Origin of the sequence: Robbsia andropogonis (assembly GCF_000970345.1) — a bacterium.
Taxonomy (GTDB): Bacteria; Pseudomonadota; Gammaproteobacteria; order Burkholderiales; family Burkholderiaceae; genus Robbsia; species Robbsia andropogonis.
On record NZ_LAQU01000007.1, the window covers coordinates 173,015 to 227,068 of the forward strand.

The window sequence follows — 54,054 nt, forward strand, 5'->3', positions numbered from 1 at the left end:
GATATGCGCGGTACGCGCAGCGTTCAAAAAGAGGGCAGGACTTATAAGGAGGGCGTATGGCGGATACATCGGTAAAGCTGGCATTGGGACGCGCGAAGGTCAACGAGGACCTTCGCGTTCTTGCCGCCGACACGCAGGAGCTGCTGCGACTTACCGCATCGGCGAGTGGTGAGCAGATTGATGCGTTGCGCGCGCGTCTGACGGAGCAGCTTCGCTACCTGCGTGAGCGTGCGCGTGAGCAGCAAGAGGTGAGCGTTGCCAAGTGCGCGGGCGCGGCAGCAAGCGCGGACGAATTCGTGCGCAGTAGTCCATGGCAAGCGCTTGGTATGGCGGTGGCCGGTGGCATCGTACTCGGTGCGCTTTTGACGCGTTGAGTGGCAGGTCCGGCAGGGCGATTTATTTATCCCGCAAGGCGGAGGAGCGCGTGTATGGCACAGGCAAGCCTGGTGCAGTCACTCAGTCATTTGATCTCTGGGGTGATTGCGACAACCAGTAGCCGATTGCGGCTTTTGGCGTTGGAGATCACGGAAGAGCGTGATCGTGTTCTGGCACTGCTGGTCGCGGCGCTCGTGGCATGCTTTTTCGTTTTTCTGGCGGTTATCTTTGCCGCTGTGCTTGTCATCGCGATTTATTGGGATACGCCTTACAGGTTGGCTTCTATCGGTTGGCTCGCGGGCGGCGCGTTAGTGGTTGCTTTTCTCGCGGTCGTTTTCTTTATTTATCGGGTGAAGAAACCGACAACGTTGTTCAACCACAGCTTGAGTGAATTTGAAAAAGATCGCCGTGCCGTGGAGACGTTGGAATGAATGGCCGCCTCGATCAGCCCGGTGCCAGGCAGTCGGCCGCGCATAAGCTAGCCAAACCCCCAGTGTCAGTGCGCCGGCAGCAGTTGCTCGATGATATTGCATTGCAACGCAGCGGGCTGCAGGAGTCCGCACGTACCTTGATTGGTCCGCTGCGCACCATCGACCGTTTTCGGCAAGGTGCGAGGCAGCGCCGGCAGTGGCTCTATCCCGCGGCGCCGATTCTGGCGCTGCTCACGTGGCGTCTGCGACCGCGTCTGGCTTCCTTGCCCGGTCTGGCGGCACGGGCGTTCGCGGTGTGGCGGATCGTTAAACACTTTCGCTGACATGGCGTGCAGCTTGCCGATCGAAAGTCGCAAACCCATATTCAGGAGACAAATTATGAACCGGAAATCGGGCGTGATGGCCGCCGCCGCATTGTTGAGTGGCGCGGCGGTCTGGATCTTGCGGCGTAGCGCGGCAGCATCGGCGGAGGCGGCGGCACAAGCCGCGCGGCCGTTGTCGCGCTGGGAAGGCGAAGGCGGTGCCCCTGCCGAGGTGGCGGCGGCTGGCACGACACGTCGGAGCCGGCGCCGGCCTTCGGTGGCCTCCAATCGCGATGATGTCGGATCAACGCCGCATGCATGGGTATTCCCGCGCGCGTGATGTAAATCGTCAGCGCTCGGGTAGGGTGCCGTGGCGCACCGCGAACGTGTCGTCGTTATCTCCCGCAATGCATTGGCTCGGCATAGCTAGGTATTTTCCGTTCGCCAGGGGGGCGCTCTGCGGGTACCGGTGCGATTGCGCCAAGCGCAGGATCAGGGCGACCTGTCGTCTATCTCTATAATCCGTATAATCGATCGGTCTCATTTGCTGCGGGAAACAACCCTTGCGGTAACGTATGCAGTGGCGCGCGTGGTAGCTGGTCGAAAGGGCCGGATGCCGCGTCAGTCGATGATGACGCCGCCACATGGGAAGCGTATGGCGAATGCACGTTTCCTATCTGGGGCTTTCGTGGCGGAACAGTCTATTACAACAGTCAAACATGCCACATATTCTCGTAGTCGACGATGACACCAACACCCGCGAGGCGCTGGTGGACGTGATTGCAAGTGATGGACTCACGATTGCCACGGCGGGGGATCTGCGCGAGGCGCGCATCCAGATCGTGCGGCAGATGCCGGACGTGGTGTTCACCGATCTGAAGCTGCCTGACGGCAACGGTGTGGAGTTATTCGAGGACCTCGATCCTCGCACCGGCGTCGAGATTATTGTCTTTACCGGTCACGCAACCGTGGAATCGGCAGTAAATGCATTGAAGATGGGCGCCACCGATTATCTGGTGAAGCCGGTCAATTTCCAGCGTGTAAAAGCGATCATCAACCGTATTCCGCGCGCGGGCGATCTGAAAGCGGAAATCGGTAGTCTGCGCGGAGAGCTGCGACGTTTCGGCCGCTTTGGTCTGATGTTGGGTAACTCCACGGCCATGCAGGCGGTTTATGACCAGATCAATCGTGTCGCACCGACAGCCGCTTCTGTGCTGCTCATCGGTGAGAGCGGAACCGGCAAGGAATTGGCGGCGCAGACGGTGCATGAGCTGAGTCTGCGCCGCAAGCACGAGTTTTTGGCGGTAAATTGCGGCGCGATCTCGCCCAACCTGATTGAATCGGAAATGTTCGGCCACGAACGCGGCAGCTTCACCGGCGCGGATCGTCAGCACAAGGGGTATTTCGAGCGGGCGAATGGCGGGACGCTGTTCCTCGACGAAATCACCGAAATGCCGATCGAGCTGCAGGTCAAGTTGCTCCGGGTGCTTGAGACCGGTACCTTCATGCGCGTGGGGACCGCCAAGGAAATCGAGACAGACGTGCGCCTCATCGCGGCAACAAATCGAGACCCGGAACAGGCCGTGCTGGAAGGCAAGCTACGCCTTGACCTGTACCATCGTTTGAACGTATTCCCGATTCAGTTGCCGCCGCTTCGCGAGCGCGAGAACGATGTCCAGCTACTGGCGGATAGTTTTCTCGGTGGGCTCAACGAGCGCTACAGTACAAAGAAACGGTTTCCGGTGTCCGGTATCGAAGCGATGCTGGCGTATAACTGGCCGGGTAATGTGCGTGAGCTGAAGAACTATGTGCAGCGCGCTTACATCATGTCGGCGTCCGACGACGTGAATACCGCCGCCGTGCCGCTGCAGATTTCACTGTCGAAGCCATCGGCGGGTACGTCCGTCACCATACCTTTCGGTACATCGCTTGCGGAAGCCGACCGTCAATTGATCCTGGCGACACTGGACCAATGCGGCGGCGTAAAAACGCGTGCGGCCGAAATTCTGGGCATCAGCTTGAAGACGCTTTACAATCGGCTGGTGGAATACGGTGACGATGCGCGCAATGCGACCGGCGACACCGACTCGTCGACGGAACTCGCATAGTCGGCATCGTTATCGCGCCGTATGCGTGAGATGACGGCACCATGGACGGGGCGCTGGATGAGCGCCCCGTTTGCATTTCTATGATCCGCATCACGATCGTCGAAGCGCGCATGCGGGCAAGAGGAAGTCAATTGCGGTGGCGCACGACCTCGTGTGCTGAATGGCATGCAGGGCTCACGTATAGCACCCCTGCGCGACTTTAACACCAACGTGCGTCCGGCATTCTGTCTTCTTGCATCGACATCCGTTCGCGTACGCGCATCCGCTTGGCGTTTTGCTGACGTTGGGCTTTGCGCTCTTTGCCGTGCTCCCGGAAAGGCCGATCCTCGTTGAGTCGGGGACGACGGACGGTGTGCGACATGATCATCTCTCTCGAAGTGCGTTGGAAGAAAGCGCCGCGGGACATGGCCTGCGGCGCAATTGTATTGGGACGCCGGGTCCCAATGCCGCGCGGATGCGCCGCGATCATTTAGCAAATGGCATGCCATCAGGTTTCGTGCGCGGCGCCATAGACATGGCGATCTGCGCGGGCGGCCGATTCCGCCATATACAGCTGTCCGACGTATTGAATGATGTGGCCCGCATGACTGGCCGGGTAACCGCGGCGTGTTCAAGGAGGGGGCACGCGCATAATCTACGTCGTAATCGCAGTTTCTACTCAGCGCTTGCAGATACTGCTTTGACTGCGTCCGGGACGTTGAAAAAAGCTTTTCGCATGGCGTTTTTGCAGGAGGTGCAATTTACGGCATAAACCTTGCGCATGCTTTTATGCGTTCGTCGGTGAACGTAACCAGCCACCTTGAGGTGAGATAAGGGGAAAACATGATGTCTTTTGTTCCAGGTTCCATGCATCGTCGCGTTGCCGACGTAAGGCGGCCTCCTGAATGGCGCGCGCATGCCATGCCGCTTTTGCACGGCATTGGCGGACATATCTGGCTGCAAACCCCCGAGCCACCTAGCCCCACCGAGATACCGCCTATTCCACCCACGCCACCCATCGAACCGCCTGAACCTCAGTCACCCCCGATGGAACCACCGATGCCTGACATGCCGCCGATTGGTGATCCCCCTCGCGGCCCGGAACAGCCGTCCGCGGCGTCATGAACTGCAGGTCAACGGCCCTACCGTGCAACTTTCCCGCATGGCAACGGTTAATTTTACTGATGTCATAGTGTCAACACGGAGCAAAGTGGTAAAGTAGACAGTGTCGTCCTAGCCCGGCGCATTCTTCCAACCCGCTGAACCTGGCGCGCCTCCGGCTGGCTTGTCCCATAAACCGGGATGCCGGCGGCACGAATCTCTTCGTTTCGTCGCGCATGCTTCCGTTTCTCCTTCGCCGTCCGCGTGCCACTGTTTCAAGGCCCTGTAAAAGGTCTTGGCGGGCTATGCCATCCGCGTTGCCTAAAGCGTGCGCCATCAGCAGCATCAATGGCGGCCGGGTGCGGCGAGCAGTCCCCTTGATGGCGACGGTGATAGCGCTGAGTGCTAGTGTGCCTGCCTTCGGCGCGGACATTACACCGCGCGAGTGGTCGACCCTTCTTGCGCTTTCTTCCGACTGGACCGGTCTCGCGATATCGATCGGATTACTGCTGCTGGCTTGCGCGATCATTTGCGGTGCCTTTGCCGGTCGCCGCCTGCAGGCGCGTCGCCTACGCGGTATTCGCACGCAGGCGGCTGATCGCTATGCCGACTCCGGGGAGGCGGTGGTGGTCGCATCGTTGTCCGGGGTAGTCCTGTACATGAATGCGGCTGCGGAATCCCTTCTTGGCGTTTCGTCGCGTGACGCGCAGGGCGCCTCTATTCGCGCCTTGTTGCCGCTCTGGACAGAGAGCGGCAAGCCGGTCGATCCAATGGATCCGTCGTCCGCGCTTGATTCACAAGGTGCGTTCGCCGATGTCGACGGTTTCGGTACGGAGGGGGCTGCCGTCGATGCAATGCCTGTCTTGCGCCGTGTAGCAACATGGACGAAATCCACGGTCGAACGAGTCAATGCCGAAGGTAATCGCGCCGCACCGGACATGATGGGGACGGCACGAGGTAAAGACGCCACCATCGCGGTGGCCGACTTGCCACTGATGATCGCGCCCTTGGTGCTGAGGAATCCATCCGGTGTCATCGATGCCGTTGGGGTGATGCTGCGCGACGGACGTGCGGTGCGCGCGAGGCTTGCTCGCGACAGCCATGCCCGACACATTAACGGGGCCTCGGTAGATGCGATCATCGGCGTTTCGGCCAACGAAGTGATTGGTAGCTGGAATCCCGGCGCGCGCTCGATGTTTGCGTATGAGGTGGAAGATGTCCTGGGCGAGTCCATTGGCATGCTCGTCAGCGCGGATCGGCATGCGGTTTTGTCGCAGACGGTACGAATGGCGATCGCTGGCGAACGGGTCGTTGATCGTGATTTGACGATGCGATCCCGCGATGGGCGGGAATTCGACGTGTCGCTCGCCGCCTTCCGGGTGACATTGCCGGAGGCGCTGCGTGCGGCCGATATCGCGGGCGCCACGCGCGTCGTGCTTGTATTGCGGGATATTGGCGAGCGGCGGCTCAGTGAGCGTCGCGTGCGGCATCTTGGTGCGCAACTGGTGCGCCGTGCGCAGGAGTTGCAGGCTATTTTCGATATCGCGCCCGTTGGTATGGTGATTGCGGACTCACCTGACTGCCGCCACGTTCGCCCGAACATGGCGCTGACGACGATGCTCGGTCTCGAACGCGCGGCCGAGTTTTCGTTCGATGGTGGCGCGCAGACCGGCTATGAAATCTGGCAGGGCGACGCATTGCTGCAGGAAGCCGACTCGCCGCTGCATCGCGCGGTACGCGGACGGTGTGAAATCGTACCTACGGAATTGACGCTACGTTCCGCGCAGCGTGAGTGGACGATCATGGCGTATGCGGCGCCGGTTATCGACCAGGATCATAGCGTGGTAGGTGCCATTGCGGTCTTCGTCGATATTTCCGAGATGAAAATCGTCGATGCCGAACGCCAGCAATTGCTGTCGGAAGCGATTGATGCCCGACGCGCCGCGGAGGAGGCGAGCCGCTTGAAGGAAGAGTTCCTCGCCACCGTGTCGCACGAACTGCGCACCCCACTGAATGCGATGCATGGCTGGCTCGAGATCATGCAACGCAAGCCCGATGCCGAAACGCAGGCACGCGGGATGGACGTGATCCGCCGCAACGTGCGGGCGCAGACGCGGGTCATCGAAGACATCCTCGACGTCTCTTCCTTTGTAAAGGGCAAGACCCGTCTGGTGGTACGACCCGTCGACTTGCTGGAAATCGCGCGGGCGACGGCGGAATCGCTGCGGCCAACGGCGGACGCCAAGTCGATCTCGCTCCTTGTTGAAAACGATATGCCCGCAACGTCCGAATGCGACGCGGCATCGAATGTGGTTACGGTCGCTCCGGTGAACGGAGACCCTGAGCGCATTCAGCAGATTGCATGGAACCTGTTGTCCAATGCGCTGAAATTCACCCCGGAAGGTGGTACGGTAGTGGTATCAGTCTATTCCGCACAGGCCGGGCAAGGCACGCATCGCGGAACGGTCGTATCGGATCCCGTCGGGAACACCGAGGTGTCTGGCGTCTTGTCGCTCGATGAGGCGGCCGAGCTCGCGGAGGCGGGCGCAGCGTCGCGTGGGGCGATGTTCGTGTTGTCGGTGCGTGACACCGGCGAAGGCATCGCGCCGGCTTTCCTGCCTTTCGTATTCGATCGTTTTCGCCAGGCGGATTCGTCGATTGAGCGCCGGCATTCGGGGCTGGGGCTGGGGCTCGCGATCGTGCGGCACTTGGCCGAGCTTCACGGCGGATACGCCGCTGTCGAGAGCGACGGCCTAGGGCTAGGTGCCACGTTCCGGGTCGGCTTCCCCGCACGACCGGTATTGCGATATACGCCATTGTCGGAGGATGGTGCCGATGATCGAGACATGGCGGCCCCGTCGTCCGGGAATGCAGGTTGGTATGTGGTCACCGCGGCAGACAGTGCCGCGGCACTCGCCGGCACAGCGGGCGGCGTGAAGAACGAGGAAGTGTATCAAGGCCGTCTTTATGGCATTGGTGTGCTGGTCGTCGAGGACGATCAGGCCGCGGCCGAAATCATCGCGGAAGCATTAAGCGATGAAGGGGCGGATGTGCGTCTTGCCGACAACGCCGAAACGGCGTTGCAAGTACTGGCGGAATGGCAGCCTCAGGTCATCCTGTCCGACATCGGCCTGCCCGGGCGTGACGGTTGCGCGCTCATTCAGGCCGTGCGTGCCATGGACGGATCGATCGCAGCCATCTTCGCCGTCGCTGTCACTGCCTATGCCGGTGTGGAGGATCGCGCGCGCGCCTTGCGCGCGGGTTTCGATGCATATTTGGTCAAGCCTGTGGCGCCATCACAGTTGATCGATATGCTCGCCCTCAGCGGACGTCCTGCCGTCACCGAGTAAGATGGGCGCGCGCGTACGCGAGGTCTGGTGGGAATGGCATTAGCGAGTGACTTGTACCGCATCATGTCAGACCACGTTGCGATATCTCATCCAGGCACGATTTTTGCATGAATTGTAGAATCGTCATGTCAAAGTGGATAGATGGATGAGTCGACTGGTAGTGGTATCGAATCGGGTCGCACCCAGCACGGAAGGCAAACCGGCGGCGGGCGGTTTGGCGATTGGTGTGCTCGATGCGTTGAAGGAGACGGGCGGCCTCTGGTTTGGCTGGAGCGGCGAAATTGTCCCCGAGGTGCTGGCGCCAACGGCCGAAACCCGGGGTAACGTCACATTCGCGACGGTCGGATTGACCAAGCGTGATTATGATCAATATTACCGGGGCTTCTCCAACAATACTCTCTGGCCGGCATTTCACTACCGCAACGATCTGCTGCGATACGATCGCCAGGAGTACGCCGGCTATTTGCGCGTGAACGAAGCATTGGCCCAGCAGTTATCGGTGTTGCTGCAGCCTGACGACGTTGTCTGGGTGCATGACTACCATCTGATTCCTTTCGCCGCGGCGCTACGCAAGTTGGGCGCCAAACAGCCTATCGGCTATTTCTTGCATATCCCTTTTCCGGCACCCGAGGTGCTTTATACGGTGCCGCCGCACCGTGCGCTGATCGAAGCGTTGATGCAATACGACGTCATCGGTTTTCAAACCGTGCAGGACGCGCAGTCATTCAAGGACTACGTCGTGCGGGATGCAGGCGGTGAGGCGTTCGAGGATGGCCGGGTCCAGGCGTTCGGCCGTACGGCGCGCGTAGGCGCCTATCCGATCGGTGTATATCCGGATGCCATCGCAGCATCGGCGCGCGACTATTCGAATCGCCGGCTGGTTGCCAGCGTCCGTGAAAGCATGCGCGGCCGGGCATTGATCATGAGCGTCGACCGCCTTGATTACTCGAAAGGGCTTGGCGAACGTTTCGCTGCGTTTGAGCGGTTGATGCTATCCTCGCCGGGCCTTCAGGGGCGGGTGTCCTTGGTGCAGATCGCGCCGCCGACACGTTCGGATGTTACAACGTACCAACGGATCAGGCAGCGCCTCGAAGGGGAGGCGGGCCGGATCAACGGCCGCTTTGCGCAGCTCGACTGGACCCCTATCCAATATCTCAATCGAAAGTACGAGCGCAACGTGTTGATGGCGTTGTTCCGTGCGTCGCAAGTGGGTTTCGTTACGCCGTTGCGGGATGGCATGAACCTCGTCGCGAAGGAATACGTGGCGGCGCAAGACCCTGACGATCCTGGCGTATTAGTATTGTCGCAGTTCGCCGGCGCAATCGACGAGATGCAGGGAGCCCTTGTCGTGAATCCTTTCGACGTTGCTCAGATGAGCGAGGCGCTTGAACGGGCACTGACAATGGCGTTGCCGGAGCGGCAATCGCGCTACCGCGACATGATGACGCGATTGCAGGAAAACAATCTTTCAGTCTGGCGAGATACGTTCATGCGTGATCTTCGGGCCGTGAAGCGTCCGCGAGGTAAACGCCAGGCCGCATGATGTGGTAAAGGTTGCGTCGTTTTGCCGGATTTGCCCGGTGTACTCTTACCCATCTTCATCGATCATTCATCTTCGTGTCATGGTGCTGACGTTTTTACCTGCTGGTACGTCTTTTGCATCTCTATACGCAAACGAGCGGTCTCCCGTGTGCCATGTTTTGTGCGTGGGTAGGTGAGACCGTCTTACACGAATGCAGGAGGAAGCGTTATGTCAGGAAGCACTTTGCATCCCCCCGAAGACGGCAGACAGGTCTTAGGTCGCGGTCATGACACCGGTGCACTCGGACCGAGTGATTCAAGTGATTCGGGCAGTGATGTGCAAGGGGCGGTCCGGCACCCTCGTGGCGTGGAAAGCGAACTCGACACGCATGCGCTGGAGCAGGGCGATCTCGAGTTGAACAGCGACACGGACCGCGCCGGTACTGGCGAGCGTGCCGCGGCCGACGGCGACGGCACGACAGTCCTCGATGCCGACCTGGTGCCCGATGCCATGGATTCGCTGGCGGACATCGCCGATGGTAGCAGGAGCGCCTCCGTCGACGATAACGATGGCGCGGTTGAACAGGCGGCATTCGATACCGAAAAGAGAAGGCGTGCATGATGGCAATGGGGAATGCGAGCAAGAACGTGTCGCCGACGTGGTATCGACGGGCTCCGGTGGGGTTTGAGGAAGCCGAGCCACGTGCGCGGGCCGCGCGTAAATTGCGTGTCCTGGTCGTGGATGACAACACGGACGCTGCGGCAGCGCTGTCGTTTCTGGTGGAGTGCTGGGGCCATGATGTGCGTCTTGCCTACGATGGCGATCAGGCCATGCGTATGGCGTCAGGCTATAGCCCGGACGCCGTGCTGCTTGACATCGGATTGCCTGGCATGAGCGGATATGACGTGGCGGCTTCTTTGCGAGCCAGTGAGACGCAAGTGCAATCGTCATGCGATGCGTTGCGGGCCGTGCAAACGCAACGCACTGTGCAAGAGATGAGCGATCAGGTAAACGCCGCGGCATCGTCTCAGGCGCGTGCGCGTCACGGCAGGCAAGCTGCTCAGCTCACCAACGATGCGGAGCAAGCGCCGCCGCGTGCCTTGTTGGTGGCTGTCACCGGCTATGGTTTGCCCGAGGATATTGCAAAGGCACGCGCGGCAGGCTTTGACTTCCATGTAACCAAGCCAAGTAATACCGCACTGCTCGAATCCTTATTGGCGCGTTATGCCGGTCGTTTCGATGGGCTGTCGCAGCTTGCCGAAGGCCGTGGTGATTGCCAGGAGGAGGGCAGGGTGACCGGGCCGATGATGCCGACGGAGGCATTGGCCGCTCTATCTTCTGTTTGAACCGGGCCGCGCCATTATCGCCTGGAGAGCGGCCAACGCAGCGCGTGCATAAAGCCGCTTTTCGATCGACGCGCTGGTCTGGATTTTTCCGCGCCCATGTCATTGCCAAAATCTCCCTTGTCGATGTCTGACCCGGATGCTCCGGGAGACGCAAGCGGCCCGCTTTTGCCTTGCTCAGGTAAAGCAGAAGCCGACCCGGACACTTCTGGCTACTCTGCCGGACCGTTTCCCCATGTCACTGGCCGAATAGCTATCGTGACTGAGCCGCTACGGTGGTGGTTCGAACATCGCTGCGCGTCTTTATCCGCATCCATCGCTTTTTACTCCGCATTTTCGCTCGCGCCAACGCTGGTGCTGATCATTGCAATCATCAGCTTTTTCTATGGTGCGGAAGCGGCGCAGGGGAGATTGGTCGCCGAGATTAAGGATTATGTTGGCGATCAGGCCGCCACCAGCATCCAGGCGATGATCAGTAGTGCGTGGAACGCGCGGGTGGTCGCCGGAACCACGGTCATATCGGTGATAGTGGTTGCCGTGGGCGCATCAGCGACATTCGCATCGTTGACTACCGCACTAAACGATATTTGCCCGCCTCTTGTCACGGCCGGCCGCGGCGCACGCGCCACGATTACCAAACTGATTCGAACAAGATTGATTTCATTCGCCCTGGTGATTGGCGCGGGATTCCTGATCGTCTTCATGCTCGTGCTTGACACCGTTGTCAAGGTTGCGGAGGCGTGGGTCATCGGTGATGCATCACATGCAGTGATGCTAGCGGATGTGGTGCAGAGAGTGCTTAGTTTCTTGATCCTGTTTGGCGCATTTACCGCGGTGCTCAAACTCGTACCGGATGCATTGCTGGAATGGCGATGCGCGACGTATGGCGGATTTACAAGTGCTTTCCTATTTTCAGCCGGGAAAAATGTCTTCAGCTTTTATCTTGCTCATGCAGGTACGGCGAATTCATTCGGTGCCGCAGGCTCCTTCGCTGTTGTCTTGATGTGGCTGTTTTACTCGGCGGCTGTTTTCCTGTTGGGTGCCGAGGTCATGGCGTCGGCAGCACGCCGGCGTGGTCTGCTCGCGCCATCAATGGCGCCATCGGCTTTGAAAAAGGTTTGATGCACATCCCCCGTCGGTGCCTGCATCTATTGCAGGACTGCTGCCACGCAGGTTCAACTTGCAAGCATATCGTTTCAAAGGAAGCGCCGGGCCGGGCGTGGCGTGGGTGCTTCCTTTTGCTCATGCACCGGCCCGACGCAGTTCGGCCGGGGGTACCTTCATCAGCCGCCGATACTTGGCCACGGTGCGACGGGCGACGATCACCCCCTGTTGTGCCAGCAGTTTCGCCAGACTGACATCAGACAGTGGCGCGTCATTGTTTTCCGCCGAGATCATTTCCTTCAACAGCGCGCGGACCGCCGCGGCACTACAGGTTCCGCCGCTTTCGGTTCCCAACTCGCGAGGGAAGAAGTGCTTGAATTCGAATATGCCGCGCGGTGTCGCCATGTACTTGTTGCCCGTCGCTCGCGATACCGTCGACTCATGTAGATTGAGTTGGTCCGCCACGTCTCTCAACACCAGCGGCTTCAATGCGATCTCGCCATAGTCGAAAAACGCGCGCTGGTGTGAAACGATCACTTCGGCTACCCGTTGAATCGTGGAAAACCGTTGCTGCACATTGCGCAACAGCCACCGCGCCTCTTGAAGTTGCTGCGCCAGCGGGGAGCGGCTGCTGCCCTCGCTTTGCGCGAACATGTCCGCGTACATCCGATGTACCCGCGCGCGTGGCATGACTGCGGGGTTGATGGCGACCGTCCATTTGCCCTTGACTTGTCGGACAATGACGTCTGGAATCAAATATTGATGTTCGTCCACTGCCGTGCTTTCGCCCGGCTTTGGGTCGAGCCTGCGAATCAGTGCGGTTACCGTTCGCAGCGTGTCGGCGTCGCATCCCAGGCGTTTTTGTAACTCCGCGTGTTCCCGTTTTGCCAGTCGCCCCAAATGCGCGCCGGCCAGTTCGATGGCGAGATCACGGTGACGGGAGGCGGGCAGCGCTTGTAATTGCAGTTGCAGGCATTCCCCCAGATTGCGTGCTGCAATGCCGGGCTTATCCAGCGTCTGTACAAGCGTGACTGCATTGTCGAGTTCTTCATGCGTCAACGCCGGATCGCAATCACTGATGTCCGCCAGTTCGTCGAATGACATCCTAAGATAGCCATCACTTTCTAGCGATTCTATGACGATCAACGCCGCCAGGCGATCGCGTGAGTCGAGGGGCGTCAAGCGCAGTGATTGATGTAGTTTTTCGCGTAAAGACGGCGCCGCGTGCATCCACTCGCCGGGGTCGAAGCCGTCGCCGCCATATTGACGGCTGCTGTAAGGGTCCGCGCCGTCGCCGCCGCCCTCATTGCTGCCGTCGTTTGACCCTAATTCCTGCATCTCGCCAATACCGCTGACGCCTTCCGCGCTCGTCAGCCCGTCAGGACCACTTTCCACGGTATTAGATAGATTGCCGTCACGCATTGCATCATTGGCGTTGCTAATGGCAGCGCTTGCGGCATCGCCGCTAAATGCGGCGCCGTCGAAATGATCAATACTGTCGGTAGCACTGCTGTAGGCTGCTGCCGTGGTGTAGTCGAGGACTTCACCGCTGTCGGAGGCCTCCTTTGCCACGGCGTTTGCACGCTCGCCCGTATCGGCTTCATTGCCTGATCCCGGCTCGTCGCTTTCAAGGAATGGATTGCTCGCTAATGCGTCGTTTACTTCCTGCGTGAATTCCAACGCAGACAACTGCAGCAACCGGACGGACTGTTGCATGCGCGGCGTCAAGGTCAGACTTTGTTTGGCGCGAAGTTCAATCGATGGGTGGTTCACTGGCTACCTCGGCAATCGTCTGTGTCATCTTGCAAAAGAACGGGAGTATCGCGAGCGCACCGCCCGTGTCGATGACATCCTGCAGCCCCGGATCAGTACCGGCTCGCGTTGTGACGTCAACGAACTAAATGGCTTGTTGGCGCGGTCATGGGGCCGCTTAACCGCCGCCAGGCGCAAAAGGTGCAGCAGGTGCGATAGCGGGTATGTCGGTGTCAGCTCGGGCGGGTCGTGGAAGAAAATCGCGTGACCCTATGGGGAGTAACCGGAATCGGTTCTTGCTGCGCACCGGAACATATCAAATCTGCCGTTGCGATGATCTCTTAGAGCAACGAGTGTGCCAGCTCTCCAAATTGTGTTCTTTTACCTGCATGCAACCGCCTGGCCGATGTTTGGCTAGCGGTAAAAGTGCGAAAGATTTACGTGAGCGGACGCTGGAATTGCCGTTGACGTCGTGTGTACGCTTGTGTCCGCTGGTGAGCGCAGGGCCTGGTATCGCTTCGCAGGAAATGGGCCGGTATTCCCCTACGTATGTCGCGTGCACACCGACGGGTGGGAGGCGAATGATCTATATAACGCACGTTGCCGCTTACTTTCCTTAGCGACTTGGTCACCCCCGGCATGGCGTTTGCTTATTGTCACGCTTACTAATGATGCGGATGGATTGCCAGTGATTTGGCTGACACATCTCGACACACCTCGAAGCACATGCGACAAGATAGTAACGGCAGTATCGGTTATCAGCGATGTGCAGACCTGATGGAGGTAGCAATGTGGCATCAGACGATTCTTGGCAGTCGCTTTGCAACACTGCGGAATGCTGATGACGGCCCTGTTGGCGGTGGCGTGGGAGTCAAAGGCGATGCTGCGTGGAATGCCAATCGTCGTGGAACGGACGACGAATTAGCAACAGTAATTGCAACGCGTCTTGCTTCAGCGGATGACGCGGATACAGATCGCGTGCATGTGGCCGTGCAGCGTGCTTGGGTGACGCTGCAGGGCGAGGTGCCTAACCGGCGCAGCCTGGGTTCGATCGAGGCGCTTGTCGCCAGTTGCGACGGCGTAGTGAGGATAGATAATCGAATGCGAGTAGGCTATTCGCATTGATCAGGCAGGGCAGTAAGCAGGCAGGGAACGATGGTTACGTCACGGACAAGCATCCGATACGATGCTGCCGGTACGCGGCGGAACTATCTTAATAACATCTACAAGGGAGAATGACCATGAAGACAACCCATTTCATCAAGGCCGCTGGCGGCGCTGCGATTTTGGCATTGGCAATGTCGGCCAATGCGCAAGTGACAGTGACCGGTGGTGATACCGCTTCCTCGGCACCGCATGAAACTGCCAGCGAGAAGATCAGCGATGGTGCCTTGACGACGAAGGTCAAGGCGTCCTTGGCTGCGCAGAGCAACCTGAAGTCACTGCACATCCACGTTAAGTCGACGAACGGCGTTGTGCGTTTGACAGGGTCTGTGCCTGACGCAACGCAACGTTCGTTGGCCGGTGAAACTGCGGCGAATGTCAGCGGCGTCAAGTCCATTCGTAACAACCTGAAGGTTGTTGCAACGAAGTAAGCCCGTCTCGGCGAGCGAGAGGGTGCGCATCGCAACTCCGGCGCCGAGGTACGCATCTTGCGGCGTTAGTTCCTGGAAGCTGTGCGAAGTAGATAAGTGGTCGGCGAAGCTACTTACTTCGGCACTGCTCCAAGTGAAAGTGGAAGTTTTGCGCTACTTTCCACTTACCGCGATGCAAAATTTTTGAGATAGACAGGAGGACAAAAATGCGTAAATTTATTTCGCCGAAGCTGGTGTCGTATGGTGTAGCTGCGTTGATCGCCGCGGGTGCTGCAGTTCCCGTGTTTGCGCAGTCGAATACGGATGGCACAACCAATTCCGACGTAACGGCCAAAAGTACGACGGGTAGCTCGCTGACGGGTAGCTCGTCCCCGGGTAAGGGACATCACACGAAGCACACGAAAAAGAGTGCCGCAATGAGCGACTCGTCGAATACCGGCACGGGCATGAGTCAACCGGCGACGGGGAGCAATATGGGCGATATGCACAACATGAAGACGAATTCGTCAAACGGCGGTTAACCGATATCGTTGCCGGATGCAGCATGGCGGAAACGCCGTGCAATATCCGGATAAACACATGAGTAATATCAAAAGACGGGCTTAGGCCCGTTTTTTACGAACGTGATGATGAGGGGGGGCTGGTTGGAGATGGATCAAGAGAGAAACGGGCTTGTGGATGGCCCGCTCTCTCTCTTGCACTTACCCCTTCACACTAGCCCGTTATCCTTTCTGTGCAGCGCAGCGTTTCGTGCCACTGTCACTGGTGTGGGCTGGCACGCCATTGATTACGTAGGTCCCGGATTTGATCATGGTGCTGTACTACGCCTTGATACTGGCGTTCGACCAGCGCACGAACATCCGCCGGTAAATCACGGTCAAGTGCTTTGCGATAATGCGTTTTTGCGCTGTCCTCACCCCGTTCGACTTCTTCCAATATTGCCGTATCGTCATTTGATCCTGCGGCAGCCTTGATCTGCATCCATCCGCGATGCAATGCGCCTGCAACGGAGCCGCTGGATTCAGGTTTGCCGCCGTGCAGCGTTACCACACCTTGTAATTCTGTCGCAGCGCGCGCGCAGTCCGCCGCACATTCGGAAAACAGCGCCTTCAATTGGCTGTCATGTGCGCCCGAGGCGGCCTGCCTGAATCCTTGTTCGCCGTCCTTGGACACTTCAATCAGGTCGTTCAGTACCGTATTAACGGTTTTATCGATATCCGTGGCATTTTGCATGGTTGTGCTCCTGACATTGTCGGCAAGCGGACCTTGCCGATAGGGTACGAATCAAGATGCATCCCGCGTGCCAGGACGTGTTCCGGTGAACAAGGGTTTTCCCGCGTGGGCGGGTAAGTTTTGCACGGTGGATTGTCGCGCTTGCTACTGCAATCTTTGTGAAGTCTCCCAATTTCGTCGATGACGCACGTGACACCTTGGTTCTTCACGATCGACTTGCCCTGGCACACCAGTTGCTTATAGGACATCACCAGACGCCGATGCACACGCTGCACGGCGAGCCGGGCAGGGAAATTGCGAAAGCGCGGGCCCGCCGGCGCGGCGTACTGGATCGGGGTCGATGAGACGCCCACCCAACCGAACGGAAAGGAGAAATCGCATGTACTACGACACGTCGAACGAAACGATCTACCGCGTGCTGCGGGGTAAGGATGGACGTTGGGAGGTGACGCAGGAAACGGCGAAGCGGCCATTGGCACGGTTTGATCGTATGGACGACGCGATGCAGTACGCGCGTGATGTGCAGGCGGAGAATCGCCGTTATGCCTGGTTGACGACGCGTCAGGCGTAAATTCCGTTCCGGGTGTTCCCATAAAGCCGCAGCGGTGGCGCACGTAAAGTGCGTTACCAATGCGGCTTTTTCATGGTACGCGGTGCTGTCTAGCGACGTCCTGCCGTTGCCATCATCGCCAGGCTTCCGTCCGACTCCCCTTCCCGATCTGTATTCGCCCCAAAACGGCGGCCCATCGCTGCCTCGACGAACCGGAACATACCGCTGCGCAAGATGACGGGATTGCCCTGGCTCCGTTGCAGCGCGACGTTGCAGACTGCCAGAATGCGCGACCGGCCACGGCGGAACGCGTCCAGCAGGTCGTTTTCGAATGGACCACGCGCATCGAAATGATCTTGCAGCGCTTCCGCCGAAACGGCGCAGATGACGGGCTCGCCATCCACGCGCACGACAAAACGGACTTCAGGAGGCGACCCGTGGAACTCGGGATCGATGTTCGGGAAGAAGCAGTCCATGAAAGACCTCACGTTCGCGAGATAGCCGCGCGGCTGTATTGCCGGCATGGCCCTGACAAGATAAGCGTGATGCGATGTTGCAGCGCGCCAATCAGGGTAAAGTCGGGTGGCTAAGCGATCGACTGGTTTGCAGTGAGGTATTACGCCGCCACGTTGTATTACACCCTGATTTCGAAAGGCGCAAGCAAACAACGTGCCGATGCTTGCGAAAAAGCCGGAGCGTGGTCGCACTCGGGCACCGTGCCGCGTGATCTTCACGGCAAGTGGCCGTCCAGCTCCGGGTGCATCACGTGATGGCGTAATAGCCTGTGAGCGTTGCCGATGCCACCTGGTTCAGATGAATCATGAAACGGGCCACGGCATTTGTGGCATCGGGTGGCAGCGGTAGGGACGGAACCTTCAACGCATGGATCTGGAAGATATAACGGTGCGGTTTATCGCCTTTTGGCGGCGCCCAGCCACCAAAGCCGCGGAAGCCATAATCGTTGAGCATCTGCGTTGCGCCTTGCGGCATGAGGTCGCCGGAGGCCCGACCCGCGTCGGTTGGCAAGGATCGTGTATCCACCGGGAGGTTGATCACGACCCAATGCCAGAAACCACTGCCTGTTGGCGCGTCCGGATCATAGACTGTCAGCGCCAGGCTTTGCGCATCGCTGGGCACCCCTTCCCAGCGTAGTGATGGTGAAAGGTTCTTGCCGTTAGTCCCGAAATCAGGATTGTTCAGTTCCTGTTCCTTGCCGAAATGGCTGTCGGCGGCAAAGTCATCGGAGAAAAGGCGGAAATCTGTCATCGTGGCGGCTCCTTGGCAACGTAGTGAATACCATACAGTGTAGCGTCCACCAGCGAGCGCCACCAATTGAAAGGACCGGCAACGCTTGCCATGAGCAGACAAGCCATGGCGCAGGGAGGCCATGCATGGTCTTGACGTAACTACCGGCGGCATGGCGTCAAGCACTGTCGTGACTTGGTCGGCGGATGTGGGGGCGCGCGTCGGCGAGATTCCGTGGTTGCTGGTATAAAGGATGTAAGCGGCATGAAATATCCCGCACGCGTGCTCGGCGCCAGGAGGCGCGTTTGGTCAGGAGGCAGCGTATGCCGGAGCTTAGGTTTAAAAAAGGCGATATGGTCGCCAATGCATTTGTCAATGCGCTTGAAGACGGGCGCTATCGCGGTCTCGTGCTGCTGTCGCGAGACGGCGGCACGGCGGATGATGCACAGGTTTATCGGGCGGAACCCACATTGGATTCCGAAAGCGAGGCGCTCGAACAAGCGGGTGCTCTCGCGCAACACCTTCTCAAGCGCTACGAGAATTAGCCGTCATTACGTGTCGCGTGCTCCCGCTCGGCACACGTCACGCTGTTCGTCATGATCCCCGTCTGATTTGATGTGATGCCTGCCTACCGCCCCGGTGCGCCCATTGCGGTGCGCTGTCACGGCGTCGACAGGGCAAACTTTTCCTACATAGGGTATTTTTGAGTTTTTATGGCATGCCGCGTCATCGCTGTGTTGCGCGGTGCCGATAACCTTCTCTGATCTAGGAATAAGAATATGAGCAACAATCCACGCCGTCCTACCCATCCGATCGATTCCATTTTTACGGAACGCTGGTCGCCGCGTGCTTTTTCAAATGAGGAGATTTCAGAGGATGCGTTGTTGACGTTGATCGAGGCGGCGCGCTGGGCACCGTCGGCCTACAACTCGCAACCCTGGCGTTTCGTCTACGCTCGCCGTGGCACGCCGCAGTTCGCGTCGCTGCTGGCCTGCCTGGTTGAATTCAATCAAAGTTGGGCCAAGCATGCATCGGCGCTGGTTTTCGTGGTCTCGAATTCGGTCATGCGGCCGCCGGGCGGTGACAAGGACGTTCCATCACGCAGCCATTCGTTCGATGCCGGTGCGGCCTGGGCATTTCTGGCGCTGCAAGCAGCGAAGCTGGGCTGGTACACCCACGGCATGACGGGCGTGGATTTCGACAAGGCTTTTGTTGACCTGGGCGTGCCTGCCGGGTTCCACGTTGAAGCAGCCTTGGCCATTGGCCGTCTGGGCGACAAGAGCCAGTTGCCTGAAGGCCTGCAAGCCCGAGAGGTACCGAGTGATCGCCAGCCGCTATCGAACATCGCCTTCGAAGGGCGCTTTCCGCAATAAGCGGCAACGTGCCGGCACCGCAACGACGATTATCACGGCGGTACCGGGGCGAGGGTCGTTATGATCGAATTCGATCTCAAGAGGGTTTCACCGAGGTCGTGCTTGCCCCGGTGTTAGCGGACCTCTTGCCCGCGACGGTTTCACCCGATTTTGCCCTTGCCGTGCTCAATGCCGCGAGCCGGGCCGGCAGGAACGGATAAATCAAGGTTTGAAACGCTGCCGCGCCCAAGACGCCGCCAATCAGAGGGCCGACGATCGGCACCCACCAGTAGTTGTCCGGAGACGGCAACGCAGACGTATTCCACCCTGCAACATACGCGAGCAGACGAGGGCCAAAGTCCCGTGCCGGGTTCAACGCCCACGCTTCCAGGTATCCCATCGAACCGCCGATCAGCGCCACGAGCAAGCCGATCATCAACGCACTGGTATTCCCTTGCGGTGCCACCTCGTTGAATTTCTCGGTGATCGCGAAAATACCGAATACCAACAATGCGGTCAAAATGATTTCATCGACAAATGCATGCATCGGGCTGATTGCCAATCCGGGATGTGTGAAGAACACACCGGCCGCACCGCCATCGGCGCGTGTCAAGTGGTGCGTTGCGTTGAAGTGATCAATCACCGGGCCGAATAACAGCAGTACGACCGCCGCGCCGATAAAGCCGCCCACGACCTGGGCGAGCCAGTAAGGCAGCAGTTTCCTGGCGGGAAACCCGCGGAAGAGCACCAAGGCCAATGTAACTGCTGGGTTCGCATGGGTGCCGGAAATGGACCCGGTGACGTAGATCGCGATCATCACGGCTAGTCCCCAGCACATGGCGACGCCCCAGTAGGCGTTCAGATAAGGGCTCGGATCATATAGCACGTACATGGCCGCTACTGAGTCGCCGAAAGCAATGATAATGAAAACCGCGACGGCTTCCGAAATCAATTCGCCGACAAAGCGACGGCGCGCGAAGGTCGTTTCCACGAAGGTCTCCTAAATGCTGATCAATTATTGTTGCCACAAGACGGTAGGAGTCCTGTCTGATAGGGCGGGCGATACTTGCATGGATAACCTATGCAAATATCGCGCATTGCATCACTCGACAGCGGCGTCACGGTGTCTTGAAGTGCCGTCTTCGAGCTGCATGCATTGTTACGCGGCGGAGGGCTGGTCCTCGGCCCACGCGATTGTCGCCTTCAAAGCACGGTTCCATTGGTTAACATAGTGGTCGCGCGTTGCGGCATCCATGCGGGGTTCAAAGCCACGGTCTTCCTTCCACTGCTGCTGGATGGCTTCTATATTGGGCCAATAGCCGGTCGCGAGGCCAGCCAGATACGCGGCGCCCAGGGCGGTCGTTTCTATGACGGTCGGGCGTATCGTCTTCGCGCCGAGCATATCAGCTTGAAACTGCATCAGCAGATTGTTCGCGGCGGCACCGCCATCCACGCGGAGCTCGGGAATGGGAATGCCAGAATCCGATTCCATCGCTCGTAGCACATCAAGCGACTGATAGACAATGCTTTCCAGTCCCGCGCGGGCAACATGGCCGTCTCGGGTATTGCGAGTCAGACCGAACGTCGTGCCGCGAGCACTGGCCTCCCAGTGTGGTGCGCCTAAGCCGGTGAAGGCTGGTACCAGATAGACACCGCCATTGTCTTCGACCGAAGCAGCAAGCCGTTCGACGTCGCTGGAGCGCTGGATGATCTTCAGGCCATCTCGCAGCCATTGCACCACGGCGCCACCAATGAAGATGCTGCCTTCAAGCGCGTAGTCGACCCGATCACCAATTTTCCATGCGATGGTCGTGACAAGATTATTTTTTGATTCCATCGGCTTGGGCCCGGTATTCATCACCAGGAAGCATCCCGTGCCATAGGTATTCTTTACCATGCCGGGCTCGGTGCACATCTGGCCGAAAAGCGCGGCGTGTTGATCTCCCGCAATGCCGGCAAGTGGAATCCTCGTCGCAAAGACGTCATTGGTCGTACCGTACACCTCGGACGAACTTCGTACCTCGGGCAACATCGATTCAGGCACATTGAACAACTTCAACAGTTCAGGGTCCCATTGCTGCGTATGAATGTTGAACAGCATCGTCCGTGATGCATTCGTGATATCGGTTACATGTTGCTCGCCTTTCGTGAATTTCCACATCAGCCAACTGTCGACGGTGCCGAATGCCAGCTCGCCGCGTTCGGCTTTTGCTCGCAGCGATTTGTCGTTGTCGAGAATCCAGCGAATCTTCGTTGCCGAGAAGTACGAATCGATCGGCAGGCCGGTTTTTGCTCGAACCATCTCGGCGTGCTGTGCCGCTTTCAGTTCATCGCAGAATGCCGCGGTTCGCCGATCCTGCCAGACGATCGCGTTGTAGACAGGCTTGCCGGTCGCACGCTCCCAGACGATCGTTGTTTCACGCTGGTTCGTGATGCCTATCGCGTGCACGTCGGCGCTGGTCAAGTTGATGCGTGTCAAGGCTTCGGTGGCGACGCCTGCCTGTGTCGACCAGATCTCGTCTGGGCAATGCTCCACCCAGCCATCCTTGGGATAGTGCTGCGTGAACTCGCGCTGCGCGGTAGAGACGATTTGCCCACCATGATCGAACACGATCGCACGGGAACTCGTCGTGCCTTGGTCAAGCGCGAGAATGTATGCTTTTGTCTCCATCGTCCGTCTCCTTTATCGTTCGTTATTGATCTGATTGATGCGTTCTGTCGCGGTGTTCAAGCCATTTAAATGCGTGCTTCGGAACGGTGTCCATCATGGGGATCCGCATCGCTCGAATCGTCGGCTGCCACACTTGCAGCACCAGTTGTCGAGAGCGCTGTCGGTGCCGGTGCCATGGGTGACGCGACGGCGCCGGTTGCATTGTTGGCGACTGCCGGGCTCGACGCCGCGCGTTCGGCAAACCACTGGGACAGCCTGTCAGCGTCTTCTGCCGAGCACATTAACCCCAGTTTCGTACGGCGCCACAATATGTCTTGCGCAGTACGCGCCCATTCGTGCGTCCACAGATACACAAGTTCGGCTTCGTATATGCCTGGCGCCCACTCCGATCCCAGTCCGGCCAGCGTTGTTGCCTTTGCAATCAACGTGTTGATGCATGTGCCATAGGCACGCGCGTAGCGATGCGCCAACTCGGCCGGCAGCCAGGGATAGCGTCGCCGAACGTCGCCGAGGAAGGCCGCAAAATCCGAATGCGGCATATCGCCACCAGGTAGTGTCTCGTGCTCGGTGACCGATGGGCGCGTTACGCCAAGCGGCCCCGCCAAGTGATCGACGGCTTCCTCTGCCAGCTTACGGAACGTCGTGATCTTGCCGCCGAAGACCGACAGCAATGGCGCCTGGGCATCGGGCGCATCGAGGTCGAGCCGATAGTCGCGCGTGACCGCTGACGGATTATCGCCGGCTTCTTCGAGCAAAGGACGCACGCCCGCATAGCTCCAGACCACGTCCGACGGGGTGATGCCTTGCTTGAAATAGCGATTCACCGACTCGCACAAGTACCGTACTTCATCGTCACTGATTTGCACGCCGTTGACCGCATCGGGATTACCATCCATTTGCACGTCGGTCGTGCCGATCAGCGTGAACGCCCCTTGGTAGGGGATGGCAAAGATGATGCGCTTATCCGGGTTCTGAAAGATGTACGCGTGATCATGCTCGAACAGCTTGCGCGTGACGATATGGCTGCCCTTGACCAGCCGCACGCCGTGATCCGCCGGACTGCCTTGCACGACATCGCGCAGCAATTGATCAACCCAGGGACCGGCGGCATTCGCGATGCCGCGCGCGCGGAGCGTGGTGGTCCGCGCGCTACCATCGGCCGACAGTCTGTCGATACGCGCTTCCCATCGTGGACCGGCGTCGGTGTGGATACGGCGCGCGCTGACGAGCTTTGCGCGCGTCATGATGTGCGCGCCCATATCGGCAGCGGCCTTCGCATTCAACACGACGAGACGGGCGTCGTCGACCCAGGCGTCCGAATAAATAAAGCCGCGCGTAATCGTATCGATCAACGGTGCGCCGACGGCCGAATTGCGCATTGAGATGCTTGTCGATCCAGGAAGGACGGCCCGTTTTGCAAGATGGTCGTATAGAAACAGGCCTGCCCGGATCATCCATGCCGGCCGGAGGTCAGGCTGATGCGGCATGACGAAGCGCAGCGGCCAGATAATGTGCGGCGCACTACGAAGCAGTACTTCCCGTTCCTGCAGTGCCTTGCGCACCAGAGAAAACTCATAGTATTCGAGATAGCGCAGACCGCCATGGATCAGCTTCGTACTGGACGAGGAGGTGTGCGACGCCAGGTCATCCTTCTCGCATAGCGCCACGCGCAAACCCCGACCCGCGGCATCCCGTGCGATTCCAACACCATTTATGCCACCACCGATGACGAGCAGGTCGACGTCTTGTTCCGCAAGACTCGGCGTCCCGGCCGACAGCCCGTGGCTTGCCTGTTGCTGATGCGTTGCTGATTGCATTGTCATTTCACCATGTCCGCTGGATCCGGGATCGTGTTCGTATGCCTATGGGCGTTATATCGTGCCTGGTGCAATGCGACTGCCCGACTCGGTGCCTGAGATCGGTTATCACCGTTTTGCAGCGCAACGTGCGCGGTTTGACGACATGGCTGCCTGAGGGCGCATCGCGCACTGAGCTTGGCGGAAAATTCGCATTAGGACATCTCTTGCGAAGAATACGCATGAAATGTTCGTTTACGAAAATATAAAGTCCGAAAGCGAAAATAGAAAATAAAGAAAAGCAATTTATGCTATCAATATAATAGCAATTATCTATCGTTCGACGGTTATGAAGCCTGCAGCCTGGCGAGGAGGCTTACCCACGGCGGAACGGGACGCGACGTATCAGATCAAGGTGCAATGAAGACCTGCGTCCCTGCATTTTCGAAAATCTCACGCATGCCGGGGGGGGGCGGCTCGTCGGTAAAAAAGGCATGGATGCGTGACATATCGGCTAGCCGAACGAGCGCGGAGCGGCCGAATTTCGATCGATCCGCGACCAGGAACACCTGACGAGCGTTCTCGATGATCGTGGCGGTGACGCGGACCTCGCGCGTATCGAAATCGCGCAGCGTACCGTCGGATTCGATACCCGAGACGCCGATGATGGCGAAGTCAACCTTGAATTGCTTAAAGAACTCGACCGTCATGTCGCCTACGATGCCGCGATCCCACGGCCGCACCGTGCCGCCGGCGATCATGACCTCGCAGTTTTTGTAGTCGCACATGGCACTGGCCACATGAGGGTTGTTCGTAATCACATGCAGTCCCTCGTGCCGGTGCAGGGCATGCGCGACTTCTTCGGTGGTGGTTCCCAGATTGACGAACAGCGAAGCCTGATGCGGAATGTGGCCCGCCACCAGTTGCGCGATGCGTCGCTTCTCCTCTCGAAACATCTGCTGGCGCGCCGTGTAGGCCAAGTTTTCCGCGCTCGTTGGTAGGCTGGCACCGCCATGATGGCGGCGCAGCAAGTTCTGAGCGGCGAGTTGGTTGACGTCGCGTCGAATGGTTTGATGGGTAACGGTGAGTACGCGGGCCAATTCATCCACCGTGACGAAGCCGTCGCGCTTCAATATGTCCAACAACGCCTGTTGACGCGGATGAAGCGCGACCGGTTTTCGAGTCCCTCCTCCCATGGCGGGGTCCGCGGCCGGCGAGTAGCGAGAAGCCGATCCGGTCGTTTGATCGATGCCGGAGGACGTTGGCGGGTTTGGCATGTGCGGCCGTGCTTCGTCTGAATTCACATCGTTCCCTAAGGCTTTTCGCATTCGTCTCATTGTGGATTCGGCGCCGGTAAGGCCGGTTGCAGCCGCAAGCGGGCGGAGGGCCTTCGCTATTGTAAAAGACCGCATGCGATTTCTTTTTTATCGGGCGCCAAGACACGACGGAACGTTTCAGGAGCGCGCGGAGACGGCGCATGAATCGATCGTTTGTCAGTGAATTATCAGCGTAAGCGCCATATGCGTTGTGCACGTGACGAGTGGGCCGCGGTCCCGGAGATAAATCAGCGATTACCCGCGTTAGGACATTTCGCTTGAGAGCCATTCGGAAATCCGCTAGTCAAACGTGTAAAATCACGGCTGGCGACGCGGACCAGAGGCCAGTCGCGGCAAAGCGCCGCGTGGTGCCCGAAAAAGTGCGGCGATTTGACGCACGTCGACGTCGTTAATAATCAATTTCCACAATTTTCAGTGTAAAAATGTCGCAGGTGGAGGTATTCTCTGCGCACTTCCATTCATGGGGCTCGGGCCGCGATGTGCGTCCCTGGGTATCGGAGAGGCCGGTGAAATATTTGAAAGAAAGGGGCGCGCCAAAGTTGGCGGGACTCCTATCCAGTAGCTTGATCTTGGGTCTGACAGGATGTAGCAGTGGCATCCTCGACCCGAAGGGCAGCATCGGGGTCCAGGAAAAGCATCTGATTGCTATTTCCACATGGGCAATGCTGATCGTCGTTATTCCGGTGATTTTCCTGTCGCTTTATTTCGCCTGGAAATACCGCGCGACGAACAAGTCCGCGGAATACCGTCCGAGCTGGGCGCACTCTACGGCCATCGAGGTGGTTGTCTGGACGATTCCGACGTTGATCATTGCGTATCTCGCATGGTTGACCTGGGTCACGACGCACGCGCTCGATCCTTACAAACCCCTTGAGTCCAAGGTGCAGCCGCTGGAAGTGCAGGTTGTGGCATTGGACTGGAAGTGGTTGTTCATATACCCGAATCAGGGCGTGGCATCGGTGAACCAGCTGGCGTTCCCCATCAACACCCCGGTTAATTTCGAAATCACGTCGGATTCAGTGATGAACGCGTTTTTCATCCCGCAACTTGGCGGCATGATTTACGCGATGGCGGGTATGCACACCAAGTTGCATTTGGATGCGCACGAGGTGGGTGACTACGCTGGGCTGTCGGCGAATTACAGCGGCCGTGGCTTCTCGGACATGAAGTTCCGCGCGTTGGCGATGTCGCAGTCGGATTTCGACGCATGGGTGAAGAAAGTGAAATCTTCGAACAATGGCGCGTTGAACTTCGCTTCCTTCAAGGAACTCGCCAAGCCCAGCGAGGCAAATCCGGTTCAGTACTATCCTGCGGTGCAAGGCGATGTGTTCGGCCAGATCTTGGCGCAATACAACGTCGGCGGGAATCACATGGGCATGAAGATGGGTGAGCCGAAAGCAGAAGGCGGCGCGATGGAGGGCATGACCATGCCGCACGCGCCCATTGCTGCGTCGGCTCCCAGGGGATAAAGCATGTTTGGAAAACTTACACTAGCGGATATTCCGTATAACGTGCCCATCGTGGCCGGTGTCGGTATCGTCATTATTCTGGGCGGTCTCGCGCTACTCGCCCTGATCACGTATTACAAGAAGTGGACCTACCTCTGGAAAGAGTGGATCACGACGGTTGATCACAAGAAGCTCGGGGTGATGTACATCATCGTCGCGCTGGTGATGCTGATCCGCGGTTTTTCGGATGCGATCATGATGCGCTCGCAGTTGGCGCTGGCCTATGATGCCCCCGGATACCTGCCGCCTCATCACTACGACCAGATCTTCTCCGCGCATGGCGTCATCATGATTTTCTTCATGGCGATGACGTTCATGATCGGCCTGATGAATATTGTCGTGCCGTTGCAGATTGGTGCACGCGACGTGGCGTTTCCCTTCCTGAACTCGATGAGTTTCTGGATGACGGCATCAGCCGTGATCCTGATCAACCTGTCGCTGCTGGTTGGCGAGTTCGCGCAGACTGGCTGGCTGGCGTATCCGCCGTTATCGGAGATGCAGTTCAGTCCGGGTGTCGGGGTGGATTACTACATCTGGGCGTTGCAGATATCCGGGGTGGGTACGTTGCTCACGGGTGTGAACTTCTTCGTCACCATCGTGAAGATGCGCGCACCTGGCATGACGTATTGGAAGCTCCCCGTTTTCACGTGGACGGCGTTGTGTACCAACGTGCTGATCATGGCGGCGTTCCCGATCCTGACCGTCACGCTGGCGTTGCTGGGCTTGGATCGATATCTGGGCATGCACTTCTTCACCAATGATGGTGGCGGCAACCAGATGATGTATCTGAATCTGATCTGGGCGTGGGGCCACCCCGAGGTGTACATCCTGATCTTGCCAGCGTTCGGTATCTTCTCTGAAGTTGTCTCGACGTTCGCGCGCAAGCCGTTGTTCGGCTACAAGACGATGGTCTATGCCACGTGCTCGATCATGGTCCTGTCGTTCGTCGTATGGCTGCACCACTTCTTCACGATGGGGTCCGGCGCCGATGTCAACGCGTTTTTCGGCATCACTACGATGATCATCGCGATCCCGACGGGGGTGAAGATCTTCAATTGGCTATTTACGATCTACAAGGGTCGCGTGCAATACCATCCGTCGATTCTGTGGACGATCGGCTTCATGGTCACGTTCACGATCGGCGGCATGACCGGTGTGATGCTGGCGATTCCGGGCGCGGACTTCGTGCTGCATAACTCGCTGTTCCTGATCGCCCACTTCCACAACGTCATCATCGGCGGCGTGGTGTTCGGTTACCTGGCGGGTTTTGCCTACTGGTTCCCGAAAGCGTTCGGCTTCAAGTTGAATGAAAAGTGGGGCAAGGCATCATTCTGGTTCTGGCTGGTCGGATTCTATGTTGCCTTCATGCCGCTGTACGTGCTGGGCTTCATGGGTGCAACGCGTCGTATGAATCACTACGACAATCCGGAATGGCATCCGTGGATGATCATCGCATTCGTCGGCGCGGTGCTGGTCCTGTGCGGCATCATTTGCCAACTGGTGCAGATCTACGTGTCGATCCGCGATCGTGACTTGCCGGGCAACCGTGATTTCACGGGCGATCCGTGGAATGGCCGTACGCTGGAATGGGCGGTTGCATCGCCGCCGCCGTCGTATAACTTTGCAATCATCCCGCACGTGGAAGAGCTGGATCACTTCCACCATGCGAAGCAGCACGTCAAGGAAACCACGCCGCCGGTGTACACGGACATCCATATGCCGCGTAATACATCGACCGGCTTCTTGATCGGCATGTTCGCAACGGCGATGGGTTTCGGGGCGGTCTGGTATATGTGGTGGTTGGCGATTGCCGGCTTCCTGGGCATCGTGATCACTGCGATCGTGCGCTGCTCGGATAACGACATTGATTTCTACATTCCGGCGTCTGAAGTGAAGGCGACCGAAGAAGCGATTGCACGACGCGTCGCCATGGCGGAGGCAAACTGATGTCGAATGCACATCAAAGCACCGGACCGGCCGCGACCGCGGCAGGTTTGACTGCGGAACATGAACACGAGCATCACGATCACAGCGGCACAACGACGTTCGGTTTCTGGCTGTACCTGATGACCGACTGTATTTTGTTCGGTACGCTGTTCGCGGTGTTCGCCGTGATGCACAACGAGTACGCCGGCGGACCTGGACCGAAGGAACTGTTCGAACTAAAGGGCGTGGCGTTTGAAACGGCGGCCCTGTTGTTAAGCTCGATCACGTACGGCTTCGCGATGCTGTGCGGCTACAAGGGCAATCGAAGCGGCGTGATGGGCTGGTTGCTCGTGACGTTGCTGCTGGGGATTACCTTCGTGACGCTGGAAGTGCATGAATTCGCGCTGTTGATCGCGGACGGTCATGGTCCGCAACAAAGCGGGTTCCTCTCCGCCTTCTTTACGCTGGTGGCCACGCACGGTATCCACGTGACGCTGGGCATGGTGTGGATGGTCGTGATGATGTTCCAGGTCATGGGTAAGAACGGTTTGAACCAGCGTGTCATGACGCGCTTGTCTTGCCTCAGCTTGTTCTGGCACTTCCTGGACGTGATCTGGATTTGCGTTTTCACCTTCGTTTATCTCGTGAGCATGGTCTGATGGCGAATACGAATACTCATTCCCACGACGGGCACGGCGCCGGCGGCGAAGGCCACGGCAGCTACAAGTCGTACATTATCGGTTTCATTTTTTCAGTGATTCTGACTGCGCTGTCGTTCGGCGTGGTCATGGGCGAGATGTTTCCGCCCGGGACCGAAGTGCCGGTGCTTGCCATCCTTGCGCTGGTTCAAGTATTGGTCCATCTGACGTATTTCCTGCATATGAACGGTACGTCGGCACAGCGTTGGAACGTTGTTGCATTTACGTTCACCGTGCTGACCGCGGCCATCGTCATCGGTGGTTCGATCTGGATCATGCACAATGTTGCAACCAATATGATGTTGCGCTGATCCCTCTGTGAGACGCGGCGCTTGTCTCTGATGACGTCGCGGACAACATTGAAAAACCTCGTGGACCTAGTCCGCGAGGTTTTTTTTCATCTGAATCTCTACGCTTTGTCGTGGTTACCTGTCTCTGTACTCCCGCTAGTTGGCCTTCGTGGATGGGATGTCGGGCGTAGGCAAGAAGGCGGCAGGCTGGGTTCCATATGATTGCTCCCCGCGTGGCGTCGATGTGGACCGTGCCGAGCGCTTGCGAATGTGTCCAGCCCTGGACGGGGCCGATCAAGGCCGTATCAGGGGCCCTTCCGCCACGGCACGATGGCGCGTATAGGGCTCCGGAAGTCATGCGGATGCTGCCGATCAGGCTGATGCATTATATGAGGGGTTAATGCAAGAGGCCGTATCGGCGAGGGTGGTAGTCGTTCGGGTGGGGCGTTCAATCGTTCGACACCGCACCGTAGGCAACGGATGGGCGCGACCTGAAGAGGGGAATAAAAAAATCCCGGTGCAGGACCGGGATTTTGGAATGGATCGCAGAGTGCTTTCCGTGGCGTGCGCTACCGCCCAAGGGGACAAATGCGCGTCGGAAGACGCGGAAGCCGCTTGCCCCTTGAGCGCGTGTACGAGGTAGATGCCGATTAGAAGCGGTGACGCATACCCAGGGTCACGGCCACTTGATTGCCCGTTGAGGAAGGCGACAGCGAGCCGATCGCGGCGAAGTTGGACACGCCGTTACCCAGGGAGCCGGTAGCACGCTGGTACACGCCTTCCAGGTAGACGTCGGTGCGCTTGCTCAACGAATAATCGCTCTGGAGCGTCACTTGTTGCCACTTCGGGTGGCCGGTGCCGTTGGCGCCGCTGGCCTTGCCGTCCGTGAACGTATAGGCCGCTGACAGGTTTAACGCCGGGGTCAGTGCGTAGCGGCCGTTCACTTCATAATTGCTCAAGTGCAGATTCGAGCCGTTCAGGCCGCCGTAGGTGTTGCCACCCAGTTCGATGCCGCCGATGCCGTCCAGATGCGTATTCGTATAGACGAAACCCAGGGTTGCCGGGCCGAACGAGTAGTTCAGGCCAGCGCCGAAGGTACGTTGCAAGTCGGCCGCGACCGTCGCCGAACCGTTACCCAGCGTGGTGGCGCCACCGGACGTCTTGCCGCCGTTGTTTTGTTGCAGGTAAGACGCTGAGGCGGAGATCGGACCGTTGTTGTACGACACACCTGCGCTGTAAGCACGGTTGTTGGAGAACCCGGACGCGTTACTGAAGCCGTACATTCCGCCGAATTCGAGGCCGTTGTAGTTGGCGCTACGATACTTGACCGCGTTCTTGATCGACGAGATAGCGTTCAAGTCATCGTTGTTAAACGGGTGGGCGGCCAGGTTGTTGCCATAGCCTTGGCCCGAAGCCGACAGCGGACCCAGGAAATCGACTGCCGAGCTGTATTGGCGGCCGAGGGTAAATGTACCGTATTGATCGCTCTTCAAGCCGACATAGGCTTGGCGATTGAATTCCGTCCCACTTTCCGTGCTCGTTCCGCTATTCAGGTTGAAGCCGTTTTCCAAGGTGAACAGGGCATGGAGGCCACCGCCCAGATCTTCGCTGCCACGCAATCCCCAGTACGAATTGGAAAGGTTACTGCTGCCTTCCGCCCATTTTGCGCCGTTGCTTGCGTTGTTCGTATACACCAGACCGGCGTCCAGCGCGCCGTACAGCGTCACACTGCTTTGCGCGTGTGCGTTGATCGCAAAAGCCGAGGCGCCAGCCAGTGCCGCAGCCATCAGAGTCTTCTTCATAGTCTCTCCAGATTCTAGGTAAACGAAGGCATTGAAAGGAATCGTGAGATTTGATGACGAGCGGCCGAAACGGGGGTATCGACTTACACGTATCAAAATTTTCTGACTACCTTTCGACACATCGGGACTGAGTGTAGAAGACGCTGTGCTGTGTGACACGCCAATTAATGCAACAAACTATTGTTGGTGTTTTTCCACAACGACCTTAAAAGCAGTCAATTTGACGTCTTTTGTAGTCATTTCTGTTCATTGTGTAACACCGTATTACGATTTTCCGCGTGATGAGCCATGTAGTTATATTGCAACAATTTGTCCGGTCATTTCGTAAGTTTATGTATAGGCGAAGAAATTTGACCGAATGAAAACGGGGCAATGTGGCTTGTCATTGTGATTCAGGATAAATCGACGGAGCGGTGTGAAGCGGTCGTTACAGGAGATCACGATGCATGACGGGCGATCGTGTAGAAATAATGCGAAAGTTTTGGTTGTTTTGTTACGAAATGCGCTTGCGCGACCAGGGAGTGTGGTCTACGACCCCAGTTTCCAGCGATCGAGAGATGGCATTGCTGTCGTCCTTCCTTTGATTCCACGATCGCGATCGTGGTGTCGCGTTACAGCTGTTTGAGAAAGAAGGGGCGGGCATCTGCGTGCATCCGACCGCAGCCCCAATGCTTCACTGAAGCCATGCTTTCACGACGATAATTAACAGCAAACAAGTTGGCCGTACCATGGGCAGGCGAGCGTGCAGATCGTTGGGCTGGGCATCCAGGCGGGTACTGTTCGACGCCACCATGATCGTGCAGCACGAGTGTTATCGGAGATGCCCTGAAGCGCTTGAATGTCTACGTTTGGGCGGATCGAACCGGGCGCCGCTATCTCATCCGGGGTGGGCATAGCACGGGATCGGCGTCATCAATCGCGCACGTGCTGCAACCGGACCACGAATGTTCATTTCCATCATGGTGCCGCTCTCCTGAACAGAATTTCCTTTTCCGTAGATTACGGATGAAGCAGCTAAACGGAAATTCGGCTGTTTGTAGCAAGGAAGTCTCTGAGACAACCGGGCACAGCCATGTTGTCCACACGTGCCTCGATGTCTTGTCGGGCGTAGTGGTATTCGCATCAGGAGCGAGTGTGACTACACATAAATGACGAATGACCTGATTCGTGCGGAATCACATGTTTGTTCGCAGGACAAGGCGTGCCATCAGCGGATGGCACGCTGTGGCCGCTGCGACAATGTGGGAGGTGATGGGTGATTTGTCGGAAAAAGAAAAAGGGTCTAAGCCGAAGCTAGACCCTTTCTTTATCTTGGTAGGCCCTGCGAGACTCGAACTCGCGACCAACGGATTAAAAGTCCGCTGCTCTACCAACTGAGCTAAGGACCCAAGAGAGTCGCAGATTATAGGCGACTTACCGTGGTCCGTCAAGAAATTCCGCCAGAAGTGCGAAAACGGCGTTAGCTATCAGCCTCGCATCGTCGAGCTCGGGCCTTGGCGTACCGCCTTCGAACCGTTGTCACTTCATTTTGGACAAGCGGTCTTGTGCGGTGGTGGCCGACTGTGAGCCGGCGTACTGTGCAACCACCTGCTGCAGCGTCTTGCGTGCTGCTGCACGTTCGCCTTGTTCCGACTGATTCGTCGCGATTTGCAACAACGCGTCTGGCGCACGTGGGTGCGTAGGATAGCTGTCGACAACCTGTTTCAGCGTGGCAGTCGATTTCTTATAGTCGCGTAATGCGTAGTACGCATTGCCGAGCCAGAACAGGGCAGTAGGGCGGTATGGACTTTGTGGGTAGGCGTCGACGAAGTCGCTGAACGACGCACTCGCACCCTTGAAGTCACCGCTACGGAACTGTTGCAATGCCGCGTTGAACTTGGCTGACTCACCTGGCTGGACCGTACCTTGCACGCCGTCCACGGTCTGCTGTTGCGGCTCAAGCTTCTTCAGGCGACCGTCTAGATCCGTGTAGTAATCCTTTTCCGTCTGCTGCACCGTGGCGAGCTGGTTCGTCAGGTCTTCGTTTTGTCCCCGAACCTGTGCGACCTGTTGATTCAACTGGTCGTTACGATTCTGAAGGTCGATCACCGCCCGCTGAGCAGCGGACAGCTGAGCATTTGTGTTATCCAGGCGTTGGCGGAGTTCCAGAATCGCCTTGCGTGCTTCGTCGTCGCTGAAAGCGTGGGCGGGCGCTGTGAACAGCGCGCCCCACGCGAGCAGCGCAACGAAAGCCGTCCGGGCAATGCCCCTCGTGGATGGGGGCGTGAACGAGTTTCGTTGCATCGGTTTTTTTATTGATAGATCAGATCAGCACGGCGGTCTTGTGCATACGCGTCTTCACCGTCACCTGATGCCTTGGTCTTGCCCAGGCTGACCGATTCGATTTGCGATTGCGACACACCCAGCGTTTCCAGGACACGTGCCACTGCTGCCGCACGCTTCTGGCCCAGTGCCAGATTGTACTCTTCCGTGCCGCGCGGGTCCGTATTGCCTTGGATCAGCACATGGCGTTCCGGATGCGACTTCAAGTAATCGGCATGAGCCTGCAGCACTTGCTGGTACTGATCGCTGACCGTGTAGCTGTCGAAGTCGAAGTACACGCTACGCTTTGCCAGCGGGCTGTTCGGATCGTTCAACGGATCCACATTCACTTGCTGGACCGCATTCGGATTCGGCTGCGTGCCGTAGCCCGAACCCGAAGCGTTTGCGTCCTTGTCCATCTTGACGCCCGAATGACAGGCGGCCAGCAGGCCAACCAAGCCGACGATCGCGGCACCACGAAGCTGACGAACCATTTTTACTTCTCCTTTTTGTGTTATTGCATGAATGGACCCCAGGACGGCGCACTCACCGCGCCGCCCCGAACCGACAGAACCTGCCTAATTCGACCGTCTGTCGACACGGCCGCCAGCACACCACGTCCCCCAACCTCAGTGGCGTACAGAATGTACTGCCCATTGGCCGCGAAACTAGGCGAGTCATCATGGTTGGTGTCCGTGACAGGTGTCACTTCACCGGTGCTGAGATCTTGAACGTACAACTTGTAGCCACCACCACTGCGTCCGATATAGGCCAACAGCTTGCCATCCGGGCTGACCCGGGGACTGGTGTTATAGCTACCCTTGAACGTGACGCGCTGCGCATTGCCCCCGTTGGCAGGCATCTTGTAGATCTGAGGTTCGCCGCCGCGGTCGCTGGTGAAATAAATCCACTGACCGTCCGGCGAGTAGGTCGGTTCGGTATCGATCGTCGGTCCATTCGACAAACGGCGCAACCCCGAGCCGTCGACATTGACCTGATAGATTTGCGTGTGGCCCGGCAGCGAGAGCGCCACCGCAAGGTGTTGTCCATCCGGTGCCCACGCCGGCGCACTATTGTCGCCTTTTTGATTTGCCACGATCGTCCGGTGTCCGGTCGGCAAGTCATGCACGAACACCACCGGCTTTTTCCGTTCGAATGAAACGTAAGCCACCTTGGTGCCGTTCGGCGACCAAGTGGGGGAGATGATCGGTTCCGGACTGGACAGCGCGATATTCGCGTCCTGGCCGTCGGAATCCGAGATCTGCAACTGGTACCGGCCGTTGGCTTTGATCACATACGACAGGCGCGTTGCAAACACACCGCGGGTGCCCAGCAGTTTCTCATAAATATAGTCAGCAATTTTATGCGCGCTCATACGCAGCCCGGCCGCCGGGCTGACAAGCGACAGGCCTCCCAGGCTTTGCTGGCTTTGCGTGTCATACAAGCGGAAGCGGACATCAAATTGCCCGTTCGACAGCGCGGTGACGCTGCCGGAGACGTAGGCGTTCGCGCCGCGTGCTTTCCAACTGCCCAAGTCGACCGAATCGGTTTCCGATACCGGCGTCGGGCCGGCATCGATATTCGAGAAACGGCCGCTGCGGGCCAGGTCGGCGCGGACGATCGCGGCAATCTGTTGGGGCGATGTCGTCTCGCCCTTGAAGTTTGCAACCGCGATCGGATACAAATTCGAACCGACACCGGCAATATCGATCGTCAGTTGCGCGTTAGCAGCAGTGGCTCCGGCCAGGAAAAATCCCGCCACGATCGTTTTGAGACCGAATTTATCAACTAATTTCATAGAGTTGGAAACGTGTACCTGGTCTGGTTGCTATCTGCGTGAAATAGGACGCTGCTTACCCTAGCACGAGTCGTACCACCGACCCCCTATTATCGTATCCGCGGGTCATGCCGCACCCGTCGTCGCTCGTTGCCCTGCCATCATCACTTTGCATCGTTCGGTCGCATCCGCACGTTGAACGTGCGCGGCGCCTTGCCATCGTCGTCGCGTGGCATGGGGTCCGACGCGTCGATTGCCTTAAGCACCGCGTCATCCCATGCCGGGTTGCCGCTCGATTGCGTCAGGTGCCGGCTCAGGATTCTACCGTCCGGCGCGCACACTACATTGATCACCGCCACCGGGTTGCCGGACGTGCTGCCAGCATAAATGATGTTCGGAATCACGCGACGGCGTACCTTGTCCGCATACCCCGGCGAGGCGTTGCCTGACCCCGACCCGTTGCCGCTGTTCGCTGCACCGCCACCACTTTCGCCGCCCGCTGCCGCCATGCCCTGCAAGGCGGCCAGACGTGCCTTGCGTGCCTGATCCGCCTGGCGCTGCGCATCAGCGGCCGCCTTTTCCTTGGCTGCCTTCGCGGCAGCGGTTTTCTGTGCTTCCGCCTTGTCCGCGGCCGCCTTATCCGCTGCGGCCTTCTGCTGTGCGGCTTTCTCTTGCGCCGCTTTTTCCTGGGCGGCCTTTTCCTGCGCTGCCTTATCCGCGGCCGCTTTCTCTGCCGCGGCTTTGGCCTGCTGCGCCTTCACTTGCGCCTCATGCTTGGCCTGCGCTTCCGCTTCGGCCTTCTGTTGCGCCAATTGTTGTTGCTTCAGTTCCGCTTTCCGCTGCGCTTCGGCCTGCGCTTGCTTTGCTGCAGCCGCCGCTGCGGCAGCGGCAGCGGCTTGTTGCGCAGCCTGCTTGCGTTGTTGCTCGGCCGCCAACGCGGCTTGCTTCGCCGCTTCCTGTTGCTTGCGCTTCTTTTCCAGTGCGATCTCGGCGTCTTCGTCGTTGGCCGTCTGGGCCGGCGCCGCCTGTGGTGGCGGGGGCGGCGTCACCACTTGGGGGTAACGGGGGGCTGTGGTTCCGGCGTGCGACGTGGTGCCGGTGCGTTCAAATCCGGCACCTCGGTCCAGATCTCGGCTTGAACGCCGGACGAATCCGATACGGGCCATTGAATCCCGAAATACAAGAAAGCAATCAGCAGCAGGTGTATCAGCACCGCGAGCGCAAACGCACGCCAGGTTCCTTTCTCCCTGCGTGGTTCGAAGCGCGCCGATTCCAGCTCGGCCGACGGTATGGCGTTTCTGCTCATTGATTCTTCACGAGCAACCCGACGCGTTTGACGCCTTGGGTCTTCAGTTCGGACATGACGGCCATGACCTTGTCGTATTGCACGGACTTGTCGCCTGCGATCACGACTGGCTCGTCAGGATGCGTCGGCGTGCGGTCCTGAAGGAATGCAGTCAGATCTTGCATCGTCATCGGCATTTCCTGCGCGGCGCCGCCGTCGCTCTTATAGCGCACCGACATCGTCCCGTCCGCGCGTACGTTGACGATGACAGGCGGGGTCTGCTGCTGCTGCGATGCGCCGCCAACCGTGGGGAGGTTCACCACTGCCGGCGTCACCAACGGCGCGGTCACCATGAAGATGACCAGCAGCACCAGCATCACGTCAATGTACGGCACGACGTTGATATCGGACTTCGCCCGGCGGCCACGGCCGCCGCGCATTCCCGATCGCATTGAATCTGCCATCGAATCAGGCTCCTTGTCCTATCTGTCCGGCGTTCCGGTGGGTAACGTTCAAGCGGCCTGACGCTGCAGGATGTTCGAAAACTCTTCGATGAACGTCTCGAAGCGAATCGCTAGGCGATCGACATCGGTGGCAAAGCGGTTGTAAGCCACCACGGCCGGGATTGCCGCGAACAAGCCGATCGCGGTAGCGACCAGCGCCTCGGCAATGCCCGGCGCCACGTTGGCCAGCGTAGCCTGCTGCACGTTGGCGAGGCCCCGGAACGAGTTCATGATCCCCCACACGGTACCGAACAGACCGATATACGGACTGACCGAACCAACCGACGCCAGATAGGGAAGATTGATTTCCAGCACATCCAGCTCACGCTGAAACGCCGCGCGCATCGCGCGGCGCGAACCGTCGACGATCGTGGTCGCGTCGCCATGACGCTCCTTGCCTTTCAGGAATTCACGCATGCCGGCTTCGAAGATGCGTTCCAAAGCGCCAATCGAATGGCGGTTGTGCGTGGCGCTCTGGTACAACGCGTTCAGGTCGCCACCAGACCAGAAGTCGCGCTCGAAACGCTCGGTCTGGCTACGTGCACGGCGTACGGTGGCCCATTTGCGGAAGATGAACGTCCAGGAAATCAACGACAGGACGAGCAGGAGCGCCATGACCGCCTGGGCGAGTACGCTGGCGTGCAAGACTAGGGAGATGATCGACAGGTCTTCGGTATTGTTCATAGAGCTGGTTCGAGAGGCGGGCATGCCGGTTCGGCGAGTCGCATTCACGCGCCGAACCGGTTGTATCGATCATGTCGATCCGGGTTGGCGTTGCCTGGCGATCCGCCGTGTGACGGCGCAACGGTATTAGTCCCTGGAAAACGCGCGAGTGTTCATTATTCGTGTTGAAGCGCTGCAATCACCGCAGGCGGCAGACCGGTGGGCCGCAACGTGGTCGCACTGACACAAGCCACCAGGATCGTGCCGCTGCACAGCCGTTCGCCCGCGCGGAATGCGTGTTGTTCGAATTCAACCGACGCCCGGCCCATTCGCGCCACATGGCTTTCAATCCGTAACATGTCATCGAGTCGTGCCGGCGCGAAATAATCGATCGACGTCCGGCGCACCACGAACAGCGTCCCCGTGTCCATGCTGAGTCGGCTTTGATCGATACCACCGGCACGCAACCACTCCGTGCGGGCACGCTCGAAAAATTTTAAATAATTCGCGTAAAACACGATGCCGCCCGCATCGGTGTCTTCATAATAAATCCGGGTTTGCCAGGCAAATGTCTTGCGTGGCGAAACAGGCGGCGTATGCGACGACGGTACGGAATTCATGCGCGAATTCTACCCGAAGGGATTCAAGGTAAAAGTGACTTGGAAAATCTTGTTACAAGTTTTCGCGCGGCTGTGTGCGGCGGCAACGAAGGACGTGGCAGTCGTTGCGATGACATTGCCACTGCGTGGCGAATGCACTACACTGTTTGGTCCCAGCTTAGCGTAACTGGCGATACGACGTCGTCTGTCGCGACGGTTAAGCGATACCCGGTCCTTCGGGCATCGCGTGCCGGGGCGGGGTCGGCATGGTTTGCGCGATCGGTGCGATCGTTTGCAAATGCCATTGCCGGACCTCGTTTCGGCGCTCCGTGGCAGTCGGCGTCGAGGTGGAACTGCCCACCGTGAAGCGCTAAGCGTCGTTTGCGCCGTTCGCCTGGGCAGAGCCGTGAGTCGATGGTCGACCATCCTTCGCCACGTCCGCTTTCCACGTCGTGCATCCCAATGCGCGACGCGGCCGCCCGCCGGTCGCGTCTGAACGTGTACCAGGACGGGCAGGGGGTGCGCCGTTGGGTCGGGCTTACCGTCAACCTAAAGCGTCAACCTCGGAAATTGCCCTATGTTCGCGAAAGACAAATACCAGCTCGAAACCCTGGATCCTGAAGTGTTTGCCGCCATCGGCAAGGAAAACCAGCGTCAAGAGGATCACATCGAGCTGATCGCTTCTGAAAACTACACCAGCCCGGCCGTCATGGCGGCGCAGGGTTCCCAGCTGACGAACAAATACGCCGAAGGCTATCCGGGCAAGCGCTATTACGGCGGGTGCGAGTACGTCGATGTTGTCGAGCAGTTGGCGATCGACCGCGTCAAGGCATTATTCGGTGCCGAGGCCGCAAATGTGCAGCCGAATTCGGGTTCGCAAGCCAACCAGGGCGTGTTCTTCGCGATGCTGCAGCCCGGCGACACGATCATGGGCATGAGCCTGGCGGAAGGCGGGCATTTGACGCACGGCTCGCCGGTCAACATGTCGGGTAAGTGGTTCAAGGTCGTCAGCTATGGCCTGAACGCCGAGGGTGATATCGACTATGACAAGGCGGAAGCGGCAGCGAAGGAACACAAGCCGAAGCTGATCGTTGCGGGCGCATCGGCGTTCGCGCTGAAGATCGATTTCGAGCGCCTGTCGAAGATCGCCAAGGAAGTAGGTGCGTATTTCATGGTTGACATGGCGCACTACGCCGGCTTGATCGCCGCCGGTGTCTACCCGAACCCGGTGCCGCATGCCGACTTCGTGACGACAACTACTCATAAGAGCTTGCGCGGCCCGCGCGGTGGCGTGATCTTGATGAAGGCCGAGTTCGAGAAGAAGATCAATTCGGCAATCTTCCCGGGTATCCAGGGCGGTCCGTTGATGCACGTGATCGCGGGCAAGGCGGTCGCGTTCAAGGAAGCCGCTGGCGACGATTTCAAGGCGTATCAGAAGCAGGTCGTGGAAAACGCCCGCGTCATGGCAGAAACGTTGATTTCGCGTGGTTTGCAAATCGTCTCCGGGCGCACGGAAAGTCACGTGATGCTGGTGGATCTGCGCGCGAAGAAGTTGACGGGCAAGGTTGCCGAGGCCGCGTTGGGCAAGGCCCACATTACTGTCAACAAGAATGCCATCCCGAACGATCCGGAATCACCGTTCGTGACCAGCGGCGTGCGCGTCGGATCGCCGGCGATGACAACGCGCGGTTTTGGCGCGGAAGAAGCGAAACTGGTCGCCAACCTCGTCGCTGACGTGCTGGATGCGCCGGAAGACGAGGCCAATCTGGCCAAGGTCCGCGCGCAGGTTGCGGCGCTGACGAAGCGCTTCCCGGTTTACGGCTGATCTTCTCAAGACAATAGCGAGCCCTCCGATGCGCTGCCCCTACTGTCGGCACGACGATACCCAGGTCATCGACTCCCGGGTGTCGGAAGACGGCGCGGCCATCCGCCGCCGTCGGCGCTGTCCGGCATGCGACAAGCGCTTTACCACTTACGAACGGTCTGAATTGGCGTTGCCGGCCGTGGTGAAGCGGGACGGCAGTCGCGCGGAATTCGATCGGAAAAAGATTGAAGGAAGCATGCGGCTTGCGTTGCGCAAGCGGCCGGTCAGCGCGGACGCGCTGGCCGACGCGCTGGCGCAGATCGAGTTTCAACTCGTGGCGCGCGGTGAACGCGAAATTCGCAGCGACGCGATCGGCGAATTGGTCATGGTCGCATTGGCACGACTGGATAAGATCGCCTATATCCGTTTTGCATCGGTCTATCGGCAATTCGACAATATGGACGACTTTCAACGCGTGATCGATGAATTCAATCGCACGCAGGAATCCCCTCCGATGAAAAAGTAGGCCGCACAGAGCGACGTTGCTTGCCGGAAGTTCAAAAGCCCGCACCGTGTGAATCGCACCCCAAAGGTCGGAAGCCCGTCCAGCCTTTGGGGTGTTTCTCACGGTGGCGGGCTTTCGGCTTTCCGGACCCCTCCCCGGTGATGGTGCTGGCCATCTGGGCGACTATGCCGTCCCGATGCCGAAGACTACAGTAAGGCCATTGCATGGTGTAACGGAGCGGCGATGCGGCAATGGCAATCGGGGCCACTATCCTGCCGCGGCGGCATGCGCGGCTTTGGGCTCATCGAGTGGTTGATGACGCTGGCATTGACCATTGGCATCGTCGCGTTTGCAGTGGGGCCATGGCGAAGATGGTGGCTGGGCGTTGCGTTGGCACGCACCGAGCATGCATTGCTCGCGTCGTTGTCCATCGCGCGTCATGAGGCGGTGCGGCGTAATCAGCCGGTGGGGCTGTGTCGCGCCGATGCGATGGGTGCCTGCGCGGATACCACGATGCGTGATGCCGCGGGCAAGCACATTCCGCTTCACGATTGGCGGTACGGCTGGCTCGTCGTGACGGATCGGCAGGGTGTGCGAAATCAAGGGATGAGCGCGAAGTTTGATGGCCGGCGAGGCGCTGACACCCCACTGATTCTGCATCGCGTCGCGGCGATAAGTGGCGTAAGCATCACAGCGAACAATGGCACGCAGCGTCTTGTTTTTCGGCCACCGCTTGGACAGTCCGTTGGTCGATGGGGGCGCTTTACCATCGCGCCCGAAAGGGCGATGTCGCGTCCCCGCGATCGCATTGTGGGGCCGTTGACGCCGCGATGCATTTGGATCAGTGGTGGCGGCCGGGCGCGCCGCTCGCGGGGGCATTGTGGTTGACGTGCGTGGCGTGTCAGGACGGCGACGTGTCCGTATCGGTTCCAGGCATGTTATTCGAGGCCACGCGTTGCTGGAGCTGGTGATGGCCATGTCGCTGTTTGGCATGGCGCTACAGGTGACGATGCGAACGCATTTGTTGCAGCTCACATTGATGCGCGAGATCGACCAGCATCGGGTGGCGCTTCGGGCACTGGAAGCGCGCGTTGGGGCTGAAAGCGTCAAAGGAGACATGTTTCACGACGCCGGTCGGCGTGCTGGTATGTCGGATTATCGGCGCGCGCATGCGGACGGCTTGGAAGACGGGCGTGAAGCCGATATCGTGGTGCCGAACGGTGTGGCGGCACAGTTGGCGTCACGGTTGCCTGCCGCGCAATGGATTCGCCAGACAGGGGAAACACATGGTGCCACGTGGACATTATGCTGGCGAGTCGGTGACAGGCCAAAGCATGCCATTGGACTTGATAAGGATAACGATGTATTCATTCCCAATGGCGCCGTTCCCGACAAAAATCGCCGGTGCGAGTCGCTTCCGGGGCCGTGACCATTGTACGTGCCTTGGCCGTTGCATCTCGGATGCGCGTGGTGCCGTCTTGTTGGAGTGGGCGCTTGCCGCTGCGCTGGGCATGATGTTTTCCGTCGCGATAGTCGCTGCGTTGATCGGATTCCGAAAGCAGGCTAGCGAGATCGCGGAAACGGCTCGGCTACAGTCCGATGCCGGTATTGCATTGCGGTTTCTGCGTCATTACATCGAGCGCTCCGACGATCCGATCGCACCCGGACGGCATGCCTCCGGGCGCCTGCGGTGTGGCAATCCGCAACCTGGCAACGGTGCGCGTCAGACCTCTGCCCGTGCCGCCGACGCGTCATCGATTTCGTCGATGCCAGGCTGGCGTTGCGACCTCCGGTCCCACCGAGGGGTGCTGGCGATGGATTACCCAACCGATGGCGACGCATCATGGCGCGATGCGAACGGCTATCCGGCGGACTGCAAGGGTGTACGGATACCCGAGGATAGGAGACCGAAATCGCAGTGGCAGGACACGCAGATGATGCATGCGGCTCTATCGATCAGTGTCACTGCGGGGGATGCTACGCCAAGCTTGTTTTGCTCGGGTAGCCGGGATGTCATACAACGCGGACAGCCGGCACCGGGCAGCGCGATGGTGGACGGGATCGAACGGTTGGTGGTGTGGCGGACCGCTTCAATGGACGAAGTGTGTATCGTGATGCGTGGTCGGACGCGGCGGTCTTTCGCGTCGCCATTTGCGTCGCGAGCAGATGGTCCGCACCATGACGCACGGGCGCAAATGGACGCGTCGTACAGGAAGGGGCGTGATCCACGCGGCTTGAACGATCGATGCGATGGCTTCTTGACGGAGACGGGCGCATTGCAGCTGCGCGCGGATTATGGCGGCGCGGATGGTTATCGGCGGCACGTCGTTCGCGCCGCGTGGCCCAGAACGTACTCTCCCTGGACTAGCCTGGCAATGCACGAGCAGCGCCGATGACGTTCCGACCGAAATACGCACGGGGTGCCGTCTTGCCATGGACGATCCTGGCGACGGCCGGAATGCTTCTGATGACCGGGATGACGTCGGACGCCATGGTTTTGCAGTTGGCGCATTGGCGCGCCGAGCGTAGCCACATGCTTGTCTCGCATGGCGCGCATGTGTCGTTGCGGCAGTGCGAGGCCGATCTTCTGACGTTACGTGCGTTCAGCGGCGCGCAAGCAGGGAATGTTGTCGATGTCATGCATGTCCCTGATGAGATGGTCGAACGCAATTGCATGGCGTCGTTGCATTGGCGGGCTGTACATCAGGCAATGCGATCAAGGCAGGCGCCGCGCCGCTGGCGTGCCCCTGGCGCGCTGTCCGCCGACGCGAAGGGTACCGTACGGCGTACCGTGTCAATCGGCTCACCGATGAGAGCGCGAGCGTTGCCCGGTGGGCTAGAGCCCGTAATCGTTGAAACCGTATGCTTGGCGGAAACGTGGATCGATAGCGAAACAACGGGGTTGGTAGCAGTGTTGACGGTGCGTGCGATGGCGCAACGCTCGGTTGGCATCGCTGATATCGACACGCCAGACGAGCGCCATCGCGCCGAGGAGGGGATATGGGTGCAATCGATCATTGCGCGGCAACCGATGCCGTGCAGCCGCACGGCGCGCCGCGTACGCGAAATCGTCGAACCGTGGCGCCGTGCCGAAGGTACGCGCTGAGCCACACCGGCCACGCCTATTCCGTGCGCATCCCGACGATATCGGTAAGTAAGGCACAGGTGCCAAAGCCTGACGAGCGGACGCTTGATATCTCTGCCGCGCGTGCATTCACATTGATCGAAGCACTGATTGCGGTGGCGCTGCTTTCCGCAATGACGTTGCTCGGTATGCCGATGTATCGCGATGTCACGGCGCGCGGGCACCGCGTGTTGGTCATCAACGCCTTACATGAACATCTATCGGTGATGGCGTGGCAGGCGGATGGGGTCGTGTGGGGCAATGCCGCCCTGCCACACGCCACGCGATCGGGCACCCCTGCTGGCAATGAAGTGGCCAAGGCGCGCATGTCAGACGCGATGGCATCAAGCGGACCGCTGCACGGGTTATATCGCTTCAACAGAACGCGTAATCGGGACGGCACGACATATATTCGCGCAACGCCGATCTATGGCGGGGCAATGCAGGATGACGCGTGCGGCGCCTATGAGCTCGGGAGCAATGGCGTGCAGAGAAACGTAGGTACGGGCGGCACATATTTGCCCTATCCGCGTCAGCAAGCGTGTTGGCGCGGACATCGGTGACCCGGCGCATTTCGGCGCGGGGGCTGTTTGCCTCCAACGCGCCGACGCCATCCTGTAAGCAGTTGTTCCATCATCACTGCGCCATGCATGACATTGCACCGACAACTGGACGCGTTGAACGCAATGCCTCACACTTCGCGGCGTCGCGCCGCCTTGCGTGCTTGACGTTGCGTACGCCAGGATTGCGCACGTCGCGCCCAACCGAGGGTTTTCAACGCCACGACAGCCAATCCCGCCCACTTTGCCGATTTCCCCGCTTTTTGCAACGCACCGCCTTGACTCGCACCTACTAGCAGGGAAACGACGCCAGCGAACAGCGGATGGCGGGATAGCAAAGGCAAGACCGCACGGATTGCCGGTTGCATAAAGGCAGGTACCGCGCTGAGCAGGGTGCCAAGACCTGTTTCCGCACTTCTGGACCTGCCAAATAGTCGGCCGATGAGCCCGAACACGCCGAGCCCGGACAAATCCCCGCGAAGATCGGTACTGGCTTCCGCGATGGACAGACGTTCGAGTGCCGCGCGAGCGATCAACAACTCCTTTTGGACGGCGCGAGCCTGTCGCGGGCTGAGCCCCGCATAGCGCGCCTGCATCGCCCGACGCGCTGCAGGCGTTGGCGTGGTGGCATCAATCGGCATCGCGACCCCGCAAGTGATGTGCGATCAACGCACGGTCGTTGTCAAACTCCGCACGCGTTGCCTCGAACGGCGGCGAGGCATGCCGTGCCGCACGTCGTAGACGCACTAAGCACACTAGCGACAAGATACCGTAGCACAGCGTGAGCGCCAGCAAAGGTTGCCAATGATAGCGATCCCACAACACGATCACGATCAAGGCATTCAGGCTGATTAAGGTAACCAGACCGAGCATGCACGCGAGCGCGGCGATTGCCAATGCGCCAACAATGCGTTCTTTTTCCTCTGCCAGCTCTATACCAATCAGTGCAAGGCGTGTTTGCGCCAATCCCAGCAGTGCGGCACCGATACGTCCCACGGGAGACGGGGTGGTGTCAGGCGTCTCGTTCGACGCCATCTTATTTGCGATTGATCAGCAGACCAAGCACGAAGCCGACAGCGGCAGCCACGCCAAGCGATTGCCAAGGATTCTGATGCACGTAATCGTCGGTCCTACGTGCCGCAGCCTTGCCTTTTTCCACGACGACAACCTGTACATCGGCGGCTTTTTCCTTCGCCTGCTTCAATTGGGCGATAGCCTTGTCGCGTAGATCGCTTGCCTGTTCACCGGTCGCGCTGGCAGCTTGCTTCAACAATTCTTCGGCGTCGTTCAATACCGTCTTGATATCGGTCATCAGTTTCTCCTTGTTGGTCTCCGACATGATCGCTGTCCTTTCAAAAGGGGCGTTCGAGGCAGGCTCGAAGCACGTTGAATAAGTCTTCCTGGCATCCCGACAGGCACGAGTCAGGGTTCCTCAGGCGCGGGGATGCCTATTATCGTAACGGAAAACACGCATCCCTGGCAGCGGAATGCGGTGACGCCTTGTTTCTGTTTGTATCCCCCCTGCAGGGAGAAAGCCGGTAATCTGGCGCCATGACCCCATTTTGCATCGCTTGAACAAACGCGTAGGAGCGGAAAATGACGACCGACAGCAGCACACCGACGGGTATCGGCAATCACCCGGGCAGTGCGTCGAATAATGCAGTTGCTTCCGAGGAAGCCGTGCTCGGAGGGGGATGTTTCTGGTGTACGGAGGCTGTGTTTCTGCAGGTGGACGGCGTATTGACGGTGGAATCCGGCTATGCCGGGGGACATGTGTCGAATCCGACCTACGAGGCAATCTGCACCGGTACCACCGGCCATGCGGAGGTGGTGCGTGTCCGATACGATCCAGCAAAATTGCGCTATCGAGACGTATTGGAGATCTTCTTCGCGACGCACGACCCAACAACACTGAATCGTCAAGGAAACGACGTGGGGACGCAATACCGTTCGGTGGTCTTCACGCTCAATAATGCGCAAGCGGAGCAAGCCAGGCAGGTAATCGCGGCGTTAAACGCGGAGAATGTCTTCGGCCAACCCATCGTGACGGAGGTAACCGCGCTCGATGGTAATTATTTTCCCGCGGAGGCATACCACCAGGATTACTTCGCACACCATCCAAACCAAGGCTATTGCGCCTACGTAATCGCCCCGAAGGTCGCGAAGATGCGTATGGCATTTGCCCATCGGCTGAAAGATCGCCGCTAGGATCAATCAGGCCAATGGTTCTCCGCCAGACACTGGTCCAGGTCCGCGCGCGAAGCCCAGCCCTCCTGCTGCAGCATCGGTTGCGGATAAAAGGCAGCTACCGGGCCCAGGCATAGGATCGCCAGGGGCTTCGATCCGCCCGGCATTCGTAACAGGGCGCGGACCGGCTCTACCGCGAAGAGGGACACCCAGCCCATCCCCAGCCCCTCCGCGCGCGCAGCCAACCATAAATTCTGAATCGCGCACGACAGTGAGGCGACGTCCATTTCCGGCAAGGTGCGCCGACCAAATATATGTTCTTCGCGCCGGTCCATCAGCCCCGCAACCAGTACTTCCGCGCAATCGAGGATGCCTTGCACCTTCAGCGCCATGAAATCGTCGCTGCGCTCGCCTAGCGCCTTGGCCGTTTCAAGCCGTTCCGCCTCGACGATCGCATGCAACTGTTGCCTTAACAACGTATCCGTTATGCGCACAAACCGCCAGGGCTGCATGAAACCGACGCTAGGCGCGTGGTGCGCAGCCGACAGCAAGCGTCGCAGTTGTGCCTCGGGGACTTGACCGCCACAGAAATGCCGCATGTCGCGCCGTTCATGAATGGCGCGATAGACGGCGGCTTTTTCCTCGGGACCGAATGCTTGGCTCACGCACTGCACATTGGTGTTCAGGGGCACGGGACCCGGCGGGAGGCCGGGCGCGGACGGGGCGAGGTCGGGTTGACCGTTCATCAAAGCAGGCATCACGGATTCCTTCGGCAATTACCTGAAAGATGGTGCGTGTTGCGCCCGTGTCTGTCAATGCGACGTGATGGCCAGTGTCGTCGAGACGGTGTAAACCATCATTCCGCCTTTTGGGTTGCTGCATCGCGATATAACACCGCAAGCGCGCTGGCCAGCCAGGCGCAACTCAGAGGGGAAGAGCCCTCGGCCTTGTTATTGATGACGATAAAACTGGATTGTCCCGCGCGCAGGTAGCGCAGTATCAGGGCGGCAACCGCTTGCCGCGTCGTTACGTCCGGATCTATGATCGCATCGAAAGGTTCATATCGGGTCTTGGCTCCTTCGTAGCGCATGCCGGCGTGAAGATTCCATCGGACAACGAGTGGTAGCGCCGCGCCGCGCGGATCCTGTCCATCGAGCATCGCCAATGCCGCTGACTGTCGCGAGACGTCGGGCATCCGGGCATGCACGCCGACGCAATACCGTACCTGTCGTGCGTGCAACATCTTGATCAGTCGCGGCGTCAGCATGCCGGCATCGCGAAGCTCCAGCGCATAACATGCGCCGTTGCGGCGTGCCGCGTCATCGAGGGCGGGGAGCGCGGCAAAGAACCGTCCGAGCCGATCGATCAAGGCGGCCGGATCGGCAAGCTGCGCATCCGTTAATGGGGATAATTGAAAAACCATCGGGCCGACGCGGGAACCGAGCCCGGTCAGGCAGGGGTGTACAAACGTTTCAATGGCTTGTTCTACGTCTAGAAATGCCGGGTTGGCGCGGGAGGGCATGCCGCGCGGGCCGCGAATCGCGGCGTCGCAGACCGCGGCCGGCGCCTTGACGAGAAAACGGAAATCCGACGGTACCTGGGAGGCATAGTCCTGATACGCCTCAATGGACAATGGCGCGTAAAACGATCGGTCGATGCCGACTGTGCGAAGTAACGGGTGCGCGGCATAGGCGGCAAGTCCACCATGAGCCAGCGCTTCGGTACTGTAGGGACGGTCGTATAACAAGCCTTCCCATCCTGGAAAAGACCAGGACGAGGTGCCAAGGTGTACCCGCTCGGGCAATGCCGCCGCCGCGGCCGCCAGAAAAGGGTGAGGCGGGGTGGCGGTGCCGATCGCCGGCAACGGCTTTGCCGGGCGGGTGCGCGGGGCCGCGCCATTGCTCGTCGCGCGGGCGCCACCGGCATCGATGGGCGTATCTGGCGTCAGGTCGACGGACGGCAGGTCGAATAGCGATGCCTGCGCGTCCACGTCCGGAGGATCAGGCGCGGCTGTCATCACACGCTTCGCTGCATCGGCATGGGACGGCGAATCAGCGCGGCGCGCTGTCGTACATATAACGGCGAGACCATGGCAGCGTTGTCCCCTTTCGTCCCGCCTTGCGGCCGACAATCTGATAGATCGCGACGTCGTCGTTGTCGAATGCATAGGCGCAGCCCGCCAGGTAGACGCGCCAGATCCGGAACTTCTCTTCGTCGACCATCTGGCGCAACGTCGGGGTTGCCCGTTCGAAATTTTCAGCCCAGATGTCCAGCGTGCGGGCGTAATGCCGCCGCAGATTTTCGACGTCGAATGCTTCGAGTCCCCCTTCCTGCATGGCCCTCAGCGCGAGGCTGATGTGCGGTAGTTCGCCATTCGGGAACACATATTTGTCGATGAACTCACCGCCGCCGTGCGACGTCTCGCCACTGTCTGCGTCCGTCGACGTGATGCCGTGATTCATCACCACGCCATCGTCCTTCAACAGTGATTGGACCTTGCCGAAATACTCGGTCAGGTTCGCGCGGCCGACGTGCTCGAACATGCCGACGCTCGTGATGCGGTCGAACTGGCCGCCGACGTCACGATAGTCCTGCAAGCGAATCTCGATGCGGTCGGACAAGCCGGCTGCTTTCACACGTTCCGTCGCCAGATCGAACTGGTTCTGCGACAACGTCACGCCTATGCAATGCGCGCCAAACTTCTGTGCCGCGCGAATGACCAGCGCGCCCCAGCCGCAGCCGATATCGAGCAGCGTATGCCCCGGCTGTACACCGATCTTCGTCAAGATATGATCGATTTTTTTCAACTGCGCCGTGGCAAGATCTTCGTCGCCAGTTTCGAAATATGCGCAGGAGTAGACCATGTTCGGGTCGAGCCACTGCTGATAAAACGCGTTCGACACGTCGTAGTGATACTGAATCGACTTCTTGTCGGAGTCTTTCGTGTGCGTAAAGTAACGCACGGCCCGTTGGAGCTTGCTGGGCGCGGAGACCGAAACCGTTGCCAATGCGTAACCAATCTTGATGACGTCGGCCAGGCGACCTTCCAGATCGATCTTCTGCTTGACGTAAGCCTCCCCGAGGTTATCCAGGCTCGGGTCGAGTAGCAAAGGCATGGCCGCCGCCGAATGCACGCGCAAGGTAACCTGTGGATTGTCAAACGTACCAAAGTCGAACGTCTGCCCGTTCCAGAGGGCGAGCCGTGCCGGTATATTCGCACGCGATTTCACGTCGTTGATCCACTCTCCCAGCTTCTTCTCCCAAAACATGTCGATATTCTCCGTGCTGTGTCGATATGAAGTGCGCTGCAAATCCGGTCCGGGATGTCTTTCACGAACGGTTTTATGCGGGTGTCAGACTGTCGGTTGTTTTGCTTTTTCCGTGCCGCTCAAATATCATCGGTAAGGTTTAATGCGTTATCTATGCGAAATCTTTCCAGCGTATCGAATAAAGGACGGCATTGATTAAATATAACGCCCATTTTATCGAGCGTGCGCGCTACGACTTCTACTGATCCGTCAAGGTCGTGATCCGTCTATCTGTCAGGGCGACAGGCGTTCGATCGACCAAGGGCTCGGCATGGCAGCGGTATCCGCTGGCAGGGCGCGACGGAAGCGAATGCGATCGTGAAGCCGCGACGGTCGTCCTTGCCAAAATTCGATCGTGTCAGGGATCAGGCGATAGCCCCCCCAGTGGGGCGGGCGCGGTGGATTGTCGCCGTACTCCGCCTTGAAAGCGTTCTCGCGCGCAACGATGACGTCGCGGCTGGCGATAACGCTGCTTTGTTCCGATGCCCAGGCGCCGATGCGTGAGCTGGATGGACGAGAATGAAAATAGACATCACTTTCCGCGTCACTGACCTGTTCGACGCGCCCCTCGATGCGAACTTGCCGCTCGAGTTCAACCCAGTGGAACAATAAACTGGCAAAAGGCTGACCTGCCAGTTCCTGCCCCTTGCGGCTCTGATAGTTGGTAAAGAACGTGAAACCCCGCTCGTCCACGCCCTTGACCAGCACGATTCGTGCGGATGGGCGACCGTCGGAACTGACCGTCGCGAGCGTCATCGCATTGGGTTCGGGAAGCTTGGCATCCAGCGCTTGGTCGAACCAGATCGAAAACTGCCGAATGGGATCATGATCCACATCGGATTCCGACAGGGAGCCGTAAGCATAATTTTTTCTGATGTCGGCGAGAGCGTTCACGAGCTGGTTGTCTAGGTACTACAATGCGTCAAGTATAGCTCCAGGCTTTTTTTCGTGCGCGTCCCGAGGCGTGTCGAATGGATTTTGTAATAAAAATACCTGTTACTGTAATATAAAAGTAAGTTATTGCTGAATAATGACGCGATTCTCTCGTCGATAATCGTAGTGACGCATGCGTCGACCGTGGTCGATTAATGTGTGCATCTGAGTGAGGACTTCCGCGTGATGGAAAACCATGCCGCGCCGCCGAGCGGTGCGCCCGACCCATTCCGTCCTGCCGATCAGGTCGACCCGCCTGATGCGCCAGACCGTGCACGCCGCTTCGGCGGTATCGCGCGACTGTATGGCGACGCGGGGGCTCGGCGTTTTGCGCAGGCGCACGTTGCCGTGATCGGCATTGGCGGCGTCGGGTCATGGGCCGCCGAAGCGTTGGCCCGCACCGCGGTGGGCCGGTTGACGCTCGTCGACCTGGACAATGTGGCGGAAAGCAATACGAATCGGCAGATTCACGCGCTCGATGGCAATTACGGCAAGGCGAAGGTCGATGCAATGGCCGAGCGTATCGCGCTGATCGACCCGGCGTGTACCGTGCGGACCATTGAAGATTTTGCCGAACCCGATAATTTCGACGCGGTGCTTGGGGCAGGTTTCGATTACATCATCGACGCGATTGACAGCACGCGGACGAAAACGGCACTCATCGCCTGGTGCGCGGCGCGCGGTCAAAAAATCGTCACCGTCGGCAGCGCGGGTGGACAGACCGATCCAACGCGCATTCGGGTGGATGATCTGTCGCGCACGATCCAGGACCCGTTGCTTGCCAAGGTGCGGGCAACGCTGCGCAAGATGCATCGCTTCCCGCGTGACCCGAAGACGCGCTTTGGCGTACCCGCCGTATATTCAGACGAACCGTTACGCTATCCGCAGTCCCGGGTCTGTGAGGTCGATGACACCGATGCCGCAGGGGCAACGGACGCTGAAGCCGGATTTGGCCGGAATGGGGGCGCGACCGGTCTGAACTGCGCCGGATTCGGGTCCAGCGTGGTCGTGACGGCCAGCTTCGGACTGGCCGCCGCCGCACATGTGCTGAACACATTGGCCGCCACCGCGCGGTGACGGCCATGGGGCTCACTTGCCCCAGCTGTCCTTCAATGAAACAATCCGATTGAATACCGGACGTCCTGGTGCCGAATCAACCCGGTCGGCGACGAAATAGCCGTGGCGTTCGAACTGCAGCCTGTCGTCCGGTGCGGTATTGCGTGCGCCCGGTTCGACAAAGGCCTGGACTACCCGTTTGGCTTGCGGATTAATTGCTTCGAGGAAGTCTGCGCCGCCCGCGCCCGGGTTGGCGTCCTTGAACAAGCGATCATAGAGCCGCACTTCCGCCGCGTACGCGTGCCCGGCGCTGACCCAATGGATGTTGCCCTTGACCTTGTACGTGTTCGCGCCTTCGGTGCCCGACTTGCTATCCGGAAAATAGGTGCAATGGACGGCGATGACATTGCCGTCCGCATCCTTGTCCGCGCCGGTGCATTCCACGACGAAGCCGTAGCGCAGCCGTACCTTGTTGCCTGGAAACAGCCGGAAGTATCCCTTAGGCGGCGCTTCGTTGAAGTCTTCGCGCTCGATCCATAATTCACGCGACAACGGGAATGCGCGACTGCCGCGCTCCGGATGATGCGGGTGCACCGGCGCGTGACAGGTCTCGGACTGACCTTCCGGATAGTTGTCGATGATCAGCTTCAGTGGATCCAGCACGGCGATGGCGCGTGGGGCGATGGCATCCTGCTCGTCGCGCAGAGACTGTTCCAGCGTACCCATGTCGATCCAGGAGTCCGCTTTCGTCAGGCCGATCCGATCGCAGAACAGCTTGATCGCGCCGGGCGTGAAACCACGACGGCGCAGGCCGACCAACGTCGGCATGCGGGGATCGTCCCATCCATCCACATGTTTCTCGTTGACTAGCTGCAACAATTTGCGCTTGCTCGTGATCGCGTAGGTCAGGTTCAAGCGCGCGAATTCGATCTGTTGCGGCAATGGGCGGGAGAATTCGCCGGCGTCGGCCAGCGTGTTCAGAACCCAGTCATACAACGGACGGTGATCCTCGAATTCCAGTGTGCATAGCGAGTGCGTAATGTTCTCGATCGCGTCCGAGATACAGTGCGTGTAGTCATACATCGGATACACACACCACGCGTCGCCGGTGCGGTGATGATGCGCATGGCGAATCCGGTAGATGACGGGGTCGCGCATGTTGATGTTCGGCGATGCCATGTCGATCTTCGCGCGCAGCACGTGGGCACCATCGGGAAATTCGCCGGCGCGCATCCGCGAAAAGAGATCGAGGTTCTCTTCGACGCCGCGCTCTCGATAGGGCGACGGTTTTCCCGGCTCGGTCAACGACCCCCGGGCCGCCCGCATCTCCTCGGCATTCTGACTGTCCACGTACGCCTTGCCCATCTGGATCAGCTTGACTGCCAGCGCGTACAAACGCTCAAAATAATCGCTCGCATAGTACAAGTGCGCCGGCGCCACGGGATCGTCGGCACGTTGCCACGCGAAACCGAGCCAGCGTACCGAGTCGATGATCGAATCGACGTACTCGGTGTCTTCTTTTTCCGGGTTCGTGTCGTCGAACCGCAAGTGACAAACACCGTTGTAGTCCCGGGCAATGCCGAAATTCACATGGATGCTCTTTGCGTGACCGATATGAAGATAGCCGTTGGGTTCAGGGGGGAATCGCGTTTCGACACGGCCACCCCATTTTCCAGTGCGGCCGTCCTCGTCAATGATGTTGCGGATGAAGTTGGAGACGACCGGAAGGTCGTTCGAATGGTTCGAAGGAGTACTCATGCAGGGCCGCGTGCCGAATCAGTAAATACAGCAATAACAATCGTATCGGGAGCGGTACCGCCCGAGCGTGGCTGGCCTCGGGACGGTGACCGCTTCCGGTCCATCGGGGCATTTTACCGTACCGGCCCGCCAAGCTGGCGCGGTCATGTGACCAGGGCAGCGGCCCCTACTGTTTTCGCTGGATCGCTTCTTGCATTTTTGACGCCGCGTAACAGCCGTAACCGCGCGTAAGTCCCATTGCCGACGTGGTTGGGCGGACCTACGATGCAGACCATAGGGGCACAAAAGGAGAACAACATGATGCTCATCAAACGGATGGCG

The 54,054-nt window shown here is 59.0% G+C and carries 54 protein-coding genes, 1 tRNA gene and 2 pseudogenes; 31 read left to right on the forward strand and 26 right to left on the reverse strand.

Annotation, left to right across the window (positions count from 1 at the left end; all coding sequences use genetic code 11):
* The first annotated feature begins 56 nt into the window (after positions 1-56).
* From WM40_RS09465 to WM40_RS09485, 5 genes are all read left to right on the forward strand, one after another.
* Entirely contained in the window at positions 57-374 is a 318-nt protein-coding gene (locus WM40_RS09465; RefSeq protein WP_024902064.1) for an ElaB/YgaM/YqjD family protein, read from the forward strand.
* Positions 375-428: 54 nt separating this feature from the next.
* The gene (locus tag WM40_RS09470) at positions 429-806 is read left to right on the forward strand and encodes a phage holin family protein (protein ID WP_024902065.1); all 378 of its coding nucleotides are present in this window, start codon (positions 429-431) and stop codon (positions 804-806) included.
* Complete coding sequence (locus tag WM40_RS09475) at positions 803-1,129, forward strand: hypothetical protein (protein WP_046152736.1); 327 nt, start codon at positions 803-805, stop codon at positions 1,127-1,129. Before WM40_RS09470 ends, WM40_RS09475 begins: the two co-directional genes overlap by 4 nt.
* 55 nt (positions 1,130-1,184) lie before the next feature.
* A complete protein-coding gene (locus WM40_RS09480; RefSeq protein ID WP_024902067.1) occupies positions 1,185-1,448 on the forward strand; it encodes a hypothetical protein in 264 nt (87 codons plus the stop codon).
* Between the two features lie 379 nt (positions 1,449-1,827).
* Entirely contained in the window at positions 1,828-3,216 is a 1,389-nt protein-coding gene (locus tag WM40_RS09485) for a sigma-54-dependent transcriptional regulator (RefSeq protein ID WP_024902069.1), read from the forward strand.
* A 199-nt stretch (positions 3,217-3,415) separates the two neighbouring features.
* Here WM40_RS09485 and WM40_RS31315 read toward each other — a convergent pair whose 3' ends face one another.
* On the reverse strand, positions 3,416-3,577 hold the full coding sequence (locus WM40_RS31315; protein WP_157685759.1) for a hypothetical protein: 162 nt from the start codon (positions 3,575-3,577) through the stop codon (positions 3,416-3,418).
* Positions 3,578-3,598: 21 nt separating this feature from the next.
* Here WM40_RS31315 and WM40_RS09490 point away from each other — a divergent pair, with 21 nt between their 5' ends.
* The 7 genes from WM40_RS09490 to WM40_RS09515 all read left to right on the forward strand — a co-directional run bounded on the left by WM40_RS09490 (position 3,599) and on the right by WM40_RS09515 (position 11,633).
* The gene (locus WM40_RS09490) at positions 3,599-3,967 is read left to right on the forward strand and encodes a hypothetical protein (protein ID WP_157685760.1); all 369 of its coding nucleotides are present in this window, start codon (positions 3,599-3,601) and stop codon (positions 3,965-3,967) included.
* A 74-nt stretch (positions 3,968-4,041) separates the two neighbouring features.
* Positions 4,042-4,320: a hypothetical protein gene (locus WM40_RS30045; RefSeq protein WP_157685761.1), complete on the forward strand. Its 279-nt coding sequence runs from the start codon at positions 4,042-4,044 to the stop codon at positions 4,318-4,320.
* 281 nt (positions 4,321-4,601) lie between these two features.
* Positions 4,602-7,646: a response regulator gene (locus tag WM40_RS09495; protein ID WP_051504207.1), complete on the forward strand. Its 3,045-nt coding sequence runs from the start codon at positions 4,602-4,604 to the stop codon at positions 7,644-7,646.
* Between the two features lie 145 nt (positions 7,647-7,791).
* The gene (gene otsA, locus WM40_RS09500; protein WP_024902072.1) at positions 7,792-9,189 is read left to right on the forward strand and encodes an alpha,alpha-trehalose-phosphate synthase (UDP-forming); all 1,398 of its coding nucleotides are present in this window, start codon (positions 7,792-7,794) and stop codon (positions 9,187-9,189) included.
* A 207-nt stretch (positions 9,190-9,396) separates the two neighbouring features.
* On the forward strand, positions 9,397-9,789 hold the full coding sequence (locus tag WM40_RS09505; protein ID WP_024902073.1) for a hypothetical protein: 393 nt from the start codon (positions 9,397-9,399) through the stop codon (positions 9,787-9,789).
* Positions 9,789-10,514: a response regulator gene (locus WM40_RS09510; RefSeq protein WP_024902074.1), complete on the forward strand. Its 726-nt coding sequence runs from the start codon at positions 9,789-9,791 to the stop codon at positions 10,512-10,514. Before WM40_RS09505 ends, WM40_RS09510 begins: the two co-directional genes overlap by 1 nt.
* A gap of 255 nt (positions 10,515-10,769) precedes the next feature.
* Positions 10,770-11,633, forward strand: coding sequence for a YihY/virulence factor BrkB family protein (locus WM40_RS09515; RefSeq protein WP_052738256.1), 864 nt, complete (start codon positions 10,770-10,772; stop codon positions 11,631-11,633).
* Positions 11,634-11,753: 120 nt separating this feature from the next.
* Here WM40_RS09515 and rpoN read toward each other — a convergent pair whose 3' ends face one another.
* Positions 11,754-13,331, reverse strand: coding sequence for an RNA polymerase factor sigma-54 (gene rpoN, locus WM40_RS09520; protein ID WP_046152776.1), 1,578 nt, complete (start codon positions 13,329-13,331; stop codon positions 11,754-11,756).
* A gap of 762 nt (positions 13,332-14,093) precedes the next feature.
* On the opposite strand from rpoN, the gene WM40_RS09525 reads away from it, so the two are divergent.
* The 3 genes from WM40_RS09525 to WM40_RS09535 all read left to right on the forward strand — a co-directional run bounded on the left by WM40_RS09525 (position 14,094) and on the right by WM40_RS09535 (position 15,483).
* Entirely contained in the window at positions 14,094-14,492 is a 399-nt protein-coding gene (locus tag WM40_RS09525; protein ID WP_046152738.1) for a BON domain-containing protein, read from the forward strand.
* 116 nt (positions 14,493-14,608) lie between these two features.
* Positions 14,609-14,962: a BON domain-containing protein gene (locus tag WM40_RS09530; protein ID WP_024902078.1), complete on the forward strand. Its 354-nt coding sequence runs from the start codon at positions 14,609-14,611 to the stop codon at positions 14,960-14,962.
* A gap of 206 nt (positions 14,963-15,168) precedes the next feature.
* Positions 15,169-15,483, forward strand: coding sequence for a hypothetical protein (locus tag WM40_RS09535; RefSeq protein ID WP_024902079.1), 315 nt, complete (start codon positions 15,169-15,171; stop codon positions 15,481-15,483).
* Positions 15,484-15,721: 238 nt separating this feature from the next.
* Here the strand turns inward: WM40_RS09535 and WM40_RS09540 are convergent, their stop codons facing one another.
* On the reverse strand, positions 15,722-16,195 hold the full coding sequence (locus WM40_RS09540; RefSeq protein ID WP_036007659.1) for a PA2169 family four-helix-bundle protein: 474 nt from the start codon (positions 16,193-16,195) through the stop codon (positions 15,722-15,724).
* Positions 16,196-16,574: 379 nt separating this feature from the next.
* Here WM40_RS09540 and WM40_RS09545 point away from each other — a divergent pair, with 379 nt between their 5' ends.
* Positions 16,575-16,766 carry a DUF2188 domain-containing protein gene (locus tag WM40_RS09545; protein ID WP_024902081.1) on the forward strand — a complete coding sequence of 64 codons (192 nt, stop codon included), beginning with the start codon at positions 16,575-16,577 and terminating at the stop codon, positions 16,764-16,766.
* A gap of 89 nt (positions 16,767-16,855) precedes the next feature.
* On the opposite strand, the gene WM40_RS09550 is transcribed toward WM40_RS09545, so the two are convergent.
* Together WM40_RS09550 and WM40_RS09555 are read right to left on the reverse strand one after the other, a co-directional pair.
* Positions 16,856-17,269: a DUF1488 family protein gene (locus WM40_RS09550; protein WP_024902082.1), complete on the reverse strand. Its 414-nt coding sequence runs from the start codon at positions 17,267-17,269 to the stop codon at positions 16,856-16,858.
* A gap of 238 nt (positions 17,270-17,507) precedes the next feature.
* Entirely contained in the window at positions 17,508-18,011 is a 504-nt protein-coding gene (locus tag WM40_RS09555; RefSeq protein ID WP_024902083.1) for a YbhB/YbcL family Raf kinase inhibitor-like protein, read from the reverse strand.
* Between the two features lie 302 nt (positions 18,012-18,313).
* On the opposite strand from WM40_RS09555, the gene WM40_RS09560 reads away from it, so the two are divergent.
* Both WM40_RS09560 and WM40_RS09565 read left to right on the forward strand, forming a co-directional pair.
* Complete coding sequence (locus WM40_RS09560; protein WP_024902084.1) at positions 18,314-18,535, forward strand: hypothetical protein; 222 nt, start codon at positions 18,314-18,316, stop codon at positions 18,533-18,535.
* A gap of 234 nt (positions 18,536-18,769) precedes the next feature.
* Positions 18,770-19,363 carry a nitroreductase family protein gene (locus tag WM40_RS09565; RefSeq protein ID WP_024902085.1) on the forward strand — a complete coding sequence of 198 codons (594 nt, stop codon included), beginning with the start codon at positions 18,770-18,772 and terminating at the stop codon, positions 19,361-19,363.
* Positions 19,364-19,439: 76 nt separating this feature from the next.
* Here WM40_RS09565 and WM40_RS09570 read toward each other — a convergent pair whose 3' ends face one another.
* The 4 genes and pseudogenes from WM40_RS09570 to WM40_RS09585 all read right to left on the reverse strand — a co-directional run bounded on the left by WM40_RS09570 (position 19,440) and on the right by WM40_RS09585 (position 25,005).
* A complete protein-coding gene (locus WM40_RS09570) occupies positions 19,440-20,333 on the reverse strand; it encodes an MIP/aquaporin family protein (protein WP_024902086.1) in 894 nt (297 codons plus the stop codon).
* Positions 20,334-20,501: 168 nt separating this feature from the next.
* Complete coding sequence (glpK, locus tag WM40_RS09575; RefSeq protein ID WP_024902087.1) at positions 20,502-22,013, reverse strand: glycerol kinase GlpK; 1,512 nt, start codon at positions 22,011-22,013, stop codon at positions 20,502-20,504.
* A gap of 212 nt (positions 22,014-22,225) precedes the next feature.
* Positions 22,226-23,836: pseudogene (glpD, locus tag WM40_RS09580) on the reverse strand (glycerol-3-phosphate dehydrogenase); the annotation flags it as partial.
* A 383-nt stretch (positions 23,837-24,219) separates the two neighbouring features.
* Positions 24,220-25,005, reverse strand: a complete 786-nt coding sequence (locus WM40_RS09585) for a DeoR/GlpR family DNA-binding transcription regulator (protein WP_036007701.1) — start codon at positions 25,003-25,005, stop codon at positions 24,220-24,222.
* Between the two features lie 656 nt (positions 25,006-25,661).
* Here WM40_RS09585 and cyoA point away from each other — a divergent pair.
* Genes cyoA through cyoD form a run of 4 tightly spaced genes read left to right on the forward strand, consistent with a single transcriptional unit; the run spans position 25,662 to position 29,589 of the window.
* A complete protein-coding gene (cyoA, locus tag WM40_RS09590) occupies positions 25,662-26,615 on the forward strand; it encodes a ubiquinol oxidase subunit II (protein WP_024902090.1) in 954 nt (317 codons plus the stop codon).
* 3 nt (positions 26,616-26,618) lie between these two features.
* Positions 26,619-28,601 carry a cytochrome o ubiquinol oxidase subunit I gene (gene cyoB / locus WM40_RS09595; protein WP_024902091.1) on the forward strand — a complete coding sequence of 661 codons (1,983 nt, stop codon included), beginning with the start codon at positions 26,619-26,621 and terminating at the stop codon, positions 28,599-28,601.
* Positions 28,601-29,239 carry a cytochrome o ubiquinol oxidase subunit III gene (gene cyoC / locus WM40_RS09600; RefSeq protein ID WP_024902092.1) on the forward strand — a complete coding sequence of 213 codons (639 nt, stop codon included), beginning with the start codon at positions 28,601-28,603 and terminating at the stop codon, positions 29,237-29,239. The genes cyoB and cyoC overlap by 1 nt, the downstream gene beginning before the upstream one ends.
* Positions 29,239-29,589, forward strand: coding sequence for a cytochrome o ubiquinol oxidase subunit IV (cyoD, locus tag WM40_RS09605; protein ID WP_024902093.1), 351 nt, complete (start codon positions 29,239-29,241; stop codon positions 29,587-29,589). The genes cyoC and cyoD overlap by 1 nt, the downstream gene beginning before the upstream one ends.
* A 629-nt stretch (positions 29,590-30,218) precedes the next feature.
* On the opposite strand, the gene WM40_RS09610 is transcribed toward cyoD, so the two are convergent.
* From WM40_RS09610 to ybgC, 9 genes and pseudogenes are all read right to left on the reverse strand, one after another.
* Positions 30,219-31,370, reverse strand: coding sequence for a porin (locus WM40_RS09610; RefSeq protein ID WP_024902094.1), 1,152 nt, complete (start codon positions 31,368-31,370; stop codon positions 30,219-30,221).
* A 1,312-nt stretch (positions 31,371-32,682) separates the two neighbouring features.
* Positions 32,683-32,758: transfer RNA gene (locus WM40_RS09615), tRNA-Lys, on the reverse strand.
* Between the two features lie 130 nt (positions 32,759-32,888).
* Positions 32,889-33,653, reverse strand: coding sequence for a tol-pal system protein YbgF (gene ybgF / locus WM40_RS09620; protein WP_024902095.1), 765 nt, complete (start codon positions 33,651-33,653; stop codon positions 32,889-32,891).
* Between the two features lie 8 nt (positions 33,654-33,661).
* Entirely contained in the window at positions 33,662-34,165 is a 504-nt protein-coding gene (locus tag WM40_RS09625) for an OmpA family protein (protein WP_024902096.1), read from the reverse strand.
* 20 nt (positions 34,166-34,185) lie between these two features.
* On the reverse strand, positions 34,186-35,469 hold the full coding sequence (gene tolB, locus WM40_RS09630) for a Tol-Pal system beta propeller repeat protein TolB (RefSeq protein WP_024902097.1): 1,284 nt from the start codon (positions 35,467-35,469) through the stop codon (positions 34,186-34,188).
* A 143-nt stretch (positions 35,470-35,612) separates the two neighbouring features.
* Positions 35,613-36,754, reverse strand: a pseudogene (tolA, locus tag WM40_RS09635) (cell envelope integrity protein TolA).
* Positions 36,751-37,197 carry a protein TolR gene (gene tolR, locus WM40_RS09640; RefSeq protein ID WP_024902100.1) on the reverse strand — a complete coding sequence of 149 codons (447 nt, stop codon included), beginning with the start codon at positions 37,195-37,197 and terminating at the stop codon, positions 36,751-36,753. The pseudogene tolA and the gene tolR overlap by 4 nt, the downstream one beginning before the upstream one ends.
* Positions 37,198-37,245: 48 nt before the next feature.
* Positions 37,246-37,920, reverse strand: a complete 675-nt coding sequence (tolQ, locus tag WM40_RS09645; RefSeq protein WP_024902101.1) for a protein TolQ — start codon at positions 37,918-37,920, stop codon at positions 37,246-37,248.
* Positions 37,921-38,075: 155 nt separating this feature from the next.
* On the reverse strand, positions 38,076-38,519 hold the full coding sequence (ybgC, locus tag WM40_RS09650) for a tol-pal system-associated acyl-CoA thioesterase (RefSeq protein WP_024902102.1): 444 nt from the start codon (positions 38,517-38,519) through the stop codon (positions 38,076-38,078).
* Between the two features lie 556 nt (positions 38,520-39,075).
* Between ybgC and glyA the strand changes: the two genes are divergently transcribed.
* From glyA to WM40_RS09685, 7 genes are all read left to right on the forward strand, one after another.
* On the forward strand, positions 39,076-40,323 hold the full coding sequence (glyA, locus tag WM40_RS09655; protein ID WP_024902103.1) for a serine hydroxymethyltransferase: 1,248 nt from the start codon (positions 39,076-39,078) through the stop codon (positions 40,321-40,323).
* 28 nt (positions 40,324-40,351) lie between these two features.
* Positions 40,352-40,828: a transcriptional regulator NrdR gene (nrdR, locus tag WM40_RS09660; RefSeq protein ID WP_024902104.1), complete on the forward strand. Its 477-nt coding sequence runs from the start codon at positions 40,352-40,354 to the stop codon at positions 40,826-40,828.
* Positions 40,829-41,050: 222 nt separating this feature from the next.
* The gene (locus tag WM40_RS09665; protein ID WP_036007720.1) at positions 41,051-41,695 is read left to right on the forward strand and encodes a GspH/FimT family pseudopilin; all 645 of its coding nucleotides are present in this window, start codon (positions 41,051-41,053) and stop codon (positions 41,693-41,695) included.
* An 82-nt stretch (positions 41,696-41,777) separates the two neighbouring features.
* Positions 41,778-42,236, forward strand: coding sequence for a hypothetical protein (locus tag WM40_RS09670; protein WP_157684921.1), 459 nt, complete (start codon positions 41,778-41,780; stop codon positions 42,234-42,236).
* On the forward strand, positions 42,169-43,203 hold the full coding sequence (locus WM40_RS09675; protein WP_157684922.1) for a hypothetical protein: 1,035 nt from the start codon (positions 42,169-42,171) through the stop codon (positions 43,201-43,203). Before WM40_RS09670 ends, WM40_RS09675 begins: the two co-directional genes overlap by 68 nt.
* Positions 43,200-43,913: a hypothetical protein gene (locus WM40_RS09680; protein WP_046152739.1), complete on the forward strand. Its 714-nt coding sequence runs from the start codon at positions 43,200-43,202 to the stop codon at positions 43,911-43,913. The genes WM40_RS09675 and WM40_RS09680 overlap by 4 nt, the downstream gene beginning before the upstream one ends.
* A gap of 59 nt (positions 43,914-43,972) precedes the next feature.
* Positions 43,973-44,494 carry a hypothetical protein gene (locus tag WM40_RS09685; RefSeq protein ID WP_024902109.1) on the forward strand — a complete coding sequence of 174 codons (522 nt, stop codon included), beginning with the start codon at positions 43,973-43,975 and terminating at the stop codon, positions 44,492-44,494.
* Positions 44,495-44,622: 128 nt separating this feature from the next.
* Here WM40_RS09685 and WM40_RS09690 read toward each other — a convergent pair whose 3' ends face one another.
* Genes WM40_RS09690 through WM40_RS09700 form a run of 3 tightly spaced genes read right to left on the reverse strand, consistent with a single transcriptional unit; the run spans position 44,623 to position 45,830 of the window.
* Positions 44,623-45,132, reverse strand: a complete 510-nt coding sequence (locus WM40_RS09690; protein ID WP_024902110.1) for a hypothetical protein — start codon at positions 45,130-45,132, stop codon at positions 44,623-44,625.
* Positions 45,122-45,526, reverse strand: a complete 405-nt coding sequence (locus tag WM40_RS09695) for a phage holin family protein (RefSeq protein ID WP_024902111.1) — start codon at positions 45,524-45,526, stop codon at positions 45,122-45,124. The genes WM40_RS09690 and WM40_RS09695 overlap by 11 nt, the downstream gene beginning before the upstream one ends.
* A gap of 1 nt (position 45,527) precedes the next feature.
* Complete coding sequence (locus WM40_RS09700) at positions 45,528-45,830, reverse strand: ElaB/YgaM/YqjD family protein (protein WP_024902112.1); 303 nt, start codon at positions 45,828-45,830, stop codon at positions 45,528-45,530.
* Between the two features lie 257 nt (positions 45,831-46,087).
* Here WM40_RS09700 and msrA point away from each other — a divergent pair, with 257 nt between their 5' ends.
* Positions 46,088-46,699: a peptide-methionine (S)-S-oxide reductase MsrA gene (msrA, locus tag WM40_RS09705; RefSeq protein ID WP_024902113.1), complete on the forward strand. Its 612-nt coding sequence runs from the start codon at positions 46,088-46,090 to the stop codon at positions 46,697-46,699.
* A gap of 2 nt (positions 46,700-46,701) precedes the next feature.
* On the opposite strand, the gene bluB is transcribed toward msrA, so the two are convergent.
* The 4 genes from bluB to pdxH all read right to left on the reverse strand — a co-directional run bounded on the left by bluB (position 46,702) and on the right by pdxH (position 50,880).
* A complete protein-coding gene (gene bluB / locus WM40_RS09710) occupies positions 46,702-47,436 on the reverse strand; it encodes a 5,6-dimethylbenzimidazole synthase (RefSeq protein ID WP_301290868.1) in 735 nt (244 codons plus the stop codon).
* 98 nt (positions 47,437-47,534) lie between these two features.
* Positions 47,535-48,695 (reverse strand): DUF72 domain-containing protein, encoded by a 1,161-nt coding sequence (locus WM40_RS09715; RefSeq protein WP_024902115.1) that lies wholly within the window; start codon positions 48,693-48,695, stop codon positions 47,535-47,537.
* 34 nt (positions 48,696-48,729) lie between these two features.
* Entirely contained in the window at positions 48,730-49,947 is a 1,218-nt protein-coding gene (locus WM40_RS09720; protein ID WP_024902116.1) for an SAM-dependent methyltransferase, read from the reverse strand.
* Positions 49,948-50,220: 273 nt separating this feature from the next.
* Positions 50,221-50,880: a pyridoxamine 5'-phosphate oxidase gene (gene pdxH, locus WM40_RS09725; protein WP_024902117.1), complete on the reverse strand. Its 660-nt coding sequence runs from the start codon at positions 50,878-50,880 to the stop codon at positions 50,221-50,223.
* Between the two features lie 225 nt (positions 50,881-51,105).
* Between pdxH and WM40_RS09730 the strand changes: the two genes are divergently transcribed.
* On the forward strand, positions 51,106-51,996 hold the full coding sequence (locus WM40_RS09730; protein ID WP_046152740.1) for a tRNA threonylcarbamoyladenosine dehydratase: 891 nt from the start codon (positions 51,106-51,108) through the stop codon (positions 51,994-51,996).
* Between the two features lie 12 nt (positions 51,997-52,008).
* Here WM40_RS09730 and WM40_RS09735 read toward each other — a convergent pair whose 3' ends face one another.
* The gene (locus tag WM40_RS09735; protein WP_024902119.1) at positions 52,009-53,733 is read right to left on the reverse strand and encodes a glutamine--tRNA ligase/YqeY domain fusion protein; all 1,725 of its coding nucleotides are present in this window, start codon (positions 53,731-53,733) and stop codon (positions 52,009-52,011) included.
* Positions 53,734-54,054: the final 321 nt, after the last annotated feature.

Coding starts and splice junctions, on each gene's coding strand:
- WM40_RS09465 (WP_024902064.1), top strand. CDS start 57: ATGGCGGATACATCGGTAAAGCTGGCATTGGGACGCGCGAAGGTCAAC.
- WM40_RS09470 (WP_024902065.1), top strand. CDS start 429: ATGGCACAGGCAAGCCTGGTGCAGTCACTCAGTCATTTGATCTCTGGG.
- WM40_RS09475 (WP_046152736.1), top strand. CDS start 803: ATGAATGGCCGCCTCGATCAGCCCGGTGCCAGGCAGTCGGCCGCGCAT.
- WM40_RS09480 (WP_024902067.1), top strand. CDS start 1,185: ATGAACCGGAAATCGGGCGTGATGGCCGCCGCCGCATTGTTGAGTGGC.
- WM40_RS09485 (WP_024902069.1), top strand. CDS start 1,828: ATGCCACATATTCTCGTAGTCGACGATGACACCAACACCCGCGAGGCG.
- WM40_RS31315 (WP_157685759.1), bottom strand. CDS start 3,577: ATGTCGCACACCGTCCGTCGTCCCCGACTCAACGAGGATCGGCCTTTC.
- WM40_RS30045 (WP_157685761.1), top strand. CDS start 4,042: ATGTCTTTTGTTCCAGGTTCCATGCATCGTCGCGTTGCCGACGTAAGG.
- WM40_RS09495 (WP_051504207.1), top strand. CDS start 4,602: ATGCCATCCGCGTTGCCTAAAGCGTGCGCCATCAGCAGCATCAATGGC.
- otsA (WP_024902072.1), top strand. CDS start 7,792: ATGAGTCGACTGGTAGTGGTATCGAATCGGGTCGCACCCAGCACGGAA.
- WM40_RS09505 (WP_024902073.1), top strand. CDS start 9,397: ATGTCAGGAAGCACTTTGCATCCCCCCGAAGACGGCAGACAGGTCTTA.
- WM40_RS09510 (WP_024902074.1), top strand. CDS start 9,789: ATGGCAATGGGGAATGCGAGCAAGAACGTGTCGCCGACGTGGTATCGA.
- rpoN (WP_046152776.1), bottom strand. CDS start 13,331: ATGCAACAGTCCGTCCGGTTGCTGCAGTTGTCTGCGTTGGAATTCACG.
- WM40_RS09525 (WP_046152738.1), top strand. CDS start 14,094: ATGCGACAAGATAGTAACGGCAGTATCGGTTATCAGCGATGTGCAGAC.
- WM40_RS09530 (WP_024902078.1), top strand. CDS start 14,609: ATGAAGACAACCCATTTCATCAAGGCCGCTGGCGGCGCTGCGATTTTG.
- WM40_RS09535 (WP_024902079.1), top strand. CDS start 15,169: ATGCGTAAATTTATTTCGCCGAAGCTGGTGTCGTATGGTGTAGCTGCG.
- WM40_RS09540 (WP_036007659.1), bottom strand. CDS start 16,195: ATGCAAAATGCCACGGATATCGATAAAACCGTTAATACGGTACTGAAC.
- WM40_RS09545 (WP_024902081.1), top strand. CDS start 16,575: ATGTACTACGACACGTCGAACGAAACGATCTACCGCGTGCTGCGGGGT.
- WM40_RS09550 (WP_024902082.1), bottom strand. CDS start 17,269: ATGCCGGCAATACAGCCGCGCGGCTATCTCGCGAACGTGAGGTCTTTC.
- WM40_RS09555 (WP_024902083.1), bottom strand. CDS start 18,011: ATGACAGATTTCCGCCTTTTCTCCGATGACTTTGCCGCCGACAGCCAT.
- WM40_RS09560 (WP_024902084.1), top strand. CDS start 18,314: ATGCCGGAGCTTAGGTTTAAAAAAGGCGATATGGTCGCCAATGCATTT.
- WM40_RS09565 (WP_024902085.1), top strand. CDS start 18,770: ATGAGCAACAATCCACGCCGTCCTACCCATCCGATCGATTCCATTTTT.
- glpK (WP_024902087.1), bottom strand. CDS start 22,013: ATGGAGACAAAAGCATACATTCTCGCGCTTGACCAAGGCACGACGAGT.
- WM40_RS09585 (WP_036007701.1), bottom strand. CDS start 25,005: ATGGGAGGAGGGACTCGAAAACCGGTCGCGCTTCATCCGCGTCAACAG.
- cyoB (WP_024902091.1), top strand. CDS start 26,619: ATGTTTGGAAAACTTACACTAGCGGATATTCCGTATAACGTGCCCATC.
- cyoC (WP_024902092.1), top strand. CDS start 28,601: ATGTCGAATGCACATCAAAGCACCGGACCGGCCGCGACCGCGGCAGGT.
- cyoD (WP_024902093.1), top strand. CDS start 29,239: ATGGCGAATACGAATACTCATTCCCACGACGGGCACGGCGCCGGCGGC.
- WM40_RS09610 (WP_024902094.1), bottom strand. CDS start 31,370: ATGAAGAAGACTCTGATGGCTGCGGCACTGGCTGGCGCCTCGGCTTTT.
- ybgF (WP_024902095.1), bottom strand. CDS start 33,653: ATGCAACGAAACTCGTTCACGCCCCCATCCACGAGGGGCATTGCCCGG.
- WM40_RS09625 (WP_024902096.1), bottom strand. CDS start 34,165: ATGGTTCGTCAGCTTCGTGGTGCCGCGATCGTCGGCTTGGTTGGCCTG.
- tolB (WP_024902097.1), bottom strand. CDS start 35,469: ATGAAATTAGTTGATAAATTCGGTCTCAAAACGATCGTGGCGGGATTT.
- tolR (WP_024902100.1), bottom strand. CDS start 37,197: ATGGCAGATTCAATGCGATCGGGAATGCGCGGCGGCCGTGGCCGCCGG.
- tolQ (WP_024902101.1), bottom strand. CDS start 37,920: ATGAACAATACCGAAGACCTGTCGATCATCTCCCTAGTCTTGCACGCC.
- ybgC (WP_024902102.1), bottom strand. CDS start 38,519: ATGAATTCCGTACCGTCGTCGCATACGCCGCCTGTTTCGCCACGCAAG.
- glyA (WP_024902103.1), top strand. CDS start 39,076: ATGTTCGCGAAAGACAAATACCAGCTCGAAACCCTGGATCCTGAAGTG.
- nrdR (WP_024902104.1), top strand. CDS start 40,352: ATGCGCTGCCCCTACTGTCGGCACGACGATACCCAGGTCATCGACTCC.
- WM40_RS09665 (WP_036007720.1), top strand. CDS start 41,051: ATGCGGCAATGGCAATCGGGGCCACTATCCTGCCGCGGCGGCATGCGC.
- WM40_RS09670 (WP_157684921.1), top strand. CDS start 41,778: ATGGCCATGTCGCTGTTTGGCATGGCGCTACAGGTGACGATGCGAACG.
- WM40_RS09675 (WP_157684922.1), top strand. CDS start 42,169: ATGTATTCATTCCCAATGGCGCCGTTCCCGACAAAAATCGCCGGTGCG.
- WM40_RS09680 (WP_046152739.1), top strand. CDS start 43,200: ATGACGTTCCGACCGAAATACGCACGGGGTGCCGTCTTGCCATGGACG.
- WM40_RS09690 (WP_024902110.1), bottom strand. CDS start 45,132: ATGCCGATTGATGCCACCACGCCAACGCCTGCAGCGCGTCGGGCGATG.
- WM40_RS09695 (WP_024902111.1), bottom strand. CDS start 45,526: ATGGCGTCGAACGAGACGCCTGACACCACCCCGTCTCCCGTGGGACGT.
- WM40_RS09700 (WP_024902112.1), bottom strand. CDS start 45,830: ATGTCGGAGACCAACAAGGAGAAACTGATGACCGATATCAAGACGGTA.
- msrA (WP_024902113.1), top strand. CDS start 46,088: ATGACGACCGACAGCAGCACACCGACGGGTATCGGCAATCACCCGGGC.
- bluB (WP_301290868.1), bottom strand. CDS start 47,436: ATGCCTGCTTTGATGAACGGTCAACCCGACCTCGCCCCGTCCGCGCCC.
- WM40_RS09715 (WP_024902115.1), bottom strand. CDS start 48,695: ATGACAGCCGCGCCTGATCCTCCGGACGTGGACGCGCAGGCATCGCTA.
- WM40_RS09720 (WP_024902116.1), bottom strand. CDS start 49,947: ATGTTTTGGGAGAAGAAGCTGGGAGAGTGGATCAACGACGTGAAATCG.
- WM40_RS09730 (WP_046152740.1), top strand. CDS start 51,106: ATGGAAAACCATGCCGCGCCGCCGAGCGGTGCGCCCGACCCATTCCGT.
- WM40_RS09735 (WP_024902119.1), bottom strand. CDS start 53,733: ATGAGTACTCCTTCGAACCATTCGAACGACCTTCCGGTCGTCTCCAAC.